This is a genomic window from Streptomyces sp. NPDC037242 (assembly GCF_055604165.1).
In genome coordinates, this window is record NZ_JBVJUY010000013.1 from 57,231 (window position 1) to 108,405 (window position 51,175).

The 51,175-nt window shown below is 72.4% G+C and carries 43 protein-coding genes (1 of these 43 running past the window's edge); 23 read left to right on the plus strand and 20 right to left on the minus strand.

What is annotated here, in order from left to right; genetic code table 11:
• Positions 1–61, plus strand: the end of a protein-coding gene (locus tag ACZ7GJ_RS17500) for a hypothetical protein (protein WP_470752565.1). Its footprint begins 203 nt before the window's first position; 61 of the gene's 264 nt are visible here — the last part of the coding sequence; its start codon lies off the left edge, out of view; its stop codon occupies positions 59–61.
• 47 nt (positions 62–108) lie between these two features.
• Here the strand turns inward: ACZ7GJ_RS17500 and ACZ7GJ_RS17505 are convergent, their stop codons facing one another.
• A complete protein-coding gene (locus tag ACZ7GJ_RS17505; RefSeq protein WP_470752567.1) occupies positions 109–1,182 on the minus strand; it encodes a PP2C family protein-serine/threonine phosphatase in 1,074 nt (357 codons plus the stop codon).
• 76 nt (positions 1,183–1,258) lie between these two features.
• Between ACZ7GJ_RS17505 and ACZ7GJ_RS17510 the strand changes: the two genes are divergently transcribed.
• From ACZ7GJ_RS17510 to ACZ7GJ_RS17520, 3 genes are all read left to right on the plus strand, one after another.
• Positions 1,259–1,945, plus strand: a complete 687-nt coding sequence (locus ACZ7GJ_RS17510; protein ID WP_470752569.1) for a VIT1/CCC1 transporter family protein — start codon at positions 1,259–1,261, stop codon at positions 1,943–1,945.
• A 399-nt stretch (positions 1,946–2,344) separates the two neighbouring features.
• Positions 2,345–3,247, plus strand: coding sequence for a TIGR01777 family oxidoreductase (locus ACZ7GJ_RS17515; RefSeq protein WP_470752570.1), 903 nt, complete (start codon positions 2,345–2,347; stop codon positions 3,245–3,247).
• Positions 3,248–3,428: 181 nt separating this feature from the next.
• Positions 3,429–4,709, plus strand: coding sequence for an NAD(P)/FAD-dependent oxidoreductase (locus tag ACZ7GJ_RS17520; protein ID WP_470752572.1), 1,281 nt, complete (start codon positions 3,429–3,431; stop codon positions 4,707–4,709).
• Between the two features lie 49 nt (positions 4,710–4,758).
• On the opposite strand, the gene ACZ7GJ_RS17525 is transcribed toward ACZ7GJ_RS17520, so the two are convergent.
• Positions 4,759–6,198 carry a regulator gene (locus ACZ7GJ_RS17525; RefSeq protein ID WP_470752573.1) on the minus strand — a complete coding sequence of 480 codons (1,440 nt, stop codon included), beginning with the start codon at positions 6,196–6,198 and terminating at the stop codon, positions 4,759–4,761.
• 173 nt (positions 6,199–6,371) lie between these two features.
• On the opposite strand from ACZ7GJ_RS17525, the gene ACZ7GJ_RS17530 reads away from it, so the two are divergent.
• The 5 genes from ACZ7GJ_RS17530 (at position 6,372) to ACZ7GJ_RS17550 (ending at position 9,785) form a co-directional block, all read left to right on the plus strand.
• Positions 6,372–6,647 carry a hypothetical protein gene (locus tag ACZ7GJ_RS17530; RefSeq protein ID WP_470752576.1) on the plus strand — a complete coding sequence of 92 codons (276 nt, stop codon included), beginning with the start codon at positions 6,372–6,374 and terminating at the stop codon, positions 6,645–6,647.
• A 76-nt stretch (positions 6,648–6,723) separates the two neighbouring features.
• Complete coding sequence (lipB, locus tag ACZ7GJ_RS17535; RefSeq protein WP_470752578.1) at positions 6,724–7,521, plus strand: lipoyl(octanoyl) transferase LipB; 798 nt, start codon at positions 6,724–6,726, stop codon at positions 7,519–7,521.
• Between the two features lie 109 nt (positions 7,522–7,630).
• The gene (gene lipA, locus ACZ7GJ_RS17540) at positions 7,631–8,578 is read left to right on the plus strand and encodes a lipoyl synthase (protein ID WP_470752579.1); all 948 of its coding nucleotides are present in this window, start codon (positions 7,631–7,633) and stop codon (positions 8,576–8,578) included.
• Between the two features lie 300 nt (positions 8,579–8,878).
• Positions 8,879–9,076 carry an SCO2195 family GlnR-regulated protein gene (locus ACZ7GJ_RS17545; RefSeq protein ID WP_214937012.1) on the plus strand — a complete coding sequence of 66 codons (198 nt, stop codon included), beginning with the start codon at positions 8,879–8,881 and terminating at the stop codon, positions 9,074–9,076.
• 10 nt (positions 9,077–9,086) lie between these two features.
• Positions 9,087–9,785 (plus strand): DUF4191 domain-containing protein, encoded by a 699-nt coding sequence (locus tag ACZ7GJ_RS17550; protein ID WP_470752581.1) that lies wholly within the window; start codon positions 9,087–9,089, stop codon positions 9,783–9,785.
• Between the two features lie 97 nt (positions 9,786–9,882).
• Here ACZ7GJ_RS17550 and ACZ7GJ_RS17555 read toward each other — a convergent pair whose 3' ends face one another.
• Positions 9,883–10,350: an RDD family protein gene (locus tag ACZ7GJ_RS17555; RefSeq protein WP_365917264.1), complete on the minus strand. Its 468-nt coding sequence runs from the start codon at positions 10,348–10,350 to the stop codon at positions 9,883–9,885.
• A gap of 184 nt (positions 10,351–10,534) precedes the next feature.
• Here ACZ7GJ_RS17555 and glnA point away from each other — a divergent pair, with 184 nt between their 5' ends.
• Positions 10,535–11,944, plus strand: a complete 1,410-nt coding sequence (gene glnA, locus ACZ7GJ_RS17560) for a type I glutamate--ammonia ligase (RefSeq protein ID WP_365917265.1) — start codon at positions 10,535–10,537, stop codon at positions 11,942–11,944.
• Between the two features lie 85 nt (positions 11,945–12,029).
• Positions 12,030–12,347, plus strand: coding sequence for a MazG-like family protein (locus ACZ7GJ_RS17565; protein WP_470752583.1), 318 nt, complete (start codon positions 12,030–12,032; stop codon positions 12,345–12,347).
• On the opposite strand, the gene ACZ7GJ_RS17570 is transcribed toward ACZ7GJ_RS17565, so the two are convergent.
• On the minus strand, positions 12,348–13,001 hold the full coding sequence (locus ACZ7GJ_RS17570) for a TetR family transcriptional regulator (protein WP_470752584.1): 654 nt from the start codon (positions 12,999–13,001) through the stop codon (positions 12,348–12,350). It lies immediately after the preceding gene.
• Between the two features lie 87 nt (positions 13,002–13,088).
• Between ACZ7GJ_RS17570 and ACZ7GJ_RS17575 the strand changes: the two genes are divergently transcribed.
• Entirely contained in the window at positions 13,089–13,865 is a 777-nt protein-coding gene (locus tag ACZ7GJ_RS17575; RefSeq protein WP_470752585.1) for an SDR family NAD(P)-dependent oxidoreductase, read from the plus strand.
• Positions 13,866–13,898: 33 nt separating this feature from the next.
• On the opposite strand, the gene ACZ7GJ_RS17580 is transcribed toward ACZ7GJ_RS17575, so the two are convergent.
• The 8 genes from ACZ7GJ_RS17580 to ACZ7GJ_RS17615 all read right to left on the minus strand — a co-directional run bounded on the left by ACZ7GJ_RS17580 (position 13,899) and on the right by ACZ7GJ_RS17615 (position 28,695).
• Entirely contained in the window at positions 13,899–14,417 is a 519-nt protein-coding gene (locus tag ACZ7GJ_RS17580) for a DUF4240 domain-containing protein (protein WP_470752587.1), read from the minus strand.
• Between the two features lie 257 nt (positions 14,418–14,674).
• Positions 14,675–17,359 carry a pyruvate dehydrogenase (acetyl-transferring), homodimeric type gene (gene aceE / locus ACZ7GJ_RS17585; protein ID WP_470752588.1) on the minus strand — a complete coding sequence of 895 codons (2,685 nt, stop codon included), beginning with the start codon at positions 17,357–17,359 and terminating at the stop codon, positions 14,675–14,677.
• A gap of 232 nt (positions 17,360–17,591) precedes the next feature.
• On the minus strand, positions 17,592–18,215 hold the full coding sequence (locus ACZ7GJ_RS17590; protein WP_470752822.1) for a GntR family transcriptional regulator: 624 nt from the start codon (positions 18,213–18,215) through the stop codon (positions 17,592–17,594).
• Between the two features lie 107 nt (positions 18,216–18,322).
• Positions 18,323–22,126 carry a hypothetical protein gene (locus tag ACZ7GJ_RS17595; protein WP_470752590.1) on the minus strand — a complete coding sequence of 1,268 codons (3,804 nt, stop codon included), beginning with the start codon at positions 22,124–22,126 and terminating at the stop codon, positions 18,323–18,325.
• On the minus strand, positions 22,119–23,537 hold the full coding sequence (locus tag ACZ7GJ_RS17600; RefSeq protein WP_470752592.1) for an esterase/lipase family protein: 1,419 nt from the start codon (positions 23,535–23,537) through the stop codon (positions 22,119–22,121). Before ACZ7GJ_RS17600 ends, ACZ7GJ_RS17595 begins: the two co-directional genes overlap by 8 nt.
• Positions 23,538–23,629: 92 nt before the next feature.
• On the minus strand, positions 23,630–25,393 hold the full coding sequence (sucB, locus tag ACZ7GJ_RS17605; protein WP_470752593.1) for a 2-oxoglutarate dehydrogenase, E2 component, dihydrolipoamide succinyltransferase: 1,764 nt from the start codon (positions 25,391–25,393) through the stop codon (positions 23,630–23,632).
• Positions 25,394–25,447: 54 nt separating this feature from the next.
• The gene (lpdA, locus tag ACZ7GJ_RS17610) at positions 25,448–26,836 is read right to left on the minus strand and encodes a dihydrolipoyl dehydrogenase (RefSeq protein ID WP_365917274.1); all 1,389 of its coding nucleotides are present in this window, start codon (positions 26,834–26,836) and stop codon (positions 25,448–25,450) included.
• Between the two features lie 320 nt (positions 26,837–27,156).
• Positions 27,157–28,695: a leucyl aminopeptidase gene (locus ACZ7GJ_RS17615; RefSeq protein WP_470752597.1), complete on the minus strand. Its 1,539-nt coding sequence runs from the start codon at positions 28,693–28,695 to the stop codon at positions 27,157–27,159.
• Positions 28,696–29,051: 356 nt separating this feature from the next.
• Here ACZ7GJ_RS17615 and ACZ7GJ_RS17620 point away from each other — a divergent pair, with 356 nt between their 5' ends.
• The 5 genes from ACZ7GJ_RS17620 (at position 29,052) to ACZ7GJ_RS17640 (ending at position 35,732) form a co-directional block, all read left to right on the plus strand.
• Complete coding sequence (locus ACZ7GJ_RS17620; protein WP_470752598.1) at positions 29,052–31,082, plus strand: hypothetical protein; 2,031 nt, start codon at positions 29,052–29,054, stop codon at positions 31,080–31,082.
• A 92-nt stretch (positions 31,083–31,174) separates the two neighbouring features.
• Entirely contained in the window at positions 31,175–32,689 is a 1,515-nt protein-coding gene (gene pelF, locus ACZ7GJ_RS17625; RefSeq protein WP_470752601.1) for a GT4 family glycosyltransferase PelF, read from the plus strand.
• The gene (locus ACZ7GJ_RS17630; RefSeq protein WP_470752606.1) at positions 32,686–34,218 is read left to right on the plus strand and encodes a hypothetical protein; all 1,533 of its coding nucleotides are present in this window, start codon (positions 32,686–32,688) and stop codon (positions 34,216–34,218) included. The genes pelF and ACZ7GJ_RS17630 overlap by 4 nt, the downstream gene beginning before the upstream one ends.
• Positions 34,219–34,242: 24 nt before the next feature.
• Positions 34,243–34,890, plus strand: coding sequence for a spherulation-specific family 4 protein (locus ACZ7GJ_RS17635; RefSeq protein WP_470752608.1), 648 nt, complete (start codon positions 34,243–34,245; stop codon positions 34,888–34,890).
• The gene (locus ACZ7GJ_RS17640; RefSeq protein ID WP_470752610.1) at positions 34,887–35,732 is read left to right on the plus strand and encodes an endo alpha-1,4 polygalactosaminidase; all 846 of its coding nucleotides are present in this window, start codon (positions 34,887–34,889) and stop codon (positions 35,730–35,732) included. The genes ACZ7GJ_RS17635 and ACZ7GJ_RS17640 overlap by 4 nt, the downstream gene beginning before the upstream one ends.
• Before the next feature lie 11 nt (positions 35,733–35,743).
• Here ACZ7GJ_RS17640 and ACZ7GJ_RS17645 read toward each other — a convergent pair whose 3' ends face one another.
• From ACZ7GJ_RS17645 to ACZ7GJ_RS17665, 5 genes are all read right to left on the minus strand, one after another.
• Positions 35,744–36,970 (minus strand): sensor histidine kinase, encoded by a 1,227-nt coding sequence (locus tag ACZ7GJ_RS17645; RefSeq protein WP_470752612.1) that lies wholly within the window; start codon positions 36,968–36,970, stop codon positions 35,744–35,746.
• 29 nt (positions 36,971–36,999) lie between these two features.
• The gene (locus ACZ7GJ_RS17650; protein ID WP_470752614.1) at positions 37,000–37,758 is read right to left on the minus strand and encodes a hypothetical protein; all 759 of its coding nucleotides are present in this window, start codon (positions 37,756–37,758) and stop codon (positions 37,000–37,002) included.
• Positions 37,722–39,590, minus strand: coding sequence for a phosphatidylglycerol lysyltransferase domain-containing protein (locus ACZ7GJ_RS17655; RefSeq protein ID WP_470752616.1), 1,869 nt, complete (start codon positions 39,588–39,590; stop codon positions 37,722–37,724). Before ACZ7GJ_RS17655 ends, ACZ7GJ_RS17650 begins: the two co-directional genes overlap by 37 nt.
• 111 nt (positions 39,591–39,701) lie before the next feature.
• Positions 39,702–40,769, minus strand: coding sequence for a nicotinate-nucleotide--dimethylbenzimidazole phosphoribosyltransferase (gene cobT / locus ACZ7GJ_RS17660; RefSeq protein ID WP_470752618.1), 1,068 nt, complete (start codon positions 40,767–40,769; stop codon positions 39,702–39,704).
• A 139-nt stretch (positions 40,770–40,908) separates the two neighbouring features.
• Positions 40,909–42,117, minus strand: a complete 1,209-nt coding sequence (locus ACZ7GJ_RS17665; protein ID WP_470752620.1) for a bifunctional adenosylcobinamide kinase/adenosylcobinamide-phosphate guanylyltransferase — start codon at positions 42,115–42,117, stop codon at positions 40,909–40,911.
• Between the two features lie 103 nt (positions 42,118–42,220).
• Here ACZ7GJ_RS17665 and ACZ7GJ_RS17670 point away from each other — a divergent pair, with 103 nt between their 5' ends.
• Positions 42,221–42,433: a hypothetical protein gene (locus ACZ7GJ_RS17670; protein ID WP_470752623.1), complete on the plus strand. Its 213-nt coding sequence runs from the start codon at positions 42,221–42,223 to the stop codon at positions 42,431–42,433.
• A 67-nt stretch (positions 42,434–42,500) separates the two neighbouring features.
• On the opposite strand, the gene ACZ7GJ_RS17675 is transcribed toward ACZ7GJ_RS17670, so the two are convergent.
• Together ACZ7GJ_RS17675 and ACZ7GJ_RS17680 are read right to left on the minus strand one after the other, a co-directional pair.
• Positions 42,501–43,208, minus strand: a complete 708-nt coding sequence (locus ACZ7GJ_RS17675) for a class I SAM-dependent methyltransferase (protein WP_470752624.1) — start codon at positions 43,206–43,208, stop codon at positions 42,501–42,503.
• A 101-nt stretch (positions 43,209–43,309) separates the two neighbouring features.
• The gene (locus tag ACZ7GJ_RS17680) at positions 43,310–43,918 is read right to left on the minus strand and encodes a DUF3043 domain-containing protein (protein ID WP_470752627.1); all 609 of its coding nucleotides are present in this window, start codon (positions 43,916–43,918) and stop codon (positions 43,310–43,312) included.
• A gap of 253 nt (positions 43,919–44,171) precedes the next feature.
• Here ACZ7GJ_RS17680 and ACZ7GJ_RS17685 point away from each other — a divergent pair, with 253 nt between their 5' ends.
• The gene (locus tag ACZ7GJ_RS17685; protein ID WP_365917288.1) at positions 44,172–44,966 is read left to right on the plus strand and encodes a PspA/IM30 family protein; all 795 of its coding nucleotides are present in this window, start codon (positions 44,172–44,174) and stop codon (positions 44,964–44,966) included.
• 13 nt (positions 44,967–44,979) lie between these two features.
• Positions 44,980–45,258: a PspA-associated protein PspAA gene (pspAA, locus tag ACZ7GJ_RS17690; protein WP_470752630.1), complete on the plus strand. Its 279-nt coding sequence runs from the start codon at positions 44,980–44,982 to the stop codon at positions 45,256–45,258.
• An 80-nt stretch (positions 45,259–45,338) separates the two neighbouring features.
• Here pspAA and ACZ7GJ_RS17695 read toward each other — a convergent pair whose 3' ends face one another.
• The gene (locus ACZ7GJ_RS17695; RefSeq protein WP_470752632.1) at positions 45,339–46,115 is read right to left on the minus strand and encodes a hypothetical protein; all 777 of its coding nucleotides are present in this window, start codon (positions 46,113–46,115) and stop codon (positions 45,339–45,341) included.
• A 70-nt stretch (positions 46,116–46,185) separates the two neighbouring features.
• Between ACZ7GJ_RS17695 and ACZ7GJ_RS17700 the strand changes: the two genes are divergently transcribed.
• From ACZ7GJ_RS17700 to ACZ7GJ_RS17710, 3 genes are all read left to right on the plus strand, one after another.
• Positions 46,186–47,007: an adenosylcobinamide-GDP ribazoletransferase gene (locus tag ACZ7GJ_RS17700; RefSeq protein ID WP_470752634.1), complete on the plus strand. Its 822-nt coding sequence runs from the start codon at positions 46,186–46,188 to the stop codon at positions 47,005–47,007.
• A 29-nt stretch (positions 47,008–47,036) separates the two neighbouring features.
• Positions 47,037–47,744, plus strand: a complete 708-nt coding sequence (locus tag ACZ7GJ_RS17705; protein ID WP_470752636.1) for a response regulator — start codon at positions 47,037–47,039, stop codon at positions 47,742–47,744.
• Between the two features lie 155 nt (positions 47,745–47,899).
• Entirely contained in the window at positions 47,900–51,010 is a 3,111-nt protein-coding gene (locus tag ACZ7GJ_RS17710) for an efflux RND transporter permease subunit (protein WP_470752638.1), read from the plus strand.
• The last annotated feature ends 165 nt before the right edge of the window (positions 51,011–51,175 follow it).

Sequence of the window (51,175 nt, forward strand, 5' to 3'; positions counted from 1 at the left end):
ACACCGCCCGTCCAATGTCACCTGCAAGATGGTCCGCTCCTTCATCCGCGAAGCGGGCTGAGCGGGAGCCCGGAGGTCCGCCGGGGGTCCGCCGGGGGGCCGGTGCGGTCACTCCAGGGACAGCACCAGCAGGGCCACGTCGTCGCGCGGCCCGCCCCCGGTGAAGGCGGCCAGGTCCCGCCACACGGCGCGGGCCAGGCCGGCCGGATCCGTCGCCAGTACGGGGATCCGGTCGGCCAGCGGGTAGAAGTGCCCGGCCGCGTCCCGGGCCTCGGTGACGCCGTCGGTGTGCAGCAGCAGCCGGTCCCCGGCCCGGACCGGGACCTCGGCGACCGTCGCCGGGCCCGGTCCGGCCAGGCCCAGGCCGAGCGGGGGCCCGGGTTCCACGTCGAGCTCGCGGACCGCGTGGTCGCGCAGCAGCAGGGCCGGGGGATGCCCGCACGACAGGATCCGTACCAGGCCCCGGCCGGGCGGGACCTCCAGCAGCACCGCGGTCGCGAACAGCTCCGGATGCTGCACCGAGGCGGCCGCCGAGTCCGCCAGCAGCCGGCGGTCCAGGCGGGCCGCCACCGCCGCGAGTTCCGCGTCGTCAAGGACCCCCTCGCGGAAGGCGCCGAGCAGCGCCGCCACCGTGCCGACCGCCGCGAGGCCGTGGCCCTGCACGTCGCCGACGATCGCGCGCACCCCGTACGGCCCGACCCGTACGTCGTACAGGTCGCCGCCCACCAGGGTGCCGCGCTGCGCCGCGCGGTACAGGCCCGAGCAGCGGACCGGGCCGACGCGGTCCGGCACCGGCGGGAGCACCGCCAGCTGGGCGGCCTCGGCGACGGTCCGCACGCTCACCAACTGGGCGTCCCGGCGCCGCCGGACCCAGGCGATCACCACGCTGAGCAGGCCGATCGCGGCGACCGTGGCGAGGTCGGAGCCGCGGGCGTGGGAGATGCCGATCGGCAGGCCGAGGAGCAGGAGCACGAGGCCGGCGAAGACGGCGGTGCCGGCGGCGCCGTACGCGAAGGCGGCCACCGGGGGCAGGCCGGCCAGGAAGTAGCCGAACTCGACGTCGCCCGGGGTGGTGCGCTGGGCGAGCACCAGCACGACCAGCGCCACCGCGGGCGCGAGCCGGGCCCAGCGCGGCGGCGGCGCCCCGCGCAGCCAGCCCGGCTCCTCGCGTCCGCGTCTCACCCCTCCACCCTGGTACGCGGTGCGGGGCGGCGCACGCCGGGTGGCCCCTTACGGGCTCGGCCGCGACAGTGGTGGCGTGACGGATACGCAGAGCGCGGAGATCAGCACCCGGCTGAACTGGCTGCGCGCGGGGGTGCTGGGCGCCAACGACGGGATCATCTCCACGGCCGGCCTGGTGGTGGGCGTGGCCGGGGCGACGACCTCGCGGACGGCGATCGTGGCGGCGGGCGTGGCCGGGCTGCTGGCCGGGTCCCTGTCGATGGCCGCGGGGGAGTACGTTTCGGTGAGCTCGCAGCGGGACTCCGAGAACGCGGCGCTGGACCTGGAGCGGCGGGAGCTGGTCGAGTCTCCGGAGGCGGAGCTGGCGGAGCTGACCGACCTGCTGGCGGCCAGGGGCCTGTCCCCGGCCGTGGCCCGGGAGGCCGCGGAGCAGCTGACGGAACGGGACGCGCTGCGGGCGCACGCGCGGGTGGAGCTGGGGATCAACCCCGACGAGCTGGCGAACCCGTGGCACGCGGCCCTCGCGAGCCTGATCGCCTTCACGGTGGGGGCGCTGCTGCCGCTGCTGGCGATCGTCCTGCCGGGGGCTTCCAGCCGGGTCCCGGTGACGGCGGTCGCGGTCCTGGCCGCGCTCACCCTGTGCGGGGTGATCAGCGCCCGCCTCGGCGCGGCCCCGATCCCCCGCGCGGTGCTCCGCAACGTAACGGGCGGCGCCCTGGCCATGGCCGTCACATACGCAGTAGGCACCTGGCTGGGCACCTAGGGGGTGTCTGACGGATGTCCGTGGCGTCGCGGCGTCCGCACGTGCTCTCGCCGCACCGACCGGAAGCCCGCGTACTGGACGTACTCGGGCTTCCGGTCGGCACGCCGAGAGCACGCACCGGACGCCGCTCCTTCCCCCACGGACATCCGTCAGACACCCCCTAGCCCCCGCCGGCATCTGGCTGAGCACCTGCCCCCCGTCGGCCACCTGGCTGGGCACTTGCCCCCGTCGGCCACCTGGCTGGGTACTTGCCCCCGCCCGGCACCCCGGGGCGGCACCCCCGGCGGCACCGGGCGGGACCCGGGCGGAGCCCCCGGCGGCACACGGGTCGGAGCCCGCGGCGAGGGCGCGGGCCGGGGGTTCGGGGCCTGCGGCGCGGCGGGGCGGCAGGATGGGGGGATGCGCATCGCAGTCACCGGTAGTACCGGACTCATCGGGCAAGCCCTTGCAGAAGACCTCCGCGGCGACGGCCACGACGTCATCCGCTTCGTACGGCGCGAGCCGCAGTCCGCCGACGAGGCCCGGTGGGACCCCGCCCGGGACTACGTCGACCCCGCCGGCCTGGCCGGCTGCGAGGCCGTGGTGCACATGGCCGGGGCCGGCGTCGGCGACCACCGCTGGACCGCCGCGTACAAGCGGGAGATCCGCGACAGCCGGGTCAACGGCACGCGGGCCATCGCCACCGCCATCGCCGCGATGCCCCGGCCGCCGGCCGTCTTCGTCAGCGGCTCCGCCATCGGGTACTACGGCGACACCGGCGACCGCGCCGTCGACGAGGACTCCCCGGTCGGCGAGGGCTTCCTCGCCGAGGTCTGCGTCGAGTGGGAGGCGGCCGCGGCCCCCGCCCAGGCGGCCGGGGTCCGGACCGTGTTCGCCCGTACCGGCCTGGTCGTGGCCCGCCAGGGCGGGGCCTGGGGCCAGCTGTTCCCCGTCTTCCGCGCCGGCATCGGCGGCCGGCTCGGCAACGGCCGCCAGTACTGGTCGCACATCTCCCTCCGGGACGAGATCGCGGCCCTGCGGCACATCATCGACACCCCCGCCCTGTCGGGCCCGGTCAACCTCACCGCCCCAGAACCGCTGACGAACCGCCAGGTCACCGCGGCCATGGGCCGGGTGCTGCGGCGGCCCGCGGTGATCCCCGTACCGGCGATCGCCCTCAAGGTCGCGCTCGGCCAGTTCGCCGAGGACGTGCTCGGCAGCCAGCGGGTGCGCCCCGCCCGGCTGTTGGAGTCCGGGTTCGTGTTCCGCGATCCGGGGATCGAGGACTCCATCCGCGCGGCCCTCGGCGACGGGGCGCACTAGCGATCGACGAAGGGGCGCACTAGCGATCTCGGCGCGCGACCATCGTGCGACCTTTTGTGACCCGAATGCGACCGCTGTGCGACCGGAGCCGACCGCAATCGCCCGCCCGACTCGGGTTCCGCTGGAGCCGGTTGGGGGAAGGAGGACGAAACACAGCCGCGCCGACCTCGGGGAGGGGCACGTGCTCAGCAGCACACGCAGCACTCGCAGCACACACCACGCGGACGTCGTCATCGTGGGCGCCGGAGTCTCAGGACTCGCCGCCGCGCACCACCTGATCGCAGCGGGGGTCACCGTCACCGTCCTGGAGGCCGCGGGGGACCCCGGCGGCCGGATGGCCACCGAAGCCGTGGACGGCTTCCGGCTGGACCGGGTCGGCCAACTGCTCAGCACCGCCTACACGGAGCCGGCCCGCACCCCGGGACTGGAGGGCCTCGTCCTGCGGCCCTTCGCGCCCGGGGTCCTCGTCCACACCGAGGGCAAACAGCTGCGCGCCGGGGCCCTGACCCCCGCCCGCGCCCTGGCCAGCGGCTCCCTCGACCAGGCCCGGCTCAGCGCCGTCCTCGGCCGCCTCGCCGCCCTGCCCGAGGAGCGCCTCCTCGCCCGGCCGGAGCGCACCGCCGACGCGGCCCTGCGGTCCTCCCGCGGGCTGCCCCCGCGCTCCGTGAACGCCGTACTGCGCCCCCTGCTCGCGGCCCTGCTCCGCGACCCGGGGCTCACCACCTCCAGCCGCGTCGCCGACCTGGCGCTGCGCACCTTCGCCCGCGGCCGGCTCGCCGTCCCCGAGGGCGGCGCCGCGACCCTGCCCGACCTGCTCGCCGCCGGGCTGCCGCCCGGCACCGTGCGCACCGGGGTCCGGGTCCGCTCGGTGGCGACCAACCTCGTCACCACCGAGGACCACGGCGACTTCAGCTGCCGCTCCGCGGTCCTGGCGACCGGCGCCCGCGCCGCCGCGGAACTGCTGCCCGGGCTGCGGGTGCCGGACTTCCACGAGGTCACCGTCATCCACCACGCCACCGCCGCCCCGCTGCCCTGGGACGGCTCGCTGCTCCTGGACGGCGACCCCAAGTGGCCCGTCGCCCACACCGCAGTGATGAGTGCGGTCGACCCGACGCGCGCCCCGGCCGGCCGCAGCCTGGTCACCACCACCGTGCTCGGCCCGCCGCCGCCCTCGCGCACCGTCGCCTCGCGCCTGGCCCGGCTCTACGACACCACCACCCGGGACTGGCAGCTGCTCGCCGTCCACCACACCCCGGAGGCCGTGCCCGCCATGCCCCCGCCGCACGACATGCGGCGCCCGGTACGGGTCCTGGCCGGGCTGTACGTGTGCGGCGACCACCGCGACACCAACACCGTCCAGGGCGCCCTGCACTCGGCCCGCCGCGCCGCCACCGCGGTCCTGCGCGACTTCGGCATCCCGCTGCCCGTCCCCGCGCGGCCCGCACTTCCGGTGGCGGCCTGAGAACCACCGAGCCAGGGGCCCGGACCCGACCGGGGCCGGGCCCCGCACCTCACGACAGCGCCGCCACCCGGTCCCGGTACGTCCGCACGGCCGAGGCGTCCCGGTAGGGCTCCAGCCGGCGCTCGAAGTCCCGTACGTACTCCACCGCGCGCACCGACCGCATCTCCATCGCCTGCTGCGCCGCCTCCGCGCCCAGCGCGCAGGCCTGGTCCAGCTCGCCCAGCCCCAGCCGCGCCGTGGCCAGCACCACCCGGCAGAACAGCCGCGAACGCGCGTACCCGGGCGCCCGCAACTGCAGCGAGCGCTCCGCGTGCTGCGCCGAGGCCCGGTACTGCTGGAGGTCCCGGTGGCAGTGCCCGAACTCGTCCGCCAGCTGCGCCTCGCCGTAGTCCCGCGCCCAGTGCGGTACGTCGTCCGCCGGCCGGGCGGCGCCCAGCGCCCGCTCGGCCCGCACCAGTGAGGCCGTGGACGCCCGCACCTCGCCGAGCACCGCGTGCCCCCGCGCCTCCGCCGAGTGCAGCAGCGCCTGCACCACCGGCGGGGGGCCCGAGCCGACGCCCTGCTGGGCCACCCGGGCCAGCTGCACCGCCTCCCGGCCGTGGCCGAGGTAGACCGCCTGGCGGCTCATCGTGACCAGCACGTACGACCCGTACGGCCGGTCCCCGGCGGCCTGCGCGAGCCGCAGCGCCTGCACGAAGTAGCGCTGGGCCAACCCGTGCGCGGCGATGTCGTACGAGGTCCAGCCCGCGAGCCGGGTCAGGTCGGCGGCGGCCGCGAACAACCGCCGCCCGGTGGTCTCCCCGTAGGTGCCGCGGAGCATCGGCTCGGCCTCGTGCTCCAGGTAGCGCACCAGGGCCTGGCGGGCATGGCCGCCGCCGTAGGCGTGGTCCAGGGTCCGGAACAGCTCGCTCACCGACCTCAGCGCCGCGATGTCGCCGCTGGTGACCCGCTGCCCGGGCCCGCGGTCGATCTGGCGCTGCCGCGGCACCGAGGTCCGGCCCTGTACGGGCACCCGCGCTGCGGTCTGGTCCGCGCCGCGGCCCACGCGCTCGTCGGCCCGGCCGATCAGCCAGTCCCGGCTGGGCACGACCAGCCCGGCCGGGGTGAAGGCGATCTTCCGCAGCTCCGCGTGGGAGCCGGAGTCCTTGCGCCACAGCCCGCTCGCGATGTCCACGGCCTCCTCGGGGGTGGCCGCGAACTCCAGACCGGCGTAGACGGGGGCGCAGGCGTCCAGGCCGAGGTCCTGCGCGGACAGGCGCCGCCCGAGGCGCCGGGTGAAGACCTCCGCGATCAGCGCCGGGGTCGTGCCGCGCGGCTGCTGCCCGCGCAGCCACCGGGTCACGGAGGTCTTGTCGTACCGCAGGTCGAGACCGTGTTCCAGCCCGAGCTGGTCGACTCGGCGGGCTAGCCCGGCGTTGGAGAACCCGGCTTCCGCGATCAAGGCTGCGAGCTGCCGGTTGGGGACGCGCTGGGCAGGTCGTTCCGTCATCGGCTCCACGGTCTCCTGACGTGACGGACCGGAGTCCCGGCCCTGTGAACGGCGTGAATGTAGCGGCGAACTCCGCTCAGACCGCCCGCTCTGCCCCACATTCATCCGATCGTGTGCAGAATCGGTGGGGCCCTTTACGGACCGGACCCCTCTGTCGGCGTACGCTGCGCCCCATGACCCGCCGGTCCAACGGGGTGCGTCCCCCTGTCGAGAGAACTGCCGAGTCCACGGCGCCGCTGCCCGCGCCGGAGCTGACCGAGGCGGAGTGCCGGCGGTGCGGGACGTACATCGCGGGGCTCGACGGGCGCTACGCCTGCGGGGTGTGCGGCTGGGTCAACGACCACTCCGAGGGCCACCGGCGGCTGCCGCGGGCCGACGAGGACCCGGACCGGCCGCCGCAGGGGCGCAGGCGGCCCAGGCAGCTGCCGGGCCCGCCGGCAGGCGCCTGAGGGCTCCCGCACGGCCCGCCGTACCCTTGCCTGGTGCGATACGTGCACACAGCAGGTTCAACGAGGAGGCGCTGCGGTGGCTGAGCTTGGGTTTGTCCATCTGGGCTTCGGGCCGGAAGCCGTCGAGTACACCGAGGCGTGGGAAGAGCAGCGCCGGGTGCACGCGGCCCGTTTCGCGGACGAGGTCGGCGACACCTGCCTCCTGCTGGAGCACCTGCCGGTCTACACCGCGGGCCGCCGCACGGCGGACAGCGAGCGTCCGCTGGACGGCACGCCCGTCGTGGACGTGGACCGCGGCGGCAAGATCACCTGGCACGGCCCGGGCCAGCTGGTCGGCTACCCGATCATGAAGCTGCCCCGCCCGGTGGACGTGGTCGCGCACGTCCGGCGCCTGGAGGACGCGCTGATCCGCACCGCCGCGGAGTTCGGCCTGGAGACCACCCGGGTCGAGGGCCGCTCCGGGGTCTGGGTCCTCGGCGACCCCGTCGAGGAGCGCCCGAAGCTCGGCGGCCTCTCGCTCGACTTCGACCCCCGGCTGCACGACGAGGAGTTCGACGCCCGTCTGAACGGCCCCGAGTACGCCCCGTCCAACGCCGGCCAGCGCCGCGAGGACCGCAAGCTCGCCGCCATCGGCATCCGCGTCGCCAAGGGCGTCACCATGCACGGCTTCGCGATCAACGTGAACCCGGACAACACCTGGTTCGACCGGATCGTCCCCTGCGGGATCCGGGACGCGGGTGTGACCTCGCTCTCCTATGAGCTGGGCCGCGAGATCACCATCGCCGAGGTGCTGCCGGTCGTCGAGCGCCACCTGGCCGAGGTGTTCGAGCACGCGGAGCTGCGGCCCCGCGAGATAGAGCCGGCCGCCGGCTGACGGCCGGGGAATGCGGCCACCCCCTCGCAGGTTGGCCGACGTAAGAGCGTATGAAATTACGGGCGTACCCTGGTGGGCGCCGAAGAATCGAAGTCACAGGGAGCCGGTCGTGTCCGCAGTCGCACCCGACGGACGCAAGATGCTGCGCCTCGAGGTCCGTAACGCCCAGACCCCCATCGAGCGCAAGCCCGAGTGGATCAAGACCCGGGCGAAGATGGGTCCCGAGTACACCAAGATGCAGGCCCTGGTGAAGGGCGAAGGACTGCACACGGTGTGCCAGGAAGCCGGCTGTCCGAACATCTACGAATGCTGGGAGGACCGCGAGGCCACCTTCCTCATCGGTGGCGACCAGTGCACCCGGCGCTGTGACTTCTGCCAGATCGACACGGGCAAGCCCGAGGCCCTGGACCGGGACGAGCCGCGCCGCGTCGGCGAGTCCGTGGTCACGATGGACCTGAACTACGCCACCATCACGGGCGTCGCGCGCGACGACCTGGCCGACGGCGGCGCCTGGCTGTACGCGGAGACCGTGCGCCAGATCCACCAGCAGACGGCGGGCCGCGAGGCCGGCCACACCAAGGTCGAGCTGCTGGCCCCGGACTTCAACGCGGTCCCGGAGCTGCTGGAGGAGGTCTTCGCCTCCCGCCCCGAGGTCTTCGCGCACAACGTCGAGACCGTGCCGCGCATCTTCAAGCGGATCCGCCCCGGCTTCCGCTACGAGCGCTCGCTCGACGTGATCCGGCAGGCCCGCGCCTACGGACTCGTCACCAAGTCCAACCTGATCCTGGGCATGGGCGAGGAGCGCGAGGAGGTCTCGGAGGCGCTGAAGGAGCTGCACGAGGCCGGCTGCGAGCTCATCACCATCACCCAGTACCTGCGGCCCTCGCCGCGGCACCACCCCGTCGAGCGCTGGGTGAAGCCGGCCGAGTTCGTGGAGCTGGCGAAGGAGGCCGAGGAGATCGGCTTCTCCGGTGTGATGTCCGGGCCGCTGGTCCGGTCCTCGTACCGTGCGGGCCGTCTCTACCAGCAGGCGATGGAGAAGCGCAGCCGAGCCTGAGCGCAGGTTGCGGGTCTGTCCGAGGTACGGGGGCAGGCACGCGGCCGGAGCGGCGGCGAGGCGGAGCTCGACCGGCAAAGAGAGAAGCGCGCGACTGTGTGAAGTCGCGCACAAAGTCTTACTAACGAGTAACACCGCAGCGGCGCGGCCCCTAGGCTCTTTCCAGGAAGAGTCCGGCGGGCCGCGTCAATGTTTCACAACGTTTGACCGACGAGCCACACGCTGGTAACACCAGTCAGTGACGATTGCTCCACGCACCGCACACACCACCGAGTGAGCACCGTGAAAGGGATCGACATCATGCAGGCCGCGCCCGTACGCGCCATCGCCATCCCGTCCTTCACCGACGCCTTCCGCGGCATAGAGTCGCTGCTCATGAGCGGGGCCCGTCGCAACGCCTGGACCGCGGTCCTCGAAGACCGCCGCAGGGCCAAGGACCGCGTCGAAACCGAGCACGTACTCGAGGCCGCGGCGACCCGGACCCCGCAGGCCACGTAAACTTCGCTGTATGGCGAGGAAGTCAAACGCAGAGACTGCTGCGAACCCCGGGCGACTGAAGCAGATCGCCCTGACGTACAAGATGACGCGCAAGGCCGACCCGAAGGTCGGTCTGATCGTCGCGGGCGTGGGAATCGTCACCTTCGGTGTCTTTCTTGCGATCGGCTTCCTGATCGACCACCCGGTCTACCTGGGCATCCTGGGCTTCCTGGTGGCGTTCCTCGCGATGGCGATCGTCTTCGGACGACGGGCCGAGCGGGCTGCCTTCGGGCAGATGGAGGGACAGCCGGGCGCGGCCGCGGCCGTACTGGACAACGTGGGACGGGGCTGGACGACCACCCCCGCCGTCGCGATGAGCAAGCAGCAGGACATCGTCCACCGTGCCGTCGGCAAGGCGGGCGTCGTGCTGATCGCCGAGGGCAACCCGAACCGGGTGAAGCCCATGCTCGCGAACGAGAAGAAGAAGCTGGCCCGGATCATGCCCGACATCCCGGTCCACGACTTCATCGTGGGCAACGGCGAGGGCGAGGTGCCGCTCAAGAAGGTCCGTACGACCCTGCTGAAGCTGCCCCGGGTACTGGCCGGCCCGCAGATCACCGCGGTCAACGACAAGCTCCGGGCCATGGGCGACCTGATGAGCAACATGCCGATCCCCAAGGGCCCGATGCCCAAGGGCATGCGCATGCCGCGCGGCGGAAAGATGCGCTGACCCGCTTTTCGTATACAACACACAGGGGCGCCCCCGAGCCGAACGGCTTCGGGGGCGCCCCTGTGTGTTGCGTGATGCCGATGCCGGCCGGGACGGCTCAGATGCGGACCTGGACGGCGCGGCTCAGCCGGTCGTGGAGGCCGCGGCCGTCGCGGTCCCAGACGATCGCCGGGATGACCAGGGCCAGCAGCACGGTGCGCAGCACCACGCGGCCGAAGCCGAGGCGCCCGCCGTCCTGCGAGACGACCCGCAGCCCCAGCATCCGCTTCCCGGGGGTGAAGCCCACGGTGCCGACGGTCAGGATGCTCAGGGTCACGAAGAGCGCCAGCGTCCAGTTGCCCGTGGCGCCCGCGTCGCGGCCCGTGATCAGCCCGTATGCGATCAGCTGACAGCCGATCCAGTCGATGGCCACGGCGCCGAACCGGCGCCCGAACCGCGCCACGGAGCCGGGCCCCTGCTGCGGCAGGCCGAGCTGCTGGCCGGGGTAGCCGAAGTCGACGCCCATGTCCTCGGCGGCCGCGCGGGGGCCGGAGAGCCAGGATCCGATTGCTTGCCTCTTGTCCACCCGACCAAGGTACCCGTGCTGCTCCCCGGCATTCCGGCGGGACCCTGGTTAACTTGTGCGAAACAAATGGGTCATGCTTGAGAAATCCCGCCTGCTTATGGTCGGGTCAGCGTGCGGCACCGCACTGACGCACCACGAGCTATAAAGCCCGTCCCTGCCCCGGGGTGGGAGTAGGAGGAGTTGGATGTTCCAGAACGCCGACGAAGTGAAGCAGTACATCGAGGAGAACGACGTCAAGTTCGTTGACGTGCGCTTCTGCGACCTGCCTGGTGTGATGCAGCACTTCACCATCCCGGCTCGGGCATTCGACCCGGCGGAGGAGCTCGCCTTCGACGGCTCCTCGATCCGTGGCTTCCAGGCGATCCACGAGTCCGACATGGCGCTGCGTGCCGACATCACCACCGCGCGTCTGGACCCGTTCCGCAAGGACAAGACGCTCAACATCAACTTCTTCATCCACGACCCGATCACGGGCGAGGCCTACAGCCGCGACCCGCGCAACATCGCGAAGAAGGCCGAGGCGTACCTCGCCTCCACCGGCATCGCCGACACCGCGTACTTCGGCCCCGAGGCCGAGTTCTACGTGTTCGACAGCGTGCGCTTCGCGACCTCCGCGAACGAGGGCTTCTACCACATCGACTCCGAGGCGGGTGCCTGGAACACGGGCTCCGAGGAGAACAACCGTGGTTACAAGGTCCGCTACAAGGGTGGTTACTTCCCCGTAGCCCCGGTCGACCACTTCGCCGACCTGCGCGCCGAGATCTCCCTCGAACTGGACGCCCAGGGCCTCCAGGTCGAGCGCCAGCACCACGAGGTCGGCACCGGCGGCCAGGCCGAGATCAACTACAAGTTCAACACGCTGCTCGCCGCGGCCGACGACCTGATGCTCTTCAAGTACATCGTGAAGAACGTCGCCTGGCGCAACGGCAAGACCGCGACCTTCATGCCGAAGCCGATCTTCGGCGACAACGGCTCGGGCATGCACGTGCACCAGTCGCTGTGGGCGAACGGCGACCCGCTGTTCTACGACGAGGCCGGCTACGCGGGCCTGTCGGACACCGCGCGCTACTACATCGGCGGCATCCTCAAGCACGCCCCGTCGCTGCTGGCCTTCACCAACCCGACGGTGAACTCCTACCACCGCCTGGTGCCGGGCTTCGAGGCGCCGGTCAACATGGTGTACTCGCAGCGCAACCGCTCCGCCGCCATGCGCATCCCGATCACGGGCTCGAACCCGAAGGCCAAGCGCGTCGAGTTCCGCGCCCCGGACCCGTCGTCCAACCCGTACCTCGCCTTCGCGGCGCTGCTGCTCGCGGGCCTCGACGGCGTCAAGAACAAGATCGAGCCGATGGAGCCGATCGACAAGGACCTCTACGAGCTCTCGCCCGACGAGCACGCGAGCGTCCCGCAGGTCCCGACCAGCCTGGAGGACGTCCTCAAGGCCCTGGAGGAGGACCACGAGTACCTCCTGGCCGGCGGTGTCTTCACCCCCGACCTGATCGAGACCTGGATCGACTACAAGCGCACGCACGAGATCGCCCCGATCGCGCAGCGCCCGCACCCGCACGAGTTCGAGCTCTACTTCGACCTCTAAACAGCGCGTGTGACAGTGTCACCGAGCCCCGCCGGTTCTCCTCGGAGACCGGCGGGGCTCCGTCGTTTCCGGCTAGGTTCCCCGTATGGAAGATCCCTGGAAGACCATCGGCGCGCTCGGGGCGCGGTTCGACGAGCACGACCGGGAGCGGGGGGTCGCGCACGAGGAGAGCGTGACGCTCCAGATCCTGAAGATCGGGGAGGAGTTCGGCGAGGCCGCGCAGGCCGTCATCGGGGCCAAGGGGACCAACCCGCGCAAGGGGGAATCGCACACCTGGGGCGATGTGGAGGCGGAGGTGGCCGACGTCATCGTGACGGCCATGGTCGCCCTCGCCCGGATGCGGCCCGACGCCCCCGCGTTCTTTGCCGCGCACCTCCAGGAGAAGTCGCGGCGGTTCCTCTGATCAGCGCAGCAGCGGCATGGCGCCCGTCAGGTCCCGCAGGCAGCGGATCGCGAGTTCCGCCGGTGAACGGGGGCCGCTGACCGGGGCGTCGGTGGTCGACCAGAGCTCCAGGGCGATGCGGATCGCGTCGGTGGCCGCCGCCGCGAGGAGCCGTACGCCGAGCGCGTCGGCGTCCGGGCCGGCCAGCCGGGCCACCACGGGGACCAGGCGCTCCTCGGAGTCCTGGTTCACCTTGTACCAGACCGCGCGCAGGGCCTCGTCGGTCGCCGCCGCGCGCAGCAGCCCGCGGGTGACCTCAAGGCCCTCCTCGACGGCCTGGAGATCGGTCAGCGAGCGCTTGACGGCGCGTTCCAGGGCCTCGGCGAGCGGGGTGCCGGGGTCCTCCTCGGCGAGCAGGGCGCGCCAGGCGTCGCCGCCGCCCGCGAGCAGCGGGGCCACCGCCTCCTGCTTGTTGCGGAAGTAGCGGTAGAACGTCCGCAGCGCCACGCCCGCCCGGTGGGCGATGTCCTCGGCGGTGGTGGCGTCGGGGCCGTGCTCGGCGAACAGTTCGCAGGCCGCGCGGGCGATGTCGAGCTGGGTGGCGGCCTTGCGGCGCTCGGTCAGCGACTGGGCTCCGGGGCCGGCCTGGGGAGAGTACGGACGTGGGGATCTCACTAGGGAAGAGTACTCCCCGGACCGACCGGCAACTGCACTCTTTGTCACTCTGGCAAAACGTGTCATGGCACCGGTACGCTCGTCCCCATGAACCGTTACGAAGGACGCCGAGTCCTCATCACCGGGGGCGGCTCCGGCATCGGCCAGGCCACCGTCCACCGCATTCTGTCGGAGGGCGGCCGCGTCCACACCGTGGACGTCAGCGAGGCCGGCCTCAAGGCCACCGCCGACCGCGCTGCGGCCGACGGGCACGGCGCGCGGCTGACCACCGCCGTGCTCGACATATCCGACGAGGCCGCTGTACGCGCCGGCATCGCCGCCGCCGTCGAGAGCCTCGGCGGCCGCGGCATCGACGTGCTGGTCAACGCGGCGGGCATCCTGCGCTCCGCGCACACCCACCAGACCACGCTGGACCTCTGGAACCAGGTCATCGGGGTCAACCTGACCGGCACCTTCCTGATGATCCGCGAGTCGCTCCCGGCGCTGCTGGAGGGCGACCAGCCGGTCGTCGTCAACTTCAGCTCCACCTCGGCGTCCTTCGCCCACCCCTACATGTCCGCCTACGCGGCCAGCAAGGGCGGCATCCAGTCCATGACCCACGCGCTGGCCGCCGAGTACAGCAAGCAGGGCCTGCGCTTCGTCGCCGTCGCGCCCGGCTCCATCGAGAGCGGCATGACCACCGGCAACGGCCCCGGCCTGCCCGAGGACACCGACTGGAGCCTGTTCGCCAAGCTCGCCCCCGCCATCGGCCAGGGCTTCGCAGGCCCGCAGACCGTGGCCGGCGTCGTCGCCATGCTGGGCTCCGAGGACGGCGCCTTCATCACCGGTACGGAGATCCGCATCGACGGCGGCACGCACTACTGAGCAGGCACTGAGCAGGCACTGAGCAGGCACTGATCAGGCGCGGAACCGGTCCCACAGCCGGGGGAAGCGCTCCGCGAGCACGGCTTCGTTCTCGAAGTCCAGCGGTGCGCCCTCCGGCTCCGCCGGCTGCAGCGGGATCCCCAGGTCCGGCGCCACCGCCCCGGTCAGCTGCTCGTACGCCTCGTCGGCCGCGTACCCCAGCTCCTCGCCGTCCCCGTCGATCTCCTCGTCGAACTCGCCGAGCAGCTCAGCCAGCTGGTCCGGGTCGTGCACCCCGCCCTCGAAGACCTCCCGCCCCTGGCCGATCAGCCAGCACCGGAAGTAGTCGAACGCGTCGTCGCTCGCCCCGTCGAGCAACACCCACGCGGCGCCCCACAGGTCCCACGTGTAGGCCCGGTTGTACCGCGACTCGAAGTGCCGGGCGAAGTCCAGGACGGAGTCGGGATCGAGCTGGGCCAGCCGCTCCACGAGCAGCTCGGCGTGCTCCTCGGGGTCGCCATCGGCGGCCTCGCGGGTACGGTCGACGATCTCCCAGAACTCCGTCTCGTCCATGCGATCCTCTCGAAAGCGGCCCGAAGCGCCGCCGCGCCGTTGTACATTCGGTGCCTGCCCTCGGGCAGAGGTCAGGGCTTGGCCTTCATGAGGGATCGCGATCCCAAGTGAGAAGCCGCCCGGATTCGTCCGGGAGGAGGAGTCACCACCGCTCCAGCATCACGGCTGGACCACCCCGCCGCCACCGCGCGTACGGCGAAGGCCGGTATCCATCCCCCAGAGGGACGGATACCGGCCTTCGCCGTACTCCACACGGCTCAGAGGCCGTAGCGCTCCCGGGCCTCCTTGATGGCGGACGCCGGGACCTCGCCGCGGCGGGCGAGCTGGGCCAGCGCGGCCACCACGATCGACTGGGCGTCCACACCGAAGTGGCGGCGGGCGCCCTCACGGGTGTCGGACAGGCCGAAGCCGTCCGTACCCAGCGAGGTGTAGTCCTGCTCGACCCACTGGCTGATCTGGTCCGGAACCTGGCGCATCCAGTCGGACACCGCGAGGACCGGGCCCGCGGCACCCTCCAGCGCGCGGGTGACGTACGGGGTGCGCACCTCGCCGCGCAGCAGCGCCTCGTCGCACTCCAGCGCGTCGCGCCGCAGCTCGCCCCAGGAGGTGGCGGACCAGACGTCGGCGGAGACGTTCCAGTCGGCGGCGAGCAGCTTCTGCGCCTCCAGCACCCAGTGGATCGCCGTACCCGAGGCCATCAGCTGGACCTTCGGGGCGTCCGCGGCCGGGGCCGCCTCCGCCAGGTCCGCCGCCGTGTTGAAGCGGTAGAGGCCCTTGAGGATGCCCTCTTCCACGCCCTCGGGCATGGCCGGCTGCACCTTCGGCTCGTTGTAGACCGTCAGGTAGTAGAAGACGTCTTCCGGCTTCTCGCCGTACATCCGGCGCAGACCGTCCTTGACGATCACCGCGATCTCGTACGCGAAGGCCGGGTCGTAGTTCAGCGACGCCGGGTTCGTGGACGCGATCAGGTGCGAGTGGCCGTCCGCGTGCTGGAGGCCCTCACCGGTCAGCGTGGTGCGGCCGGCGGTGGCGCCGACGATGAAGCCCTTGCCGAGCTGGTCGGCGAGCTGCCACATCTGGTCGGCGGTGCGCTGCCAGCCGAACATCGAGTAGAAGATGTAGAACGGGATCATCGGCTCGCCGTGCGTCGCGTACGACGTGCAGGCGGCGATGAAGTCGGCCATGGCGCCGGCCTCGGTGATCCCCTCGTTGAGGATCTGGCCGTCCTTGGCTTCCTTGTAGTACATGAGCTGGTCGCGGTCGACCGGCTCGTACGTCTGGCCCAGCGGCGAGTAGATGCCGGCCGACGGGAAGAGGGACTCCATGCCGAAGGTGCGGGCCTCGTCCGGGACGATCGGCACCCAGCGCTTGCCGGTCTCCTTGTCCCGCATCAGGTCCTTGACGAGCCGGACGAAGGCCATGGTGGTGGCCATCTCCTGCTTGCCGGAGCCCTTGAGGAGCGGGGCGAAGGAACGGTCCGCCGGGGCGGGCAGGGCCACGTGCTTGACCTTGCGGGCCGGGGCCGGGCCGCCGAGCGCCGCGCGGCGCTCGTTCAGGTACTGGACCTCGGGGCTGTTCGCGCCCGGGTGGCCGTACGGGACCTGGCCGTCGGCGAAGGCGCTGTCCGGGATCGGGAGGCCAAGGAGGTCACGCATGTCCTTGAACTCGTCGATCGTCAGCTTCTTCATCTGGTGGTTCGCGTTCTTCGACTCGAACCCGGCGCCCAGCGTGTAGCCCTTGACGGTCTGCGCGAGGATGACCGTCGGCGCACCCTTGTGCTCCAGGGCGGCCTTGTACGCGGCGTAGACCTTGCGGGGCTCGTGGCCGCCGCGGGAGCTGTGGAAGCACTCGGCGATCTTGGCGTCGGAGAGCACGCCGGCCAGCTGCACGAGCTCGGCGTTGGCGCCGAAGAAGTGCTGGCGGATGTAGGCCACGTCGCGGGTCGCGTACGTCTGGAACTGCGCGTCCGGTACCTCGCGCAGGCGGCGTACCAGGGCGCCCGTGGTGTCGAGCTGGAACAGCTCGTCCCAGGCGGAGCCCCACAGCGACTTGATGACGTTCCAGCCGGCGCCGCGGAACTGGGCCTCCAGCTCCTGCACCACGCGGAAGTTGGCGCGGACCGGACCGTCGAGGCGCTGCAGGTTGCAGTTGATGACGAAGGTCAGGTTGTCGAGCTGCTCGCGGGAGGCGAGGGCCAGGGCGGCGGTCGACTCGGGCTCGTCCATCTCGCCGTCGCCCAGGAAGGCCCAGACGTGCGAGTTGGCGGTGTCCTTGATGCTCCGGTTCTGCAGGTAGCGGTTGAAGCGCGCCTGGTAGATCGCGGAGAGCGGGCCGAGGCCCATGGACACCGTCGGGAACTCCCACAGCCACGGCAGGCGCCGCGGGTGCGGGTAGGACGGCAGGCCGTTGCCGCCGGACTCCTGGCGGAAGTTGTCGAGCTGCTGCTCGGAGACCCGGCCGTCGAGGAAGGCGCGGGCGTAGATGCCGGGGGAGGCGTGGCCCTGGATGTAGAGCTGATCGCCCGATCCGTCGGCCTCCTTCCCGCGGAAGAAGTGCTGGAAGCCGGTCTCGTACAGCCACGCGGCGGAGGCGAAGGTGGCGATGTGGCCGCCGACGCCGTACTTGGAGCCGCGGGTGACCATGGCGGCCGCGTTCCAGCGGTTCCAGGCGGTGATCCTGGCTTCCATCGCCTCGTCACCGGGGAACTCCGGCTCCGCGGCGGTGGGGATGGTGTTGACGTAGTCCGTCTCCAGCAGCTTCGGCAGCGCGAGGCCGGCGGCCTCGGCGTGCTGGAGCGTACGGCGGAGCAGGTATTCGGCGCGGCGCGTACCGGCGGCCTTTGCGACGGCGTCGAGGGAGGCCGCCCATTCGGCGGTCTCCTCGGTGTCGCGGTCCGGGAGCTGGTCGAGCTCGCTCGGAAGCTTTCCTACGGGGTCGGACATCGGTGTGCGCCGCCTTCCGGACAAAGGAGAGGTGGTGAAGAAAATCCCTGACGGGCAGGACAGGGTCGTTGGACCTGGTTGAGGTCCGCGACGACTGTAAATCGCTGATCGATGATCGATCAAATGAAAGTGACGAAGAAACGTCCATATGACAAAAGTCGGCACCGGGTGCCATGGATTTAGGCACCCGGTGCCGGGTAAATCGGTACAAAAAGGTGCGGTCCGGAGATGATCAAGCGCGCGGAGCGCACCCCAGCACGTGCCGCTTCACCAGCACGCCGATGTCGGGGTCCCGGCTGCGGAACGCCTCGACGAGCGCCTCGTGCTCCTCGGCGTAGGACTTCTGGACGGTTCCCAGCCACCGGATGGACAGGGCCGTGAAGACCTCGATGCCCAGGCTCTCCCAGGTGTGCAGCAGCACGCTGTTCCCCGCCGCCCGCACCATCTCCCGGTGGAAGCCCACCGTGTGCCGCACCTGCGCCGTGCCGTCCTCGGCGCGGTCCGCCTCCCACAGCGCCGCCACGTGCGGCTCCAGGGCCGAGCAGTCGCTCGCCAGCCGCGGCGCGGCCAGCTCGGCCGCGATCTGCTCCAGGCCGGCCCGGACCGGGTAGATCTCCTCCAGGTCGGCCGCCGACAGGTTCCGTACGCGCACGCCCTTGTTCGGCGCCGACTCGATCAGCCGCAGCGTCTCCAGCTCGCGCAGGGCCTCGCGCACGGGCGTCTGGCTGACCTCCAGCTCCACGGCGATCCGGCGCTCCACGATGCGCTCGCCGGGCTTCCAGCGCCCGCTGACGATCCCCTCCACGATGTGCTCGCGGATCTGCTCGCGCAGCGAGTGCACGACGGGTGGGGTGATCATCGGCGGTTCATCTCCTGTGGGGTTCGCACGGGTCGATGCGTAGACAATACGGCGGTGTCGGCCCGGTGAGATGCGTTCCCGACGGTGACCCCGGGTGAGGCTGGTTACAAGGGCTGAGGGGCTCCCGAGGCGCGGATGCTCCGGATCAGGCCACCCAGGACCTCGTCGTGCCCGGAGTGGCGCTCCAGGACCGACCTGATCTCCCCGATGACCCTGGCCTGTTCTGTGAACTCGTGGGGGTGCCACCGCTCTTCCCCGAGGGCCATCCCCGCCAGCGCGCGGGCGAGTTGCCTGTGGACCTGGCCGGTGAACGCCTCGCGGTGTTCCGCGGACTCCAGGAGTCCGATGGCGAAGAGGAGCCCGGGGTCCGGCTCCTCGGGCGCGGCCAGGAGCCGCCCGCACCGGCTGCGCAGCGCGTCGCGGTCCACGACGTACTGGTACGCGGACGCGATCCCGTCGGCCCGTGCCAAGGTGACCAGGGCGTAGTGCCCGTGCCACCGGCCGGCCTTGACCTCGGACCACAGGAGTGCGACGGCCCGGTCGCTGAGCAGGAACTTCGCATGCGCGGTGAGGTAGTTCCGGGCCTCCTCCCAAGTCGGCAGTGCCTTCCAGGCCGTGACGCATTCGCTCGTGAGGTACGGGAAGAACGCGCTGTCGGGGTCCCTGGAGTCCGCCTCCCGGGCGACCTCCAGGCGGAGCGCGGCGAGCCGGTCGACCAGGGCGATCTCCTCCACGGCCGTGACGACCTCGGCCGAGCGCAGGAGGCCGGCGTGCTCGTCCCAGAAGGCGCGGGCGTCGGCCCAGGTGGGGCACCGGACCCACGTGACCGCGAGGTCCGCCGCGGCCTCGGGGATCCCCAGCCAGTCGGGCGGCTCGGTACGGGCGACCGTGCGCCACAGCTCGTCGACCCGCGCGGCACTGGCCTCATCGCCGCGGTGGTGGGCCCGGAGCAGTCTGCGGGCCTCGACGGCCGTGTCGGCGGCCTCGGAAGGCCCGGGCGGATCCGCGAGGGCGATGAGGGTACTGATGCCGGGGCCCGGGTCCGGGAAGGTGAGCAGCAGCCTCGCGCGCTGGAGCGCGAGCCGGCGGGCCGAGTCCGGATGCCCGGCCAGCTCCCGCTCCACCTCGGTGTAGACGGTGACGGCCTGCCGGGCGGAGACCAGGCTGACGAGCAGGTCGAGGGCGGCCGAGAGGCTGCCGAAGTAGGTGGTGGGGTCGCTGCGCGCCAGCGTCCGGTAGATGCCGACGGCTTCGGAGATCGCGGCGAGTGCGCGGCACGAGTCCCCGCCGACGTGGTGGATGGACGAGAGATCGACGAGGGCCCGGGCGAGGTCGGGGAGGTAGGCGGCGGGGTTGTCCCGCGCGACGAGCCGGTAGAGGGTGGTGGCCTCGGTCATCGCCTTGAGCGCACCGTGCCGGTCCCCGCAGCGCGCGCGGACGTCGGTGAGGTCGCAGAGGCACAGGGCCAGGTCCGGGCGGCGGGCGGCCGGGTTCTGCGCGGCCAGTGCCCGGAACAGCCCCACGGCTTCGGTGACGGTGGTGAGTGCGGCCGGCAGGTCCTCGTTCTCCGCGTTGATGCGGGCCAGGATCATGAGTGACTGGGCGTGGTACGGCACGTACACGGCCGGATCCCGCTCGGCCTGGACCCGGAAGAGTTCGCAGCCCTCACGGGCGAGCGCCACCGCCTGGTCCGGCTGGTCCGCGGACAGCGAGAAGGCGACTTCGGCCAGTGCTTCCGCCAGATCCGGGCGGAAGCGCTCCGGGTTCAGATCGAACAGCTCACGGGCCAGTTCGATGCCTTCGGTCCCCGCCATGACGACGTGCTCGGACAGCGCCCGGCGCAGGTACGGGTTGGCACTCCCGGTCTTGGTGGCGTCGGCGCTCTGGGTGTGCAGGAGCTTGACCACGGCGCGGGCGACGCGGCACGCGGGATTCTCCGGCAGACCCGTCGCGGGATCCACCGGCAGATAGGTCTCGGACTCGCGGCGGAGGTGGTTGACGAGTTCGTGGTGGTAGAGCCGGTAGACGGCCTGGGCCTCGTCCCCGTCCTCCACGACGTAGCGCCCGTAGTTGTTCAGAAGCCAGTCCACGTCCGCGGGGCGGTAGCGGACCCCCTCCGCGCTGAGCGCGGAGGCGACGGCTTCCCAGACGCCCTGCGCCGGCATACCGCTGCCGGAGCTCCATGCGAGTGCCGTCAGGAGGTCCTCCGCCGCGTACGGCAGGTTCTTGCCGTCGCGCTCCCGCTTGGGACCGCTGCGCAGGTCATCGGCGAAGGCGTGGCCGATGGAATCGGGAATGACCTGGTTCCAGTCCTGTCTGCCGGACGCCGCCGACCGCCTGATCACGGACCGGACGGCCATGCTGGCGTACAGGAAGGCGCCGCTGCTCGCGGCGCAGGCCCGTTCGGAGATGACCACCGCCGCCGTGTAGGCGTCGTCCTCGGGCAGGTCCGCGGCGGTCAGCCGGCGCCGGCTGTAGTGCCGGATGTCGTCGGCGGTGTCGGCTTCCTCGTCCAGGCTGCACGCGCGGGCCCGGGTGCCCAGTTGGCGGCTCAGCGTCCGGCCCAGCGGTTCCCCGGACTCGGCGTCACCCAGGAACGGCCTGTTGCGGGAGCCGAGGAGGACGCACGCCAGGCGGCTCAGCGGGGCCAGCAGGTCCTTCATGATGCGGGGGATCTGGTCGGGCTGCGCCTCGTCGAGACCGTCCAGTACGAGGACGAGGGGTTCGTCGGCATCGGACCATTCGCTCTCCACCTCGGCGATCAGCGCGGCCGGGGTCAGCGGCGGTGGCAGCTTCAGCGCGCGGGCGATCGCCTCGGCGAGCTGCCGGACGCTGAGGCCGCGCAGGTGGAACGAGGCGTCCACCGAGTCTGGGCCCGGGTCCGGGTCATCGTCCGCGAGGGCGAGGTGCTTCAGGATGTCCGCACGGTGCGCCGGCTCGGACAGGGTCCAGATCCTGCCCAGCACGGCGGACTTCCCGCTGCCCGCGCTGCCCGTGACCAGGAACAGCCCGGGCTGCCGGTCCTCCAGCCACTTCGTGATCTCCCTGAGCACCCCGTGGCGGCCGCTGAAGAACCACCCCTCGTCGACCCGGTCGGCCCCGCGTGCCGCCCTCACCAGGTGCTCCACCAGCTCGGGCGCCGGATCCTTGGCGGTCGGCCGGCGCGGATTGGCGAACATGGCCCGCGGAACCCCGGCGGTGACCGGCTGCATGAGTTGGCCCGTCGACTGCGGCCACTGCTCGGCGATGTCCTCCAAGAGGTCCTGCCCGGTGATGTGGGGGTTCCGGGTACTGAACGCGTGCCGGTACCTCCCCGCCCGGGGCCCCTTGCTCAGTACCCGGGTAGCGGTCTCCAGCAGCATGCCGGAGTCCTCGGCGGTCTCGTCCGGCCGGCAGCACGCGATCGCCCCGAGCCATGCGGACCGGCCCGGCGGAAGACTGTCCTCGTCCAGCTTGCGCCGCCACCGCTTCACGACGTCGGGGACGCCCGCCCCCGCGTAGCAGGTGTCGATGAGCAGGAGCACCTGGTCCGCCCTGCTGAGCAGGACGGTGTTCGCCAGGAAATCGGGCGAGTAGGTCTGCTCCAGGTCCTCCACGTCGTCGGTGTCGTGCACGATCAGACGCAGCTCCCGGTCCTGGAGCACGGCGTGTCCGGACCACAGGACCACCGCCGGACCGTGGTCGCCCGTGGCGGCCCATTGCCGGCACCAGCCCGTCAACGACTTCCTGAGGCGCTCGCGGCTCGGATCCACCAGCACCGTCGACCTGTACCCGTACCTCTCCAGCAGGCCGCAGAGGTTGCGCATCTGGTCGGCGGCCTCCGCCAGGTGCGTGAACCGCTCGCTCCGGTAGTTCTCCACCACGACGCCGAGCACCGTCCCCCGGATGCGCCTGCCCTGCTCACCCATGGTTTCCACACACCAGCGTCAGCGCCGTCACCGGCGCCCCCGGATGCTTCACCGCCCGCACCGCCACCCGGTAGCCGCCCGGGTCCGGGGCGGGGAAGGCGGTGGTGTACCGCCCGCCGCCGAGATTGCGCAGGGAGCGCGAGGTCGCGGGGCCGCCGCCGTCGGGACGCAGCTCGGCCGTGATCAGCAGCTCGTCGTGGCGGGGCGTCCGCGGCGGCACGGTGACGTCCACCGGGCACGGCTCGCCCGGCTCCAGCAGCGGGGGCGCCAGCACGCCGAGCGGCACGGAGCCGTCCTCGTCGCTCCGGCGGAACACCGGCTCCCGGCCGAGCAGGCGCCACAGGACCTCGCGTACGCCCACGTTGTTCTGGAGCGAGCCGTGCTGTTCGCAGGAGGTGTGGGACTCGGCCGTGGCGTAACCGCTGCCGGAGGCGTTCGCGGGGCGGGCCGAGAGGCGGGGGACCGTACCGTCGCCGCCCTCGTCCTCGCCCTCGATGTCCCACAGCGGGACGAGCAGGTCGCCGGCGTACTCGGCGGTGGTGGCGGTCCGCTGGAGCACGCCGGTGACGGCGTCCAGCGTGGTGGGGACGGCGCGGTCGGCGGCCCGGCGCAGGGAAGCGTGGAACGCGGCGGCGTCCGCGAGCAGAGCCGGGTCCACACCGGGCAGTCCCGGCAGGTCACGGGCGTACGCGAGCTTCCCTCCGGGGCCCTTCACGCACGCGTAGTCGGGGGTCAGCTGGTGCAGCGAGGGCAGGCTGCGGGCGAAGGCGTCCAGGTCCGGGCCGAGCGGGCCCCACCCCCTGCGCAGACCGTTGGCCAGATTGGTGAGGGCGTTCACCGAGCCCCGGTGCGGGGTGCCCAGGGTGATCACGCGGCGGGTGATCTCGTGGCCGCCGAGGCACTCCGTGTAGTAGCGGGCCACGAGGCCGCCCATGGAGTGGCAGACGAACACCGCGCGGGCCTCCCCGCGGTCGGGCGCGGAGGCCCGCCACCGGTCCAGTTCGCTCTCGGTACGGTCCTTCAGGAGCTCGGCGTTGTAGCGGCAGGACAGCCGCCAGTCGTACGGGAACACCAGGAGGTTGCCCGGCGCCCCGGGAGCGGGGCGGGCCAGGGCGAAGGACCGCTCCAGCCACTCCAGCAGTGCGGTGTAGCCGTCCACCGGGTGCCAGACGCCCGGGATCACGTGCACGCTGCGCAGGACGCCCGCGGGGACGATCCCGTCCCCGGGGTGGCCGTCCCCGAGGTCCGCCGGGAGGCGGAGCCGTCTCAGGGAGCCCCCGAGGCTGCGGACGGCATGCCACAGGGCGCCGCCCGACACGTCCCACACCGGTTTGCCGTCGGCGTCGGCCAGCCGACTGCCCATGATCCCCGGCAGCACCACGACGAGATCTGCCACGGGTGCACGTGCCATGTCTTCAGGCTAGGACGACGACGGCGCCCCCGCCCGGGGAGATCCCGGGCGGGGGCGCCGTCGTCGAACAGGGGGTGCTGTACCCCGGAGCCTTACAGGCCGAGCTCGACCTCGAACTCGCCGGCCTCAAGGATGCCCTTGACGGCCGAGAGGTACCGGGCCGCGTCCGCGCCGTCCACCAGGCGGTGGTCGTAGGACAGGGTCAGGTACGTCATGTCGCGGACGCCGATGACGGTGCCCTCGGGGGTCTCGATGACCACCGGGCGCTTGACCGTGGCACCGATGCCCAGGATGGCGACCTGGTTCGGGGGCACGATGACCGTGTCGAACAGCGCGCCGCGCGAGCCGGTGTTGCTGATCGTGAAGGTCGCGCCCGACAGCTCGTCCGGCGTGATCTTGTTGCCGCGGACCTTGCCGGCCAGATCGGCGGTCGCCTTGGAGATGCCCGCCAGGTTGAGGTCACCGGCACCCTTGATGACCGGGGTCATCAGGCCCTTCTCGGAGTCCACGGCGATGCCGATGTTCTCCGAGTCGAAGTAGGTGATGGTGCCCTCGTCGTCGTTGATCCGGGCGTTGACGACCGCGTGGGCCTTCAGCGCCTGGGCCGCGGCCTTGACGAAGAACGGCATCGGCGAGAGCTTGACGCCCTCACGGGCCAGGAACGCGCCCTTGGCCTTCTCGCGCAGCTTCATGATCTTGGTGATGTCCACCTCGACCACGGAGCTGAGCTGCGCCTGCGAGTGCAGGGCCTTCATCATGTTGTCGCCGATGACCTTGCGCATGCGGGTCATCTTGACGGTCTGGCCGCGCAGCTCGGAGACCGCGGCGGCCGGAGCCTTCGCGGCCGGAGCGGCAGCAGCCGGAGCCGGGGCGGCAGCGGCGGCCTTGGCGGCCTCGGCGGCGGCCAGGACGTCCTGCTTGCGGATACGGCCACCGACACCGGTGCCCGAGACCGTGGACAGGTCGACGCCGGACTCCGAGGCGAGCTTGCGCACCAGCGGGGTCACGTACGCGCCCTCGTCACCGGCGGAAACCGGAGCGGCGGGGGCGGCGGCCGGGGCGACCGGAGCCGGAGCGGCCACGGGGGCCGGAGCGGCAACCGGAGCCGGAGCGGCAACCGGAGCGGCAACCGGAGCGGCCACGGCCGGGGCAGCCACGACCGGAGCCGGGGCGGCAACCGGAGCGGCAGCCTGGACCGGAGCCGGGGCAGCGGCGGCCGGGGCGGCCGCGGGGGCTGCGCCGGCCACGCCGATGACGGCCAGACGGGCGCCGACCTCGGCGGTCTCGTCCTCGCCGACCAGGATCTCCAGCAGGGTGCCGGCGACCGGGGCGGGGATCTCGGTGTCGACCTTGTCGGTCGAGACCTCCAGCAGCGGCTCGTCGGCCTCGACCGACTCGCCGACCTGCTTCAGCCAGCGGGTGACGGTGCCCTCGGTGACGGACTCGCCCAGGGCGGGGAGAACGACATCGGTACCGGCGGCGGCCGGGGCGGCCGCAGCGGGCGCCCCGGCGACGGGAGCCGGGGCCGCGGGGGCCTCGGCGACCGGAGCCGGAGCGGCCGGGGTCTCGATGACGACCGTCTCGGCGGCCGGGGCCGCAGCCGCGGCCGGCGCGCCGGAGCCGTCGTCGATGACGGCCAGCTCGGCGCCGACCTCGACGGTCTCGTCCTCGGCGACCTTGATCGAGGCCAGGATGCCCGCCACGGGGGAGGGGATCTCGGTGTCGACCTTGTCGGTCGAGACCTCGAGCAACGGCTCGTCGGCCTCGACGCGCTCGCCCTCGGCCTTCAGCCAGCGGGTGACAGTGCCCTCGGTGACGCTCTCACCGAGCGCCGGAAGGGTTACGGAAACCGACATGGTTTCTGTTGCTCCTAACGAAAGTGCGGAAGTGGTCGTCGCGCCCAGGGACGATTAGTCGTGTGCGTGCAGGGGCTTGCCGGCGAGGGCCAGGTGGGCCTCGCCCATCGCCTCGTTCTGCGTCGGGTGCGCGTGGATGAGCTGCGCGACCTCGGCCGGCAGAGCTTCCCAGTTGTAGATCAGCTGGGCTTCGCCGACCTGCTCGCCCATCCGGTCACCGACCATGTGGACGCCGACCACGGCACCGTCCTTGACCTGGACGAGCTTGATCTCGCCCGCGGTCTTCAGGATCTTGCTCTTGCCGTTGCCCGCAAGGTTGTACTTCAGGGCCACGACCTTGTCCGCGCCGTAGATCTCCTTGGCCTTGGCCTCGGTGATGCCGACGGAAGCGACCTCGGGGTGGCAGTAGGTGACGCGCGGGACACCGTCGTAGTCGATCGGGACGGCCTTGAGGCCGGCCAGACGCTCCGCGACCAGGATGCCCTCGGCGAAGCCGACGTGCGCGAGCTGGAGGGTCGGGACGAGGTCACCGACGGCCGAGATGGTCGGCACGTTGGTCTGCATGTACTCGTCGACCAGGACGTAGCCGCGGTCCATCGCGACGCCCTGCTCCTCGTAGCCCAGGCCCTGCGAGACCGGGCCGCGGCCGACGGCGACCAGCAGCACCTCGGCCTCGAAGGTCTTGCCGTCGGCCAGCGTGACGCGCACGCCGTTCTCGGTGTACTCGGCCTTGTCGAAGAAGGTGCCGAGGTTGAACTTGATGCCGCGCTTGCGGAAGGCCCGCTCCAGCAGCTTGGAGCTGTTCTCGTCCTCGACCGGAACGAGGTGCTTGAGGCCCTCGATGACGGTGATGTCGGAGCCGAAGGACTTCCACGCCGAGGCGAACTCGACGCCGATGACGCCGCCGCCCAGGACGATCGCGGACTCGGGCACGCGGTCCAGGACCAGCGCGTGGTCCGAGGAGATGATGCGGTTGCCGTCGATGGCCAGGCCCGGCAGCGACTTCGGCACGGAGCCGGTCGCCAGCAGGACGTGCCGGCCCTGGATGCGGCGGCCGTTCACGTCGACGGAGGTCGGCGAGGAAAGGCGGCCCTCACCCTCGATGTAGGTCACCTTGCGGGAGGCGACCAGGCCCTGCAGACCCTTGTACAGGCCCGAGATGATCTCGTCCTTGTACTTGTGGACACCCGCGATGTCGATGCCCTCGAAGGTGGTCTTCACACCGAACTGGGCGGCCTCGCGAGCCTGGTCCGCGATCTCACCCGCGTGCAGCAGAGCCTTCGTGGGGATGCAGCCGTTGTGCAGGCAGGTGCCGCCGAGCTTGTTCTTCTCGATCAGGGCAACGTCCAGACCCAGCTGGGATGCGCGCAGCGCCGCGGCGTAGCCGCCACTGCCACCGCCGAGGATCACTAGGTCGAAAACGGTGCTGGCGTCGTTCGCCACGTCACGTCCTCCATGCATGTGCGCCGAGCACCGGTCCTCTGTGACCGGGCGGCGGCTGGTAATCGGCCGCTTGTTTCTTCGGCCCTGTGGTGGGGGCCCTGTCCTGCCGAGAACCCATCTTCGCATTTGTCGGGGGAACGCGGGACGCCGGGCCCGGCATCCGGCGGGCCGATCTGCCCGAAGCAAGGGTTACCGGTGCGTAGAAACCTACGGATTTCGTTGTAGGTGAACACATCCCGAGCGCACCCCGAGCCTTGGTCGAGTGCCGACCAAGGCTCGGGTGTGCGTCACGTCTCACACGGAGTACGCCAGGGGGCGCGTCAGCCCAGGTCGCCCGTGGCCGTACGCTCGGCCAGTCGCACCAGGGTGCGCACGGCCGAGCCGGTGCCGCCCTTGGGGGTGTAGCCGTACGGGGCGCCCTCGTGGAAGGCCGGGCCCGCGATGTCGAGGTGGGCCCAGGTGATGCCCTCGCCGACGAACTCCCGCAGGAAGAGGCCGGCCACCAGGCCGCCGCCCATCCGGACACCCATGTTGGCGATGTCGGCGGTGGGGGAGTCGAAGGACTTGCGCAGGTCCTCGGGGAGCGGCATCGGCCAGGAGGCCTCGCCGACCTCCTCGGCGATCTCGTGGATCGAGGTGCGGAAGGCGTCGTCGTTGGCCATGATGCCGAAGGTCCGGTCGCCCAGGGCCAGCACCATGGCGCCGGTCAGGGTGGCGACGTCGACGATCGCGTCCGGGTTGTCCTCGGAGGCCTTGGTCAGCGCGTCACCCAGGACCAGGCGGCCCTCGGCGTCCGTGTTGAGGACCTCGACGGTCTTGCCGCTGTACATGCGCAGCACGTCACCGGGCTTGGTGGCGGAGCCGGACGGCATGTTCTCGGCGAGCGCGAGCCAGCCGGTGACGTTGACGCGCAGGCCCAGCTTGGCGGCCGCGACGACGGCGGCGAACACGGCGGCGGCGCCGGACATGTCGCACTTCATCGTCTCGTTGTGGCCGGCCGGCTTCAGGGAGATGCCGCCGGAGTCGTAGGTGATGCCCTTGCCGACGAAGGCGAGGGTCTTCTCCGCCTTGGCGTGGGTGTAGGTGAGCTTCACCAGGCGCGGCGGGTTCTCGGAGCCCTTGCCGACGCCCATGATGCCGCCGTAGCCGCCCTTGACGAGCGCCTTCTCGTCCAGGACCTGGACCTTGATGCCGTTCTCCTTCGCGGTCGCGGAGGCGACCGCGGCGAAGGCCTCGGGGGTGAGGTCGTTCGGCGGGGTGTTGATCAGGTCACGGGCGATGTTGACCTCGGCCGCGACGATCGAGGCGCGCTCGGCCGCGGCCTTGTGCTCCTTGTCGCGCGGCTTGGCGCCCAGCAGGGCGACCTCGGCCAGCGGCTGCTTCGGGCCGCTGTTCTTGCCGCCGTCGCCGGCCTTCTTCTCGCCGCCCTGGTAGGCGGTGAAGGCGTACGCGCCCAGCAGCGCGCCCTCGGCGACGGCGGTGACGGCGGAGGCGTCGTCCAGCGGGAGGGCGAAGGCGGCCTTCTTGCTGCCGTGCAGCGCGCGGGAGGCGGAGCCGGCGGCGCGGCGCAGCGCCTCCTCGTCGTACGACTCGTCCTGCTCCGGGACCGGTCCCAGTCCGACGGCCAGCACGACCGGGACCTTGAGGCCTGCCGGGGCGGGCAGCTTGGTGGTCTCGCCTTCGGCGCCCGAGGCGCCGAGCGCGTCGAGCACAGCGGCGAGCTTTCCGTCGTACGCCTTGTCCACGGCCTCGGCGCCGGCGGCCACGACGAGCCCCTTCGGGCCCTTCGCCACGCCGACCACGAGGGCGTCGGCGCGCAGCGTCGCCGCGCCGGCAGTGCTGAGAGTCAGAGCAGTCACGGTGGTGAAGTCTCGCTTCCGTTTGTTTGTGAGGGCTGCGGTCGCGTCGGGGTCGCCGGCCGCTCCGCAGCGATCGTAATCCGGCCCGACGGCCGCCAGAAATGAGCGTACGCGTACGCGCTCGTCCGCACGTCACTCGAAGGTTTGGGAAGTTGTTCGATCAACGGGGCGGCAGGTTCACCCATCTGTGGTCTCTGTTCCAGGTTTGCCCTTTAGACCTGACGAGGTCCGAGAGACTCGAGCCCACTCTCGCAAGGGGACGCGGGGTCCCTTTGCATGATTTCCACAGAGCCTCCCCGGCCGGCCCGCCCCACAGGGTCCGGAGCCGGAGGACGCCTGCGGGGGGAAAGGCCGACATGGTCAACAAGAAGAACCGGATGAACAGGGCCGCAGCCGTGTGTGCGGCGGCAGCCCTGGTGTCCGTGGCACTACCCGCCGTGGCCGCCCGGGCGGCGACGGCACCGCGCATCGACCTGAAGGTGCTCGTCGTGGACGACGGCGGCAGCTCGGTCGAGGCGATCACCGCGGAACTCCGCGACACCGGAGTCCCGTTCACCCGCGTGCAACTGGGCAGCAGCGGCCGCCCCGTCATCAACGCGGCGTACCTCAGCGACACGGTCGACGGCCGCCCGCGCGCCAAGTTCCAGGGGGTGGTCCTGCCGAACGAGAACCCGTTCGGAGAGGGCTCGGCCGAGATGGCCGCGCTCAGCGCGTACGAGACGGCGTACGGGATCCGCCAGGTGGACGCCTACACCTGGGCCCACCCGGGCGTCGGCCTGGAGTACACCGACAACGGCGGCTACAGCGGCTCCCTCGACGGCACCCCGGCCACCGTCACGGCCGCCGGCAAAACGGGCCCCTTCGGCTACCTCGGGGGCCAGGTCGCCTTCGAGGACAACTCGCCCCTGGTCCCGGAGAGCTTCGGGTTCATGGGCAAGCCGCGCCCCGGCTACACCAGCTACCTCGACGCCCCCGTCGGCTCCGGACGCGCCTCGCTCGTCGGCGAGTACACCCACGACGGGCGCAGCGAACTGGTCGTCACCTTCGGCTACAACCAGTACCAGCAGCAGTTCCGGCTGCTCGCCCGCGGCATCGTCGAGTGGCTCACCCAGGGCGTCCACCTCGGCCAGGAGCGCAACTACTTCGCGGTCCACGTCGACGACGTCTTCGCCCCGGACGCCCGCTGGAACAAGGAGCTCAACTGCACGCCCGGCGACTACGCCTGCGCGGGCGGCGAGGGCCAGGAGAGCACCATCCGCATGACCGCCGCCGACGCCCAGTACGCGGCGCAGTGGCAGACGGCTAAGACCTTCAAACTGGACATGCTCTTCAACGCCGGCGCCGGCGAGGAGTGGAAGGCCGAGAACGGCGGCACCGACGCCATGACGGCCCAGCTGGTGGCCGACCGGGCCAAGTACCGCTGGATGAACCACACCTACACCCACCCCTTCCTCGGCTGCGTCCAGGACACCACCACCACCCCCTGGACCTGCACGAAGAACGCCCAGGGCGCCGTGAACTGGATGAGCCGGGCCGAGATCTCCGCGCAGATCCGCGACAACAACAACTGGGCGGCCTCCAAGGGCATCGCCACCGACCGGAGCGAACTCGTCACCGGCGAGCACTCCGGCCTCAAAACCCTCCCGCAGCAGGGCCAGGACAATCCCAACCTGGCCGGCGCGCTCGCGGACAACGGCGTCAAGTGGGCCGGCAGCGACAACTCCCGCGAACCGGCGCAGCGGGCGGTCGGCGCCGCCCTCACCGTCCCGCGCCACCCGATGAACGTGTACTACAACACGGGCACCAACGCGGAGATGGCCGACGAGTACAACTGGATCTACACCAGCCGGGCCGACGGCGGCAGCGGCGTCTGCGAGGACAACCCGGCGACCTCCACCTGCCTGCCGGACCCGCTCGACACCGCCACCGGCTACCTGAACCACATCGTCCCGCAGGAGGCCAGGACCGCCCTGCGCCACGTACTGGCCAACGACCCGCGGCCGCACTACGTCCACCAGAGCAACCTCGCCGAGGACCGCACCCTCTACCCGGTGCTCAACCAGGTCCTCGACACCTACCGCTCGCTCTACGCGCCCAGCGCGCCGATCGTCAACCAGAGCATGAAGGACACGGGCGTCGAGCTCAGCCGCCGCGCGGCCTGGGACAAGGCGCTCGCCGAGAACAAGGTCACCGCCTACCGCATCGGCACGGCCGTCACCGTCAAGGCGCCCGCCGGAGTCGTCGCCCCGGTCACCGCACCCACCGGCACCAAGAAGCAACTCCTCCTCGGCACCGCGGACTTCGGCACCGCCTACGCCGGAACCCGCTCCACCTGGACCTCGCCCGAGCTGCTCCAGAGCGCCGTCACGCTCAAGCTGCCCAGCTGACCGTCCCGAAAGCCGCCACGAGTACCACCTAGCGCCGGCGCTCCGCGAACCACGGGCGCCGGCCCCTTTTCCGTCCTGGGGGGACACACCGCATGAGCCATGGGCGTCATGTCACCATGCTCACCGAAGGCACCTACCCGCACGTCCACGGGGGCGTCAGCACCTGGTGCGACCAACTGGTACGCGGCATGCCGGAGGTCGACTTCAACGTCATAGCCCTGACCGGCTCCGGACGCGAGCCGGTCACCTGGGAACTGCCGCGCAACGTCTACCGCCACACCGCCGTCCCGCTGTGGGGCCCGCCGCCCGCCCGCGGACTGCGCCGGGCACTGCGCGGCAAGGCCCAACGCCGCTTCACCGAGACCTACGCCTCCTTCCTGCTCTCCCTGCTCGACCCCGGGCACGGCGGCTTCTCCGAAGCCCTGCGGGAACTGGCCCAGCTCGCCCGGGCCGGCCGGCTCGCCCCGGCCCTGCGCTCCGAGTCGGTCCTGCGCCTGCTGATGAGCCTGTGGACCCGCCCCGGCCTGGTCACCGCGGACGCCGAGCCCACCATCCACGACGCGCTCACCGCCACCGACCTGCTGGAACACGCCTTGCGCCCGCTCTCCGTACGGATCCCGCCCGACAGCGTCGCGCACGCCGTCAGCAGCGGACTCGCCACCCTTCCGGCCCTCGCCGCCAAACACCTCGACGGGGTCCCCTTCCTCCTCACCGAGCACGGGATCTACCTGCGCGAGCGCTACCTCGGCTACCGCACCGCCGCCCAGCGCTGGCCCGTCAAGGCCCTCATGCTCGGCTTCTACCGCGAGCTCAACACCGAGGGCTACCGCCAGGCCGACCTGATCACCCCGTGCAACCAGTACAACCGCCGCTGGGAGGAGCGCGGCGGCGCCGACTCCGAGCGGATCCGTACCGTCTACAACGGCGTCGACCCGCACGCCTTCCCCGAGGCCGGCCCCGAACCCGATGTGCCCACCCTCAGCTGGTGCGGACGCATCGACCCGATCAAGGACCTCGAAACCCTCATCCGCGCCTACGCGTTCATGCGCGTGGAGCTGCCGGCCCTCAGGCTGCGCCTCTTCGGCCCGGTCCCGGCCGGCTGCGAGGACTACCGGATCCGCCTGGAGAAACTCGCCGCCGAACTGGGGGTGAGCGACGGCATCTCCTACGAGGGCCGCATCGAGCAGGTCGCCAAGGCGTACGCGGCCGGCAGCATCGTGATGCTCTCCTCCATCAGCGAGGGCTTCCCCTTCAGCATCATCGAGGCCATGTCCTGCGGCCGCACCACCGTCTCCACCGACGTCGGCGGGGTCTGCGAGGCCGTCGGCGACACCGGCCTCGTCGTCCCGCCGCGCGAGCCCGAGACCATGGCCCGCGCCACCCTCGCCCTGCTGCGCGACGACGAACGCCGCGCCCAGCTGGGCCGGGCGGCCCGCAAGCGGGTCGTGGAGAAGTTCACCCTCCACCAGTCCGTGGACGGCTTCCGCCACATCTACCGCGAACTCGCCGGACAGCCCGTGCTGCCCGTCCACGAGGGCGACGACTGGACGCAGCGGCTCGCCGACCCCTGGTACCGCGAACTGGCCGCCGACGGGAGCCTGTGGTGAGCGGATCCCTCTGGCTGCGCGTTCCCGGCGGCGACACCCTGCCCGCCATCCCCCGGCCCCGGCGCACCGGGCCGGGGGACCCCGCCGCCGACCCGATGGACGAACTCGCCGACCGGCTCGGCGGGTTCATCGCCGCGGCCGTCCACCCCGACGAGATCGCCGCCATCCTCGAATCCGACGGCATGACCGACGAGCACATCCGGCTCACCTACGGCCGCCACGACTCCTTCGGCCTCGCCGAGGAGCTCTACGAGCGGGTGCCCCGTGCCTTCCCGGAGCCCGAGGACACCCCCGACCCGTGGAAGGTCTCCCTCACCGCCTGCCTGCTGCGCGGGCTCATCTTCGCCCTCCCCGGCCTCGCCTACGTCCTCGGCGCCCCCCTCCTGGAGGGCCCCAAGGACCGGCTGGGCCTGCCCGCCGGGACCGTGACCCTGCTCGCCGGGGCCCTGATCGGCTGGGTCTGGGACCAGACCCTGTCCCACCGCGCCTACTCCTGGCTCGGCCTCGGCGACCGGGCCGCCGCCGGGCGGACCCTGCTCGCCGGGGCCCCCGCCGGGGCCCTGCTGGGGACCGCCGCCGCGCTGACGGTCCCCGGCGGGCCGCCGTTCTCGTACGCCTTCGCCGCCGGTCAGGCCCTGTACGTCGGGGCCGCCACCGTGCTGCTCGTCCTCGGCCGCGAACGGCTGCTGCTCGCCGCGCTCGCCCCGATGGCCGCCGGGTCCGCGCTCGCGTTCTTCACCGACCTGCCCCTCCCGGTCCGGGTCGGGCTGCTGGTGGTGTCCCTGCTGGCCGCCTGCACGCTGGCCGTACGGGAACTGCCCGTGGCCGACGGGACCCGGGCCGCCGCACGGCGGATCCGGAGCTGGTCGCAGCGCCGCCCGGGTGAGGGTCCGGTGCGCTGGCGGATGCTGCGCGGCGCCGAGGAGGAGTTCGCACCGCGCGGGCCCCGCCTCGGCGAATCGGTTCCGTACGGGGTCTTCGGCCTCGGCACCGGTCTGCTCGTGCTGTACGCCGCCCTCGGCGAGGTCCTCGCCGGCGGCCCCGCCGAAGCCGTCGCCGCCCCCTCGGCGGTGGCGCTGACCCTCAGCATGGGTCCCGCCGAATGGCTGCTCCACCGGTTCCGCAGCGGCAGCCTCGCCGGGCTGCGCGGCGCCCGCTCGCCGCGCGCGTTCCGGCTGCGGATGCTCGCCACCCTCACCCAGTGCCTCGCCACCTACCTGGCGGTGCTGCTGGCCCTGGGCGTGGCCGGCACCCTGCTCTGGCCCGGCGCCCCCGGCCTGACCGGGATCCGCGTCGCCACCCTGCTGCTGCTCGGCGCCGTGATGTGGACCGGGCTCCTCCTCCAGTCCTTCGGGGCCGTACGGCCCGCCGCGGTCGTCTGCGCCTCGGCGGCCGTCGCCCAGAGCCTGGCCCTGCTCACCGGCACGGGCCAGCCGCGCGTGGTCCAGCTGGTGGTGGCGGGCGTGGCCGCGGCCGCCCTCACCGCGCTGGTCTGCCTCCTGCTGGGCCGGGCCACCGCCCACCGCTGAATCCCGTACCCGAAGAAGGACCACATGCTGCTGGTGCCCCTCTACGAGCACCCCGCCGACCAGCCCGAGGCCTGGGAGCGGCTCATCCGCTCCGCGGGCCGGCTGCACTCGGTCGTGCTCAACCCCGACAGCGGGCCGGGCCGGGCCCCCGACGAGAGGTTCGCCGTCGTCGCGGCGCGACTGCGCGAGGCCGGGGTGCCCGTCCTCGGGTACGCCGACACCGACTACGGGCGCCGCCCGCACGCGGCCGTCGTCCAGGACCTGCTGCGCCACCGCGACTGGTACGGCGCCGACGGGGCCTTCCTCGACCAGGTCTCCTCCGACTCCCGCAGCCTGCCCCACTACAACCGGCTCGCCGTCGCCGCCCGGGCCGCCGGGGCCCGTACCCTCGTCCTCAACCACGGGGTCCACCCACACCCCGGGTACGCCGAACTCGCCGACCTGCTCGTCACCTTCGAGGGGCCGTGGGACGCCTACCGGGACGCGGCCGTGCCGCCCTGGACCGCCGAACACCCCGCCCAGCGGTTCTGCCACCTCGTCTACGCCGTCCCGCCCGGCGCCCCGGCCGCCGAACTCGCCGAGCAGCGGGGGGCGGGCGTGCACTGCGCGGTCCCCGGGACCGGCGCACACCCGTGGGGGACCCTCCCGTACGCCCTGGAGGCCACCGGATGAAACGCCCGTCCTCCCGCAGCCGACTGCTGCTCCTCGTACCGCTCCTGCTCCTCGCGGCCTGCACCGCCGGGGAGTCCGACGACGACGGCCCGGACGACGTGTCGCCCGCCCCGGCGCCCGGCGAGCGCTGGCAGCCCAGGCCCGGCGTCAGCTGGCAGTGGCAGCTCACCGGGAAGCTCGACACCTCGGTGAAGGCGGCCGTCTACGACGTCGACGGGTTCAACACCACCAAGGAGCAGGTCGACACGCTGAAGCGGGCCGACCGCAGGACCATCTGCTACCTCTCCACCGGGGCCTGGGAGGACTTCCGCCCGGACGCCGCCGACTTCCCCACCTCGATGCTCGGCGAGGGCAACGGCTGGGAGGGCGAGCGCTGGCTGGACATCCGGCGGCTCGCGGAGCTGGAGCCGCTGATGGCCAGGCGCATCGACATGTGCCGGGACAAGGGCTTCGACGCCGTCGAGCCCGACAACATGGACGGCTACGCCAACAAGTCGGGCTTCCCGCTCACCGCCGACGACCAGCTGCGCTACAACCGGCTGATCGCGAAGCTGGCCCACGACCGGGGCCTGGCGGTCGGTCTGAAGAACGACCTCGGCCAGATCCCGGAACTGGTGGGGGAGTTCGACTTCGCGGTCAACGAGGAGTGCATGGACCACGACGAGTGCGGGCTGCTCGACCCGTTCGTCAAGGCCGGGAAGGCCGTCTTCCACGTGGAGTACGAGAACCGGATCGGGCAGTGGTGCGCCCGAGCGCAGGCGGGACGGCTCAGCTCGCTGCAGAAGAAGGCCGAGCTGGGGGTCTGGCGGCAGGTCTGCCCCGCCACCGGCAAGCCCCGCTAGGCGCCGGGGTCTCAGGCCACCGGCAGGATGGCGTGCACCCGGTAGCCGCCCCCGTACCGGGGCCCGGCAAAGCAGGAACCGCCCAGGGCGCCGGCCCGCTCGCGCATGCCCAGCAGGCCGTGGCCGCCGCCCTCGCCTTCGCCCGGGTCCTCCGGCGAGGGGTCCGCGCCGCTCCCGCCGTCGTCCAGCACGGTCACCTCCACCGCGCCCCCGACCCGGACCACGCTCACCTCGGCGCGGGCGCCCGGCCCCGCGTGCTTGCGCACGTTGGTCAGCGCCTCCTGGATCACCCGGTACGCCGCCAGGTCCACGGCGGCGGGCAGCGGATCGCGCCCCCGGCCCAGTTGGACGATGACCTGCACCGGCAGCCCCGCGTGCAGGAAGGTGTCGACCAGCTCGTCCAGCACGGCCAGCCCCGGCGCGGGTTCCGTCGGCGCCTCCGGATCGCCGGACTGGCGCAGCAGCCCGACGGTCGCGCGCAGCTCGTTCAGCGCCGAGCGGCTGGCGTCCCGTACGTGGGCCAGGGCCTCCTTGGCCTGGTCCGGGCGCTTGTCCATGACGTGCGCGGCCACCCCCGCCTGCACGTTGACCAGGGCGATGTGATGGGCCACCACGTCGTGCAGGTCCCGGGCGATGCGCAGCCGCTCCTCGGCGACCCGCCGCCGGGCCTCCTCCTCCCGGGTCCGCTCGGCGCGCTCGGCCCGCTCCCGGATGGCGTCGACGAACGCCCGCCGGCTGCGCACCGCGTCCCCGGCGGCCGCGGCCATGCCGGTCCAGGCGAAGATCCCGATGTTCTCCTGCGCGTACCAGGGCAGGGGTCCGGCGAGCATGGCCACGCCGGTCAGCCCGGCCATCGTGAGCAGGCCGATCCGCCAGGTGGTGGGGCGGTCGGTGCGGGCGGCCACCGTGTACAGGGCGATCACGGTGCACATGGCGACGGGCGCCCGCGGCTCGCCGGTGGTCAGCTCCGCCAGCGACAGTGCGCAGGTCACGGCGAGGACGGTGCGCGGACGCACGCGCCGGAAGACCAGGGCCGCCGCGCCCAGCACCATCAGGAGGAGGGAGAACGGCTCGGGGGTCCGGGTGCCGAAGGTCGGCCCGTGCGGTCCGTGCGGGTCGGCGAAGGAGCCGACGACCATGGAGACGAGCGCCCCGAGCGCGAGCACGGCGTCGGTGGCGAGCGGATGGGCCCGCAGCCACTGCCGCGTGGGGGCCAGCGGCCCGAGGTGTGTCGTCACCCGGATACGGTACGACCCCGTGGCCGGGGTCAGTCCCGCCGAGGCGGCGGCAGCGGGGCGGCCGCGGGCGGGGGCCGCCGGCCCATCGGGGTGCGGGAGCGCTCGGGGCCCCACTTGGCGCGGACGACGCAGACCGCCATGACCGCGGCGATGGCGGCCAGGTGCTCCTTGCCCGCCAGATTGTCCTTGAACAGCAGCTCGCCGATCATCACCACGATCACGGCGGCCCCGGTCAGGTAGGCCCGGTACCGCCAGCACACGTAGATCGCCAGGCCCACGACCGCCGCCGACGGCCCGGTGTCGTTGACGATCCTGTCCGACACCGGCAGGCCGAAGGGGTGGTCGGCGCCGAGCGAGAGCCCGATCCGCGCGTACGTCGTCCCGGCCAGGGTGGCGACGTAGCCGATCAGCAGGGTGCGCCACCAGCCGATGCAGATCTCCGAGATGCCGAAGACGAGCAGGATCTGCGCGAGCGCCCCCCAGACCGGCAGGTCGAGCGCCGGTACGAACAGCGACAGGGGGGTCCGCAGCAGGGCCAGCCATAGCGGGTCGGCGGCTTTGACCGACCCGAGGTTCTGGACCGGCTGGAAGCCCCATGACGTGTTCTGCACGATCTGGAAGACCGAAGTCAGGCAGACCGCGCCGAGAGTCATCGGGATCGCCCGCCACTTCTCGTGGACGAGCGCGTCCCGGACGGTCCAGAACAGGGGCCCCCACTCGCGGCGGGCGAACCGCCGCAGTGAGGAAGTGGTCAACGCTTGCTCTCCAGATGTCTGCGGTGCATCCATTTCGGCAGGCCGGGTGCCTCCAGGAAGCCCTCGGCCCGGCCCGCCGCGATACCGATCCGCAGCAGGTCCGAACTCTTCTCGAAGAGCATGAACCGCGGTTCCCAGATCGGCCGGTATTTGGCGTTGGCCCGGTAGAGGGACTCGATCTGCCACCAGCGCGAGAAGAAGCTCAGCATCGAGCGCCACATCCGCAGCACCGGACCGGCACCGAGCTTCGACCCACGTTCGAAGACGGAACGGAACATCGCGAAGTTGAGTGAGACCTGTGTGACGCCGATCTCCTTGGAGCGCTCCAGGAGTTCGATGACCATGAACTCCATCAGGCCGTTCTCGGAGTCCCGGTCACGGCGCATCAGGTCGAGCGAAAGACCCTTGGGTCCCCACGGCACGAAGGACAGCACGGCCCGCAGATCGCCCTTGCCGTCGGTGCACTCCAGCATCACGCACTGGCCGTCGCCGGGATCGCCCAGTCGGCCCAGCGCCATCGAGAAGCCGCGCTCGGTCGCGCCGTCGCGCCAGTCGTCGGCCCGCTTGAGGAGTACGTCCATCTCCTCGGGCGGGATGTCGGCGTGCCGGCGGATGCGGACCGTGTAGCCGGCGCGCTTGACGCGGTTGTACGCCTGGCGGACGGTGCGCATGGCGCGGCCCTCCAGCGTGAACTCCGCGGTCTCCACGATCGCCTCGTCGCCGAGTTCCAGCGCGTCCAGGCCGTGCCGGGCGTAGATCTGCCCGGCCTCCTCGCTCGCGCCCATCACGGCCGGCACCCAGCCGTGCTCGCGGGCCTCGGCCAGCCACGGGTCGATGGCGCCGGGCCAGGCCTCGGGGTCGCCGATCGGGTCGCCGGAGGCCAGCGAGACCCCGCCGACGACGCGGTAGGTGACCGCGGCCTTGCCGGTGGGGGACCAGATGACGGACTTCTCGCGGCGCAGCGCGAAGTAGCCGAGCGAGTCGCGGTCGCCCTGCTTGGCGAGCAGCGCCCGCAGCCGGTCCTCGTCGTCCTCGGTGATCGGGTCCACGGCGCGCCGCGAGCGGAAGGCCGCGAACAGCACGGCGATCAGCAGCAGCGTCGACATGACGTTGATGAAGACGTCCACCCAGCCGGGCGTGGTGATCGTGCTGCTGATCTTCTCGTCGGGGGCGAGGGTGATCAGCCGCATCACGCCGTACCGCCAGCGGGCCAGGAAGGTGGCCTCGGCGTGGTTGGGGTCGATGTTCGAAGCCCCGACGAGCAGGGCCGCGATCAGCGAGGTGACCAGCAGGCCGATGGAGGCGACGGCGGTGGCGAGCGCCGGGTTGGAGCGGTCGCCCTTGGCGTAGAACTCCCGGCGGCCCAGCAGCAGGGCGCCGAAGAAGACGGCGGTCAGGCCGAGCGAGACCCAGTTCTGCGCGTGCTCCCGCATCTCCGGGTAGTCCGGGTTGCAGAAGGCGTACACGAACACGGCGAGCGTGATGCCGCTCAGCACCGTGTTCAGGACCCAGGCGGCGCGCTTGCGCCGGCGCATGGTGACCGCGAGCAGCAGCGAGAACAGTCCGGGGGCGAAGCCGGGCGCGAGCAGGTAGGGGGTGTAGAAGTCACCGGTGTTGTGGCTGCGCAGGTCCTGTCCGAGCGACACCCATACCGCGCTGAGGAAGTTGACGAACGTGACGGCGCGCAGGTACCAGACCGCGAACGCGGCGCCGCGCTTCGACCGGACGCTTCCCCCGCCGGTCTCCCGGCCGCCCCCCGCCTTGCCGGCGTCGCCGCCGGTCTCTTTCCTGCCGTTCGGTTCCCCGCCGGTTCCGCGGTCGGTCTTCCGGTCGGTCTCTACGCTGGTCAAACGGACCTCTCCCATGAAAAGCGATGATATGGGGCGCCGCCCGTCCATGCCGGTGGCCCCCCGGACGGAGTCCGGGGGCCCGGTCCGGGGGGCCACGGCCTGGTCAGGGTCGCGGGCCCCGACGGCTCATTCCGACGGCTCGTCCGCCGCTGCCCGCTCCGGGAGTTCCGCCGCGAGTGCGGCGGCCGCCTGGACCAGGGGAAGTGCCAGCAATGCCCCGGTTCCTTCCCCCACAGTGACGCCGTGGTCGAGCACAGGGTTGAGTGCCATCCGGTCCAGGGCCTTGGCCTGGCCCGGCTCGCCGCTGGCCTGTCCGGCCAGCCACCAGTCCGGGGCCCGGAACGCGGCCCGCTGGGCCACCAGTCCGCAGGCCGCCGAAACGATCCCGTCGAGGATGACCGGCGTACGGCGCACCGCGCACTGGAGCAGGAAGCCGGTGATCGCCGCCAGGTCGGCGCCGCCCACCGCCGCGAGCAGGGCGACCTGGTCGCCGAGTACGGGCCGGGCCCGGCGCAGCGAGTCGCGGATCGCCGCGCACTTGCGCATCCAGGCCAGGTCGTCGATCGGCACCCCGCCGCGGCCGGTCACGACGGAGGCGTCCGTCCCGCACAGGGCGGCCACCAGCGTCGCCGCGACGGTGGTCCCGCCGACGCTGAGGTCCCCGAGGACGACGAGGTCCGTACCGGAGTCGGCCTCCTCGTCGGCGATCCGCATCCCGAGCCGCAGCGCGGCCTCGGCCTCCTCGGCCGTCAGCGCGTCCTCGATGTCGGTACGTCCGCTGCCGCGCCGGACGCGGTGGCGGGTGATGTCCTCGGGGAGCAGCCCCGGGTCGCAGTCCAGTCCGGCGTCGACGATCCGTATGGTGGCGCCGAACCGCGCGGCCAGGATGGCGACGGCGCTGGTCCCGTCGAGCACGCCCCGGACCAGTTCGTGCGCGCTGCCTGCGGGCCGGGCGGAAACGCCCAGCGAGGCGAGCCCGTGGTCGGCGGCGAACAGGACGACGCGGGGGCGCTCGACCGGCTTGACCGGCACCTGCCCCTGCGCGGCGGCGAGCCACTCCGCGAGTTCGTCGAGCCGCCCCAACGCCCCGGTCGGCACGGCCAGCCGCTCACGGCGTTCCTCGGCATCACGACGGACGCCCCCGTCGGGGCGCTCGATCAGATCGGAGAAGTCGTCGAGATTCAGCGTGGTCATCTGCCAGAGCGTACAGCCGGTAAGGCCCTCCCCAAGCCCGGCCCCGGGCCTGTCCCCCCTGGCCGATCGAGCGCCCCGGCGGGGGTTAGGGGGGTGTCTGACGGGTGTCCGCGGCGTCGCGACGCCCGTCAGACACTCCCTAGTCCTTCAGGACCACCGCCTGTCCGGCCACCAGCAGCAGGACGTGCTCGCACTCGGCGGCGACGGCCGCGTTCAGCCGGCCCAGCTCGTCGCGGAAGCGCCGGCCCGACGCGGTCGCCGGGACCACTCCCGCCCCCACCTCGTTGCTCACCAGCACCACCGTGCGCCGGGTCGCGCGCACCGCCGCCACGAGCGCCGCGGTGCGCTCGGCCAGCTCCCCCCGGCCGCGTTCCGCCCAGACCGCGTCGTCCCAGGCCCCGGCCCGGTCCATCGCGTCCGTCAACCACAGCGCCAGGCAGTCGATGAGCAGCGGCGGCCCCGCGGAGTCCGCCAGCAGCGGCACCAGTTCGCAGGTCTCCACCGTCCGCCAGGCGCCCGGCCGCCGCTCCCGGTGCAGGCCGATCCGCCGGTCCCACTCCGGGTCCCCGTCGCGGGTGCCGCTCGTGGCGGCGTAGACCACCTCGGGGAAGGACTCCAGCCGCCGCTCGGCCTCGTACGACTTCCCCGAGCGGGCCCCGCCCAGCACCAGGGTCCGGCGCGGCACGTCCGGCCCCGGGTGGTAGGCGCCGACCAGCACCGTGGTCCCGTCCGGCACCGTACGGGCCCCCGCCGCCGCGCAGCGGCGCTCCGACTCGGCTCCCGGCGGGGTGTCGTGGTCCAGGTGCACGGCGATCACATCGGTGGCCGGGCCGATCGCGCCGCTCGCCCGCAGCCGCGCCAGCGCCTCCGGCCGGCCCTGCACGTCCGCGAGGACCATGTCGTACGGGCGCTGCCCGACCAGTCCGTTGGTTCCGGCCGGCGCCCCGCCGGGCGGCAGGTACAGCAGCCGGCTGCCGTCCGGGCCCGTCACCTCGTACCCGGTGCCCGGCGCGTCCATCGGCACCGCCCGCACCCGGTGCCCGGAGATCACCGACAGCTCCCGGCCGTCCGGCACCCGCCCGGCGGCCGGCAGCCCCGGCGGCAGCTCCACCGGCGGACCGTCGTGCGGGTGGGTCAGCAGGACCTGCCGTACGCCGGCCAGCGAATGCCCCGCGCGGGCGCCCGCCAGCACCGCCCCCGGGGTCAGGTCGAGCAGCAGCGCCCCGTCGACGAGTACGGACGTCGCGGCGCGGGAGCGGGTCCCGACGCAGGCCGCGCAGGCCGCGCAGGGACAGCCGGGGCGGGGGAGTCCTTCGGGTGTGCCGGTGCCGAGCAGAGTGAGTTCCACAGGATGATCCTCCCGCGTCCCCGAGAGTGGTGCGCGCCCGGTTACTCTGCGGGCAGACTTCGGGTGAGAAGCGTGGAGCAGCTGACGAGCAACGGAGGCGGACATGGCGTGGACGTGGCGGTTCGAGACGGCCGATGGCAGCGAGACGACCCCGTCGGTGGTACCGGAGGAGTTCACCACGCAGGGCGACGCCGAGTCCTGGGTCGGTGAGTACTGGAAGGACCTGCTGGAGGGCGGTGTCGAGCAGGTGAAGCTGTCCGACGACAGCGGCGTCGAGCTCTACACGATGAGCCTGCGCGCGGCCCTGGACGCCTGAGGCCCCTACGGCGAAGCCCGGACCCGCTTCGGGTCCGGGCTTTCGCACGTTCGCGCGCCGACCGGGGTCAGCCCCGGACGCCGCACAGGTGCAGCAGGGCCGCGACGCCGCGGTACGGGTCGGTCCGGCCCGCGCGCTCCTCGGCGGCCAGCAGGCGCTCCAGCTCGTCGTCCGGGGGGAGCTGCTCGCCGGCCTCGGTCCCGTCGGTGAAGACGCGTACGCCGTACCAGGCCTGGAGCGGGGCGCCGATCCCCGACAGCGTGGCCGTCAGCCCGGAGAGCCGGTCGGCCCGTACGTCCAGGCCCAGCCGGTTCGTGTAGTCGACGGTGTCGAAGGCGGCCAGCGCGGCCGGCCAGTCGCCGCTCATGCCCGGCCGCATGGCGAGCGCGTCGCCGTTGCGCACCAGCAGGGACAGCAGGCCGCCGGGGGCCAGCATCCGGGCCAGCCCGGCGAGCATGGCGTCCGGTTCGGGCACATACATCAGTACCCCGTGGCACAGCACCACGTCGAAACTGCCCGGCAGGAAGTGGGCTCCGGTCTCGCGGCCGTCGCCCTCCATCAGGCGGACGCGGTCGCGGATGCCGGCCGGTTCGCCCGCCAGCGCCTCACGGGCGACTTCGAGCATGCCCGGGTCCTGTTCGAGACCCGTCACCTTGTGCCCGGCGCGGGCCAGGCGCAGCGCTTGCGTGCCCTGGCCCATGCCCACGTCGAGGACGCGCAGCCGCTGCCCGACCGGGAAGCGGTGTGCGATCTGTTCCTCGACCTGCCGGCCCACGAGTTCCTGGCGGACGGCGTTGCGCAGTCCGCCCAGGCCCTCCAGCCACAGCCGGGCTCCCCCCGAAAAGCCTTCCCCTGACGCTCCGGGCGTCCCTCGGCTCAGGGCCGTTCCCCGCGCTTGACCTGCGGCTTCGGCAGACGAAGCCGGCGCATCTGGAGGGTGCGCATCAGGCCGTAGGCGACGGCTCCGCGGCGCCGCTCGTCCGGGAAGCGCTCGGCGAGCGCCTTGCGGAGGCGGAACACCAGGCCGATGGAGTCGAGGATGATCAGGACGATCACGCCGAGCCACAGCATCAGCGCGATGGACTGGATCGACTGCACGCGGACCATGCTGAGCACCAGGATGACCACCGCCAGCGGCAGGAACATCTCGGCCACGGAGAAGCGGGAGTCCACGAAGTCGCGGACGAACCGGCGTACGGGGCCCTTGTCGCGGGCGGGCAGATAACGCTCGTCGCCACTGGCGAGTGCCTCGCGCTGCTTCGCCATCTCTTCACGGCGGCGCTCGCGGGCTCGCTTGGCATCCTCCTTGCGATTGCCGGTCGATGCCACGACTGCCTTGCGCTGCGACTGGGCCACAGCACGCTTCGGCGTCGGGCGGCCCTTGGGGGCCTGCGGGTCACGGGGCTGCGAGAGGTCGGCGCTCACCTTGTCGGCGGCGGCGGCCTTCTCTTCCTTGGAGGAGCGGCTACCAAACACAAAACCCAAGGGTACGTGGTTGCGGGCACGGGCCCCACCCCGGCCGGGAACGATCCGGCAACGGCGGGCGTCTTCCCTGTGTCGGGTGTTCCCGCCCGTCGGGGGAGCACCTACTCCTTACGCCTGACAGGGACGGTGCGTAGTCGTCCTGGAGGAGGAGCGCATCCGTCCTCGAACAGTGCGGTAATAGAGACAGGGCCCGTACTGTGGGTTCTGTTGGTGACCTGGAGCGAAGTCCGTCAGAAGGGGGCGCGCGAAGCCCATGAGCGGTGTCATGAAGCGTATGGGGATGATCTTCCGCGCGAAGGCGAACAAGGCCCTCGACCGGGCCGAGGACCCGCGCGAGACCCTTGACTACTCGTACCAGAAGCAGCTGGAGCTGCTTCAGAAGGTGCGCCGGGGCGTCGCCGATGTGGCGACCTCCCGCAAGCGCCTGGAGCTGCAGCTGAACCAGCTCCAGGGTCAGTCCTCCAAGCTGGAGGACCAGGGCCGCAAGGCCCTCGCCCTGGGACGCGAGGACCTGGCCCGCGAGGCCCTGTCCCGCCGCGCCTCGCTCCAGCAGCAGGTCAGCGACCTGGAGGTGCAGCACCAGACGCTGCAGGGCGAGGAGGAGAAGCTCACCCTCGCCGCGCAGCGCCTGCAGGCCAAGGTGGACGCCTTCCGTACGAAGAAGGAGACCATCAAGGCCACCTACACCGCGGCCCAGGCCCAGACGCGGATCGCGGAGTCCTTCTCGGGCATCTCCGAGGAGATGAGCGACGTCGGCCTGGCCATCCAGCGGGCCGAGGACAAGACCGCGCAGCTGCAGGCCCGCGCCGGCGCGATCGACGAGCTGCTGGCCTCCGGCGCGCTCGACGACCAGAGCGGCCTCGGCTCCAAGGACGACATCCAGGCCGAGCTCGACCGCCTCTCCGGCGGTACGGACGTGGAGCTCGAACTCCAGCGCATGAAGGCCGAGCTCGCGGGCGGCCCTTCCGCCCAGCAGCAGGCCATCGAGGGCGGCGCGCCCGGCACCGCCCAGCCGTCGCAGAGCCAGCACCGGTTCGACAAGCAGTAGGACGGGGCCCGTCATGATTGTCCGCATCATGGGGGAAGGTCAGGTGGAGTTGGCCGACGGCCACTTCGCCGAGCTCAACAAGCTGGACGACGAACTGCTCGCGGAGATGGAGAGCGGTGACGAGGAGGGCTTCCGGCGCACGCTGGGCGAGCTGCTCGAAGCGGTACGGCGGCTCGGCGAGCCCCTGCCCGACGAGGCGCTGGAGCCGTCCGAGCTGATCCTGCCCGGGCCCGACGCCTCGCTCGACGAGGTCAGGGAGATGCTCAGCGGCGACGGCCTGATCCCGGGCTGAGCCGCCGCTCGCCAAGACCGGCCGGAGCGCCTGCCCGGCCGGTCTCTGCGCGGTCCTGCGCTGCGGTCAGCTCCCCGCGGTCAGCTCCCGGGGGGCTTCTCGCCGGTGACGGGCGCGCGCTCCGGGTCGGGGGTCCCGCCGATGAAGTTCTCGAACTTCCGGCGCGGCGTCGCCCAGCGGCGGTCGTGGTGGAAGGCCCGCAGCCCGGCCCTGGCGCGGGCCCGCGGGCGGTTCGCGTAGAACCGCTTCGCGTACGGGGAACCGGGTCTGGCCAGGCGGACCGCGCCGATCAGCGCCACGAACGGCACGACCGTGCCGAAGAAGGCCGTGCGCGCCTTGCCCTTCCACAGCGCGATCAGGGCCAGGAAGAAATTGGTCGCGGTGTTTATGACGACGAGCCCGCGGCTGTGCCGCTCCTCGGCGCTCAGGTCGTTGACCCCGAAGGGCAGGAAGCCGCCCAGCACCAGCGCGACCAGCGCGGCCGTCAGGACCACGATCTCCACGCTCTTGCGGCCCTGCTCGCTCCAGTAGACGTCGTCCAGGTGCAGGATCAGCGCGAACTCGTCCAGCACCAGACCGGCGCCCAGCCCGAAGACCACGGCGGAGAGCCCCGCGCCGAAACTGTGCTGACCGCTGCCGACCGCACCGAACCCGCCGATGATCACCAGGATCACGCCGGGCACCACGTGGTGGACGTGCAGACCGCCCGGGGTGACGTTCTTGAACGGCCCCTTCCCGGCCCGGATCAGGCGCGTGATCACGCGCGTGACCAGGAACGACGTCACGAATGCGAGCAAGGCGAGCAGGAGCGGCAGCTTCCCGGGCTCGACGATGTTCCGATACCACCAGTGACCCATCACACGAGCTCCCCATTTGGCACGTAATGGGTAATTTACCGCTCTGTGCGAGCAGGTAGCGTTCGCGCCGATGACTGATTCCTACGACGCTGCGCCGCCGACACCGCCCCCAGACCGCGCCTCGCTGCGCGACGGCCTGTGCTTCGCCTTCGGCACGCTCACCGTCCTGCCCGCCCGCATCACCCGCTGGGACCGCCCGGCCGCCCGTACCGGCATGGTCTGTGCGCCCGTCGCCGGGCTGGTCGTCGGGCTGCTCGCCGCCCTGCCCGGGGTGCTCCTGCTGCTCCTCGACGGCGGCCCGCTGCTCGCCGCGGCCGTCACCGTCGCCGTCCCGGCGGCCCTGACCCGGGGCCTGCACCTGGACGGCCTCGCGGACACCGCGGACGGCCTGGGCAGCGCCAAACCGGCCGACGAGGCGCTGCGCATCATGAAGCAGTCCGACATCGGGCCCTTCGGCGTGGTCACCCTGCTCTTCGCCCTGCTGATCCAGGTCGCCGCCCTGTCGAACGCGTACGCCGACGGCTGGCTCCGCGGGGCCCTCGCCACCGTGGTCGCCGCCGTCACCGCCCGGCTCGCCATGACCCTGGCCTCCCGCGAAGGGGTTCCGGCGGCCCGCCCCGGGGGCCTGGGCGCGGCGGTCGCAGGCGTGGTCCCGCGCCGGGCCGCCGCCGCGGTCGCGGGGTTCGTGCTGCTCCTGGCGGCCGTCGCCGCGCTGCCGCTCGGCCCGGCGGCCGCCGGCCGGCACGCGGCCGCGGTCCTCGGGGCCCTGCTGGTCGCGGAACTGCTGCTGCGCCGGTGCGTGCGCCGCTTCGACGGGGTGACGGGGGACGTCTTCGGAGCACTGGCCGAGGTCTCGGCCACCGCCGTCCTGGTGGTCCTGGCCCTGGGGTAGCGGTGCGGGGGAGCGCGTAGGGTCGGGGCGTGGAAGAGACCCCGACGCCCCCGCCCATCAGGGTGCTGCTCGCCGACGACCAGGCGCTGCTGCGCAGCGCGTTCAAGGTGCTCGTCGACTCCGAGCCCGACATGGAAGTGGTCGGGGAGGCCTCCGACGGAGCGCAGGCCTTCGCCGCCGCACGCGAGACGCGCCCCGACGTGGTCCTCATGGACATCCGGATGCCCGGCACCGACGGGCTCGCCGCCACCCGGCTGATCACCGCCGATCCCGAACTGGCCGACGTGCGCGTGGTGATGCTGACGACCTTCGAGGTCGACGAGTACGTCGCCTCCTCGCTGCGGGCCGGCGCCTCCGGGTTCCTCGGCAAGGGCGCCGAGCCCGAGGAACTGCTCAACGCCATCCGGGTCGCCGCCGCCGGGGAGGCCCTGCTCTCACCGGCCGCCACCAAGGGGCTCATCGCCACCTTCCTCGCCCAGGGCGGCGGCGCCGGCCCCGCCGCGCCCGCCGCGGTGCACGCCGAGCGGCTCGCCGCGCTGACCGTCCGGGAGCGCGAGGTCCTCGTACACGTGGCCGCGGGGCTCTCGAACGACGGGATCGCGGAACGGCTGGAGGTCAGCCCGCTCACCGTCAAGACGCACGTGAACCGGGCGATGGCCAAGCTCGGGGCCCGCGACCGGGCGCAATTGGTGGTCATCGCGTACGAATCGGGACTGGTCCGGCCGCGCGCCGAGTGAGGCCGCGGCGGCGGCGCGGGCGCGCAGTACGGCGGCGTACTGCGGACGCGGTATGCCGCACATAAGGACGGGACCTGGGAGCGACGTGGCGGCCGCGGGGGTGCGGAAGGCTGAAGTGCCCGCGCGTACGCCACTGCAGAGAGATCCCCATACCCATGTTCCGGCTGTCCCGATTCAGCCTGGCCCAGAGGGCGTTGATCGGCCTCGTGTCGCTCGTCGCGCTCCTCTTCGGCGCCATAGCCATCCCGCAGCTCAAGCAGCAGCTGCTGCCGTCCATCGAACTGCCGATGGTGTCCGTGCTCGCGCCGTACCAGGGCGCCTCGCCCGACGTGGTGGAGAAGCAGGTCGTCGAGCCGATCGAGGACACCCTCAAGGGCGTCGACGGCATCACCGGCATCACCTCCACCGCCAGTGAGGGCAACGCCCTCATCATGGCGACCTTCGACTACGGCGACAGCGGCACCAAGCAGCTCGTGGCCGACGTCCAGCAGGCCGTCAACCGGGCCCGCGTCCGGCTGCCCGCCGACGTGGACCCGCAGGTGGTGGCCGGTTCCACCGACGACATGCCGACCGTCGTCCTGGCCGTCACCTCCGACAAGGACCAGCAGGCCCTCGCCGACCAGCTCGACCGCTCCGTCGTCCCCGTCCTGGAGGACATCGCGGGCGTCGGCCAGGTCAGCGTCAACGGCGTGCAGGACCTCCAGGTCACCGTCACCCCGGACGAGGCCGGGCTCGCGGCCGCGGGCCTGGACGGCGCCTCGCTCGCCCAGGGCCTCCAGGCGGGCGGCGCCACCGTCCCCGCCGGCTCCTTCGACGAGGCGGGCAAGAACCGCACCGTGCGCGTCGGTTCCGGCTTCACCTCGCTCGCCCAGCTGGAGGACCTGCGGCTGAGCCCCGGCCCCGGCAAGCCCGCCGTCCGCCTCGGTGACGTGGCCGCGGTCAAGCAGGAGCCCGCGAAGGCCGACTCGATCACCCGTACCAACGGCAAGCCCAGCCTCTCCCTGGTCCTCACCATGGACAAGGACGGCAGCGCCGTGGCGATCTCGGACGCCGTCAAGGACAAGCTGCCCGGACTGCGTTCCACACTCGGCTCCGGCGCCGAGCTGACCGTGGTCAGCGACCAGGGCCCGGCCGTCGCCAAGTCCATCTCCAGCCTGACCACCGAGGGCATGCTCGGCCTGCTCTTCGCGGTGATCGTGATCCTGGTCTTCCTGGGCTCGGTGCGCTCGACCCTGGTCACCGCGGTCTCCATCCCGCTGTCCGTCGTCCTCGCGCTGATCGTGCTGTGGACCCGCGACCTGTCGCTGAACATGCTGACGCTCGGCGCGCTCACCATCGCCGTCGGCCGGGTCGTCGACGACTCGATCGTGGTCCTGGAGAACATCAAGCGGCACCTCGGCTACGGCGAGGAGCGCGAGGCCGCCATCATCACCGCGGTCAAGGAGGTCGCGGGCGCGGTCACCTCCTCCACGCTCACCACCGTCGCGGTCTTCCTGCCCATCGGGCTCGTCGGCGGCATGGTCGGCGAGCTCTTCTCGCCCTTCTCGATCACCGTCACGGCGGCCCTGCTGGCCTCGCTGATCGTCTCCCTGACGGTCGTGCCGGTGCTCTCGTACTGGTTCCTGCGCACGCCGCGGGGCGCTGCGGCCGATCCCGGCAGGGCCCGGCGCGAGGCCGAGGAGAAGGAGGCCCGCAGCAGGCTCCAGCTGGCGTACGTACGGGTCCTCGGCTTCGCCACCCGCCGCCGCCTGACCAGTGTGGGCATCGCGGTCGCCGTGCTCCTCGGCACCTTCGGGATGACTCCGCTGCTGAAGACCAACTTCTTCGACCAGGGCGAGCAGGAGGTACTGACGGTCAAGCAGCACCTGGCCCCCGGCACCTCGCTCGCGGCCTCCGACGAGGCGAGCCGCAAGGTCGAGAAGGTGCTGGCCTCCACCGAGGGCGTCAAGAGCTACCAGGTCACCGTCGGCTCCTCCGGCTTCATGGCCGCCTTCGGCGGCGGCACGGGCTCCAACCAGGCCTCGTACCAGGTCGGCCTGAAGGATTCGGGCGACGCGGAATCGGTGAAGAAGCACATCGAGGCGGAGCTGGCCAAGCTCGACGGCATCGGCGACACGACCATCGCCGCGGGCGACGGCTTCGGGAGCCAGAACCTCAGCGTGGTCGTCAAGGCCGGTGACGGCGAGGTCCTCGCCAAGGCCGCCGAGCAGGTTCGCGCCGAGGTCGCCGAGCTGAAGGACGTCACCGACGTCCAGAGCGACCTGTCCCAGTCCGTACCCCGGATCTCGGTGACCGCCACCCCCAAGGCCGCCGACGCGGGCCTCAGCCAGGCCGCGCTCGGCGCGATCGTGGCCCAGGCCGTACGGGGCAACCCGGCGGGCAAGGCCGTGCTCGACGACACCGAGCGGGACATCGTCATCAAGTCCGCGCAGCCGGCCACCACCCTGGCGCAGCTGCGGGAACTGCCCGTCGGCCCGGTGAAGCTCGGCGACATCGCCGAGGTCAAGGAGGTCCCCGGCCCCGTCGCGATGACCCGGATCGACGGAGCCCGCGCCGCGACCGTCACCGCGCGGCCGACCGGTGACAACACGGGCGCCGTCAGCGGCGCGCTCCAGACGAGGATCAAGGCGCTGGACCTGCCCGAGGGGGCCACGGCCACCATCGGCGGTGTCTCCTCGGACCAGTCCGAGGCCCAGAGCTCGCTGGGCCTGGCCATGCTCGCGGCCATCGCGATCGTGTTCATGCTGCTGGTCGCGACCTTCCGCTCGCTGGTCCAGCCGCTGATCCTGCTGGTCTCCATCCCGTTCGCGGCGACCGGCGCGCTCGGCCTGCTCATCGCCACCGGCACCCCGATGGGCGTCCCGGCGATGATCGGCATGCTGATGCTCATCGGCATCGTGGTGACCAACGCGATCGTCCTGATCGACCTGGTCAACCAGTACCGCGCCCAGGGGCTGGGCGTCGTGGAGGCGGTCATCGAGGGCGGTCGGCACCGGCTGCGCCCGATCCTGATGACGGCCCTGGCGACGATCTTCGCGCTGCTGCCCATGGCGCTGGGCGTCACGGGCGAGGGCGGCTTCATCTCGCAGCCGCTCGCGGTCGTGGTCATCGGCGGCCTGATCAGCTCCACCCTGCTGACGCTGCTCCTGGTGCCGACGCTCTACACGATGGTCGAGCTCCGCAAGGAGCGCCGCCGCGTCAAGAAGCGGGCCCGCCTCATGGTGGTCCCGTCGCAGCCGGCGGAGCAGGACCCGGTCACGGTCTGACCCACCGGCAAGGCGAAGGGGGGGGGGGGGGGGGGGGGGGGGGGGGAGGGGGGGGGTTGGGGGGGGGGGAGGGGGGGGGGGGGGGCAGGGGGGGGGGGGGGGGGGGTTGTTTTTGTTTCCCACCCCGGGCCCTGGGTTTGGCCCCCCCCCCTTCTCTCTTCTCCC

Bases quoted from the DNA above. Each gene is read 5' to 3' on its own strand.
- ACZ7GJ_RS17515 (WP_470752570.1), top strand. From the start codon at position 2,345: ATGCGCATCGCAGTCACCGGTAGTACCGGACTCATCGGGCAAGCCCTT.
- ACZ7GJ_RS17525 (WP_470752573.1), bottom strand. From the start codon at position 6,198: ATGACGGAACGACCTGCCCAGCGCGTCCCCAACCGGCAGCTCGCAGCC.
- ACZ7GJ_RS17530 (WP_470752576.1), top strand. From the start codon at position 6,372: ATGACCCGCCGGTCCAACGGGGTGCGTCCCCCTGTCGAGAGAACTGCC.
- ACZ7GJ_RS17545 (WP_214937012.1), top strand. From the start codon at position 8,879: ATGCAGGCCGCGCCCGTACGCGCCATCGCCATCCCGTCCTTCACCGAC.
- ACZ7GJ_RS17550 (WP_470752581.1), top strand. From the start codon at position 9,087: ATGGCGAGGAAGTCAAACGCAGAGACTGCTGCGAACCCCGGGCGACTG.
- glnA (WP_365917265.1), top strand. From the start codon at position 10,535: ATGTTCCAGAACGCCGACGAAGTGAAGCAGTACATCGAGGAGAACGAC.
- ACZ7GJ_RS17565 (WP_470752583.1), top strand. From the start codon at position 12,030: ATGGAAGATCCCTGGAAGACCATCGGCGCGCTCGGGGCGCGGTTCGAC.
- ACZ7GJ_RS17575 (WP_470752585.1), top strand. From the start codon at position 13,089: ATGAACCGTTACGAAGGACGCCGAGTCCTCATCACCGGGGGCGGCTCC.
- ACZ7GJ_RS17580 (WP_470752587.1), bottom strand. From the start codon at position 14,417: ATGGACGAGACGGAGTTCTGGGAGATCGTCGACCGTACCCGCGAGGCC.
- aceE (WP_470752588.1), bottom strand. From the start codon at position 17,359: ATGTCCGACCCCGTAGGAAAGCTTCCGAGCGAGCTCGACCAGCTCCCG.
- ACZ7GJ_RS17595 (WP_470752590.1), bottom strand. From the start codon at position 22,126: ATGGGTGAGCAGGGCAGGCGCATCCGGGGGACGGTGCTCGGCGTCGTG.
- ACZ7GJ_RS17600 (WP_470752592.1), bottom strand. From the start codon at position 23,537: ATGGCACGTGCACCCGTGGCAGATCTCGTCGTGGTGCTGCCGGGGATC.
- sucB (WP_470752593.1), bottom strand. From the start codon at position 25,393: ATGTCGGTTTCCGTAACCCTTCCGGCGCTCGGTGAGAGCGTCACCGAG.
- ACZ7GJ_RS17620 (WP_470752598.1), top strand. From the start codon at position 29,052: ATGGTCAACAAGAAGAACCGGATGAACAGGGCCGCAGCCGTGTGTGCG.
- pelF (WP_470752601.1), top strand. From the start codon at position 31,175: ATGAGCCATGGGCGTCATGTCACCATGCTCACCGAAGGCACCTACCCG.
- ACZ7GJ_RS17635 (WP_470752608.1), top strand. From the start codon at position 34,243: ATGCTGCTGGTGCCCCTCTACGAGCACCCCGCCGACCAGCCCGAGGCC.
- ACZ7GJ_RS17640 (WP_470752610.1), top strand. From the start codon at position 34,887: ATGAAACGCCCGTCCTCCCGCAGCCGACTGCTGCTCCTCGTACCGCTC.
- ACZ7GJ_RS17650 (WP_470752614.1), bottom strand. From the start codon at position 37,758: ATGGATGCACCGCAGACATCTGGAGAGCAAGCGTTGACCACTTCCTCA.
- ACZ7GJ_RS17655 (WP_470752616.1), bottom strand. From the start codon at position 39,590: ATGGGAGAGGTCCGTTTGACCAGCGTAGAGACCGACCGGAAGACCGAC.
- cobT (WP_470752618.1), bottom strand. From the start codon at position 40,769: ATGACCACGCTGAATCTCGACGACTTCTCCGATCTGATCGAGCGCCCC.
- ACZ7GJ_RS17670 (WP_470752623.1), top strand. From the start codon at position 42,221: ATGGCGTGGACGTGGCGGTTCGAGACGGCCGATGGCAGCGAGACGACC.
- ACZ7GJ_RS17685 (WP_365917288.1), top strand. From the start codon at position 44,172: ATGAGCGGTGTCATGAAGCGTATGGGGATGATCTTCCGCGCGAAGGCG.
- pspAA (WP_470752630.1), top strand. From the start codon at position 44,980: ATGATTGTCCGCATCATGGGGGAAGGTCAGGTGGAGTTGGCCGACGGC.
- ACZ7GJ_RS17695 (WP_470752632.1), bottom strand. From the start codon at position 46,115: ATGGGTCACTGGTGGTATCGGAACATCGTCGAGCCCGGGAAGCTGCCG.
- ACZ7GJ_RS17700 (WP_470752634.1), top strand. From the start codon at position 46,186: ATGACTGATTCCTACGACGCTGCGCCGCCGACACCGCCCCCAGACCGC.
- ACZ7GJ_RS17710 (WP_470752638.1), top strand. From the start codon at position 47,900: ATGTTCCGGCTGTCCCGATTCAGCCTGGCCCAGAGGGCGTTGATCGGC.